Origin of the sequence: Amycolatopsis sp. NPDC026612, assembly GCF_040638285.1 — a bacterium.
Classification (GTDB): Bacteria; Actinomycetota; Actinomycetes; order Mycobacteriales; family Pseudonocardiaceae; genus Amycolatopsis.
In genome coordinates this window covers 1-55,496 of sequence record NZ_JBEZYB010000041.1, presented here as the reverse complement: position 1 = coordinate 55,496, position 55,496 = coordinate 1, and the positions used below count along the sequence as shown (strand labels likewise).

Here is a 55,496-nt window from a genome sequence, read left to right as displayed (position 1 = left end):
TGGTCTCCTTCGGCGTCCTCGCCCTGCTCTCGGTCGTCGGCCCGCAGTGGTCGGGGTCGACGGCCGCCCTGGTCGGCAGGCTCGGCATCTTCCTCCTGCTGATGGCCGTGGCCCACGTGCTCACGCTGGCCGTGCTCGCGCGCCGCCGTCAGGACCGGATCGTTGAGAACCACTTCCAGGACCGGGAGAGCGAACGGCCGGTCGCCGAGACCCACGTCCGGCCGGCCACCGAGGTGATCGTCGAACCGGCCCCCGCGGATCCGGCGTGGCACTCCGCCGTCACCCCGGTGCCCGGCCAGGACGGCCCGCACCTGCGGGTGAGCCCCGATCTCGGGAACCACGGCCCGTACCGCACCTGAACGGGCGATCCGCCGTTCACCGGATCGAAGGAATCAGCGTGGCGATCCGGGGTTTTCGTGCTGCCACCCTCCCACCGGCCGTGATTGGATCTTCACGGTCGGTGCGCGAGGAAGGAAAAACTGCGGTGCGAACGTCCCGAGCAGGGCTGGCGGTGGCCGTCTCGATCCTGGTGGCGGCCACGGCACCGGCCGCCGCGACCACCCCCGACCCGCTCGCGCCGTACCGGAGCCAGCAGGTCGCCTGGGGCCCCTGCCCCTTCAAGCAGCGGAGCCGGCCCCAGCCCGCGCAGTGCGCGCGGATCACCGTCCCGCGGGACTGGGCGGCCCCGGCCGCCGGCACCGACCTGCAGGTGGCGATCAGCCGCGTCGCGGCCACCGGCACCCGGGAGGGCGCGATCCTGGTGAACCCCGGCGGGCCCGGCGGCCAGGGCACTTCGCTCGCCGGCGCGCTGGCCGGCCTCGAACCGTCGGTGAACGAGCACTACGACTTCGTGGGCATGGACCCCCGCGGCACCGGCCAGGAAGGCAGCGAAGACCCGGGGTACGTGTGCCGGGTGCCGCTGGGGCGGCTGCCGCAGGACGACGACCTCGACGCCCGTGACCGTTCGACCGTCAGCATCGCGGTGCACCAGCGGACGCCGCGCGTCGTGGCCGAGGCGTGCCAGAGCGACGCGCTCGCGCCCTTCATCACCACCTGGCAGACCGCGCACGACATGGACCTGATCCGCACGCTGCTGGCCGACGAGAAGCTGAACTACCTCGGCTTCTCCTACGGCACCTGGCTCGGCGCGAAGTACGCGTCCCTGTTCCCCGAGCGCGCCGGGAAGATGGTCCTCGACTCCAGCGTGAACTTCGAAGGCCGCCTCCAGGCCGCGTTCGAAGCGTTCCCGAAGATCGACCAGCGCCAGTTCGACCGCGTCTACGCGCCGTGGCTGGCCCGCCGGTTCCCGGCCCAGCTCGGCAAGACCGCCGCGGACGTCCGGGCCACGTGGGAGCGGCTGCGGAGCTACTTCAAGAGCCGCGGCGTGCCACCCGACGTCTTCGACCAGGTCTTCGTCGGCAACGGCAGCACGCGGCAGTGGCTGACCGGCGCCCTCGTCCTCACCAAGGGCGCGGCCGCGATGGCCGGCACGGCCGCCGCCCCGCCGCCCGCCGCGCTGACGGACGACCTCGACCGGGTCTCGCGTGCCGTCTTCGGCCGCCGGGCGGCCGAGCTGACCGCCGCCGACGTGGTGGCGAACCCGCCGGAGCCCGACTACGCCGACGTGCCCGGCACCCGGCTGGCCGTGGCGTGCGGCGACCAGCCGGCCCGCACGGCGACCTGGTACAAGCTGCTCAGCGACCTGCAGGGGCCGGCCTACCCGCTGTTCGGCTGGGCGTACGGCCTCGGCGAGGCGTGCGGCTACTGGTCCGACCTGCCGCGGCACGAGCTGCCGAACGTCCCGGCGCGCGCCGCGAAGAACATCCTGGTCGTCCAGGGGGAGTTCGATCCGCAGACCGGGTACGAGCAGGCGGAGGCGGCGGCGCGGGCGGCCGGGATCCCGATGATCTCGGTGGCGGATTCGCCCTTCCACGGCCAGTACGCCGTCAGCGGAAATTCCTGTGTGGACGATCTGGTGAACGGCTTCTACCTCGGCAGCGCACGACCGGCGGCCACCATCTGCCCCGGTGTGCCCCTGCCCGGGGAGCGCCAGGTGTTCCCGGTGCCGGGCCCGGCGGGCGAACCCGCCACGACGGCGGCGCCCGCCCCGCGTGACGCCTTTTCGGCCACGCGGCAACGGCTTCAGGCCACCATCAGTGAGGTCAACCGAGGCCGGTAGAACACGTCCGGCGGTGTACGCCTCCGCGCCCATCGTTTTGCCTGGAGGAACACCTCGGATCGCCCGGGACGACAGCGCCGGCTCGGCACGCCTCGGCGATACCGGATCAGCTGTTCGGAGCGGCGATGATCTCGTGAACGAGGCCGGGGGCGAACACCGGCGGAACCGGCGGGCACACCGGCTCCCCGCCGACGTACCACCCGACGAGGCTGCGGAACTGAAACGCCGGTACCAGGCCGGCGCCACGTTGAGCGCCCTGCTGGCGGACTTCGACGGCAGCTACCGGACGCTGCGCGGCGTCCTGCAGAACCAGGGCGTCGAGTTCCGGGCGCCACGGCCGAAGACGCCGCCGGCGCCACCGGGATTGGTCGAGACCTACTACAGCGGCCGGTCGATCGCGGACACGGGGAAAGCGTTCGGGCTCGGCCGGGACGTCACGAAACGCATGCTGCTCGAGGCCGGCGTCGAGCTTCGCGGCCGAGGACGGCCACCGAAGGCGTAGCTCGTGAGACGGTTTCCCGGACGCCGAGGTGCCCGGCCGGCGGCACCTCGGCCTCACCTACTGCTAAGTGGTCACCGTTTCGACCGCGAACGGCCCTGACGGCTCCCCGGCCAGACCCGCGAGCTCGAGGATGCGCAGCGGTGCGGAAGCCGCGTTCGCGCGGGTGGTGAAGTCCAGCCCCCGGCGCCGTGTCGCTCCCGCGACGTCGAGCAGCAGCGCGACGCCGCAGCTGCTCAGGTACCGCAGTTCCGTCAGGTCGACCACCACGCCCCGGGACGCCGTCGCCTCGACGTGGGCGAGGACGGCCGGCCGGACCTCGCCGATCGTGCCCAGGTCGAGGTCGCCGGTCAGTTTCAGCACCAGGAGCCCCGGCCCGGTTTCGTCGACCGACACGGTCGCCGGGACCACGATTTCGGGCGCCACGGGCCGGCTTTCCGCGGTGGTGAGCGGGTCCGGGGCGAGGCGGAACCGGACGGCGGTGCCGTGGTCGCCGTGGTCGATGCCGAACTCTTCCGACAGCGCCTTGATGATGCCGATGCCCCGCCCCCGGTGGCTGTTGTCGGCCGGCTCCGGACGCCACCTCCCGTCGTCGCGGACGACCGCCTCGAGCCGCCCGTCCGCCGTCCGGGTCACCGTGTACGCGACTTCGCCCGGCGCCTCCGGAAAGGCGTGCTCGACGGAGTTGGCCACGGCTTCCCCGAGCGCCAGGGTCAGGTCCTGGTGCAGTTCCTCGGGGAGGCCGGCGAGCGCCGACCAGCGCAGGACGTCGTCGCGCAAGCACCGCAGCACAGCGGTTTCGGCGGTCGCGCGGCGCCGCAGCGGTGGCGGCATCAGCCGGATCGCCAGCACCGCGACGTCGTCTTCCTGCCCGCTGTCGAGCAGGGCCGCGGCGAGCGCGGTGACCAGCTGCTCCGGCGCCGAGGCGTGCGCGCGGGCCGCGGCTTCGCACAACCGCCGCAGCCCGTCGTCGATCGGTTCGTCCCGCCGCTCGACCAGGCCGTCGGTGTACAGGAGCACCGAGGCGCCGGGCAGCAGCGTCGCGGTGTCTTCGCGGTAGCGCGTCCGGTCCGGCCCGCCGAGCACGGCGCCGTGGCCGGGCAGCAGCCGCCCGCGGCCGTCCTCGACGACCACGGGCGGCGGGTGGCCGGCCACGGCCCAGCGCAGTTCGCCGGTTTCCCAGTCGAGGGTGAGGCAGGCGCAGGTGGTGCCGGCCGCCCCGGCCGTGCGGGCCGCGAAGGCGTCGAGGCGATCGAGGGCGGCGGCCGGGCCGTGCCCGTCGAGCAGGCTGCCGGCCAGTGCGCTGCGCAGCTGGCCCATCACCGCCGCGGCCTGCGGTCCCTTGCCCACCACGTCCCCGACGGACAGGGCGATCCTGGTCGGTCCCACGGAGACCAGCTCGTACCAGTCGCCGCCCGTCTGGGCGTGGACGGCCGCCGGCTGGTAGCGGGCCGCGGCGGCGATCCGGGGCAGCGCCGGGAGCTCGCGCGGCAGCAGGCTGCGCTGGAGCGTCTCGGCGATCTCGTGCTCCCGCTGGAGCAGGAGCTCCCGCTCGGCTTCCCGGCGGCGGCGTTCGGTGACGTCACGGCCGATCGCCTGCACGCCCGAGGGGGTCGCCTGGATGCTCAGTTCCAGAGCCATTTCCGTGCCGTCGGCCCGGCGCAGGTGGTCGACTTGGCTGGTCTCCCGCGCGGGGCCCGGCCGGGCGATCAGCTGCTGCCACCGGTCGCTCCCGGCGTCGTCGAGCAGGGCGGTGATCGGCGTGCCGATCAGCTCGTCGCGCGCGTAGCCGAGGAGTTCGCACGCCGCGGAGTTGATCTCGGCGAACCGCAGGTCGCGGTCGAGCACCCAGATCGCGTCGGTGGCGCGTTCCACCAGCAGCCGGAGCCGTTGTTCGCTGTCGCGCAGCGCACGGCCCGCGTGCGTGCGCTGGATGGATTCCCAGCACCGGCCCACGATCAGCTCGACCAGGTCGATCTCCGCGTCCGCCCAGTGCCGGACGGTGGCCTGGTGCACGGCCATCGCCGCGACGAACCGGCCGCCGCGCAGCAGCGGCACGCAGATGACGGCGCGGATCCCCGTGACGCGGTAGGCGTCCAGGTCCGCCGGTTCGAGACGGTCGTCGTGGAAGCTGTCGGCGACCACCCACGACCGGCCGGCCCGCATCGCCCCCATGCACCCGTTCCCGAACGCCGACATGGCGAAGCGGCCGGGCAGCGGGGGCAGTCCGGTGGCGTGGTCCCCGCTCATCAGGAAGTGGTCCTGGTCCTCTTCGGCCTCGGCGTAGGCGCAGCGATCCGCACCGAGGTATTCGCCGAGGCTGCGGGCCGCGTACGCCATGACGTCTTCGGCGTCGTCCAGCTCCTGCAACCCCCGCTCGAACCCGGCGAGGAAGCGTTGCCGTTCGGCTTCGGACCGCCGGCCGGAGGCGTCCAGCAGCACGCCGTGGATCGTCGCGCCCCCGGGCCGCGCCTGCGCCAGTTCGTGCAGCCACACGACCCGGCCGTCACCGGTCACCGCCCGGTAGGTGAGCTCGTAGCCGCCCCGCGCGAGGCCTTCCCGCCGTGCCCGCGTGTAGTGGTCGCGATCCTCCGGGTGGACCACCGAGAGCGCGAACGCCGGATCGGCCAGCCACGAAGCGGGCGGATGCCCCAGCAACGCGCGGGAAGCGCCGGACACGAAGGTGAACTCGCCGCTGCGGGCATCGGCCTCCCACACGACGACCGGCAGACCGTCGACGAGATCCCGCAAGTCTTCCGGCCTCATGCTCCTCGGCTTCCACGAACACCGGCCTGCCGCGCGGCTGGCCACACCTTAGCCGGACGCCCGGTGGTGCCCGCCGGACGACCGGCAGCCATCACCCGGTCGAGGGAGGTTGCGCCTCGCCACGAAAATCTATGCCGCGTGGAGTAGACATTCGGCGGCGGGTGTGGGTACAGTTCCTCTCGTACCGAGAAGACAACGTCTAGCAGGCGCGGGAGAGGACGTAACTACCCGCGAGGTGAGACAAGATGGTCAGGCAGTACGGGGCCGATCAAGGTTTCAAGGTTCCGGCTGGTGACCGTGGCAGTGAGCCCGGGGCCGGGTTGTGAAGACGATCAACCAGTAATACCGGCCCCGCGGAACCCACGCCGAAGTGATCAGCAGTTTGTGTAGTTCTGCAGTTTGTGTAGTAGTAGTGCAATGCAGTGTGCAGGACCGGTCAGGTGGCCGGAGCCGGTCAGTGAACGGGGCTCCGGGCAGTGACCAGCGGCGTCAGCGTGCTGGGACCGATCAGTGGAAGGGTTCCGGCAGTGACGTCCGCAGCAAGCGAAACAGCAGTACCCGGTAAGTGGAAAACACAGGAAAGAAGGGATCGGGAACATCATTGGATCGCCCGCAGCGGCTCGGTAACGCCGCGCGGGTGCCGCAGTCCCATCGAGTTCGGAGGTGGTGCTCGGTCACGCATGAGCGATCCCCGCGTCACCCGGCTTACAGCCGGACGTGGGTGCAGGACACCGGCGGTCGCGCCGGTCGACAATGGTGAAACCCAACCCTTGAGGACCCCGGGTGCCGGACACGGCACCCGGGGTCCTTGTGATGCGCCCCTTGTGATGCGGAGGTGGAATGATTCCTGACCAAGACAGACCGGCCACCCCGGCCGGAGCGGACAAGTTCGACGACGAGCACTACCCCGGCTACACCATGGGCCGGGCCGCGGACATGCTCGGCACCACCCAAGGCTTCCTGCGCAGCCTCGACGAAGCCGGCCTGATCACCCCCCAACGCTCCGACGGCGGCCACCGCCGCTACACCCGGCACCAGCTCCGCCTCGCCGCCCGCGCCCGCGAACTGGTCGACCACGGCACCCCCATCGACGCCGCCTGCCGCATCATCACCCTCGAAGACCAGCTCCACGAAGCACAACGCCACAACCGGTCCCTCGAAAGCGAATCCGGCAGCTGACGCCACGCTCAAGGTTCGGCACGCGGCCTCGTCGCCGCGTGCCGAAATGCCCGGCCCCCTGCGGCGCCCGGGGCACAACCGGCCCACGTCGCAGCAGGTCCGCGCGGCGGCCCGCAGTTCGTCCGCGGCCTTCGCCCCGCAGCCTCCGGTGAACCCGCGCAGCGGAGCGGTGTCCCGTGCCCGTCTCCCCCACACACTTGACGTCGCCCCGAGCCGGATGTTCTCATCTCTGGGAGCGCTCCCAGCCCTGTCGAACCCATCGAACATCGGATCAAGGGGAGTTCAATGAAGCGCTCCATCGCTGCGCTGGCGGCCGCCGGCGCGACGGTTCTCGGCTCCGCGGCCGTCCTGGTCGTCCCCCACGCCGCGGCCGCCGCTCAAGGCTGCCGGGTCGACTACAGCGTCACCAACCAGTGGCAGGGCGGGTTCCAGGCCGGGGTCAAGGTGACGAACCTCGGCGACGCCCTGTCCGGCTGGTCACTCCGGTTCACCTTCCCCGACGCCGGCCAGAAAGTGGCCCAGGGCTGGAACGCCACGTGGTCGCAGTCCGGCGCGACGGCGACCGCCACCAACGCCGACTGGAACCGGGCACTGGCTCCGGGTGCGTCGACCGACCTCGGCTTCACCGGCACCACGACCGGCGCCAACCCGGTACCGGCCGCCTTCAGCCTCAACGGCGTCACCTGCACCGGGTCCACCGGCCCGGCGCCGACGACGACCAGCACCCCCACCACGACCGGCACTCCCCCCACGACACCGTCCCCCGGCGACACCCCGCTGGCGGCCAACGGGCAGCTGCACGTCTGCGGCGTCCACCTGTGCAACGAGGCGAACCGGGCGATCCAGCTGCGCGGCATGAGCACGCACGGCCTCCAGTGGTTCGACTCGTGCTACAACGACGCGTCCCTCGACGCCCTCGCGAAGGACTGGCACGCCGACCTGCTGCGCATCGCCATGTACGTGCAGGAAAAGGGCTACGAGACCAACCCGGCGTGGTTCACCGACCGGGTCAACGGCCTGGTCGGTGAGGCCGAGGAACGCGGGATGTACGCGGTGATCGACTTCCACACCCTCACCCCCGGCGACCCGAACTACAACCTCGACCGCGCCAAGACCTTCTTCGCGGCGGTGGCCGCGCGCAACGCGGCCAGGAAGAACGTCATCTACGAAATCGCCAACGAACCCAACGGCGTCAGCTGGAGCGCCATCAAGAACTACGCCGAGCAGGTCATCCCGGTGATCCGCGCCGCCGACCCGGACGCCGTCGTGATCGTCGGCACCCGCGGCTGGTCCTCCCTGGGTGTCTCCGACGGCTCCAGCGAAACGGAGATCGTCAACAACCCCGTCAACGCCACCAACATCATGTACACGTTCCACTTCTACGCCGCCAGCCACAAGGACAACTACCGCTCCACGGTGAGCCGGGCGGCGACGAAACTGCCGCTGTTCGTGACGGAGTTCGGCACGGTGACCGCCACCGGCGGTGGCGCGCTGGACCAGGCGAGCACCACGGCCTGGCTGGACCTGCTCGACCAGCTGAAGATCAGCTACGCGAACTGGACGTACTCCGACGCCGACGAAAGCAGCGCCGCCCTGCGGCCCGGCACCTGCGCCGGCGGCGATTACGGCACCGGCACGCTGACCGCGTCCGGCGCACTGGTCCGGAGCCGCATCAGCACTCCCGACAGTTTCTGATCCCCGGGGGCGGGGGTTCCGGGGCCCGGGACCCCGCCCCCTTCCTCAACCACCAGGTTGACAACCTTGCGTCGACACCCTAGCGTCTGGCGTCAACCGAAGAGTTGAGGAAGACAGGTGGACGAAAGCACCGAGCGGCTGAACCGGGCGTTCGCGGCACTGGCCGACCCGACGCGGCGCGATCTGGTGGCGCGGCTGGCGGGCGCGGATGCGACCGTGGGCGAGCTGGCCGAGCCGTACGCCATGAGCCTCCAGGCGGTTTCCAAGCACGTGAAGGTGCTGGAGGAAGCCGGGCTGGTGACCCGCAGCAAGGACGCCCAGCGCCGGCCGGTCCACCTGGACGCGGAGGTGTTCGATCTGATGACCAAGTGGATCGACCGGTACCGGCGGCAGGCCGAGGAGCGCTACCGGCGTCTCGACGCCCTGCTCGGCCGCATGACCGGCGACGAAGCCCAACCCCGTGAGGACGCATCATGACCATGGCGAAACACGAGACCGGGATCGAGGCCGACGCGAAGGTCCCGACGATCCGGATCGTCCGGGAGTTCGACGCCACCCCCGAGCAGGTGTTCCGCGCCCACGTCGACCCCGAGCTCTACGCGCAGTGGGTCGGCCCGCACTCGGTCACCACGAGGATCCTCCGGTGGGACGCGCGCACGGGCGGCGAGTGGGCCTTCGCCAACGACCGGGGCGGCGAAGAGATCGCCGCTTTCCACGGCAGCTTCCACGAAGTGCGGCCGCCCGAGCGGATCGTGTGGACGTTCACCTACGACGGCGAGCCCGACGGCGTCGCCCTGGAAACGCTGACCCTCGAAGAGACCGAAGACGGCCGCACCCGGCTGCAGGCACTGAGTGTGGTGCAGGACTTCGAAACCCGGGACGGCATGCTGGCGAGCGGCATGGACGCCGGGCTCCGCGAGGGGTACGCCAAGCTCGACGAACTGCTCGCGAAGGAGTCCTGACATGACATCGGCACCCACGGGCCCCGCGCACCAGCACGCGGCCGAAGCCGCCCGCTTCACCGAGCTGGTCGAGTCGGCCTCGGCCGGCGACTGGGCGCGGCCGGCGCCGGTCGCGGAGTGGACGGCGCTCGACGTCGTGAAGCACCTGGTCGAGTGGCCTCGCGGCTTTCTCCGGGGCGCCGGGATCGAACTCCCGGCGCTGGCCGTCGACGCCGACCCGGCCGCCGCCTGGAAGCAGCACGTCGCCGACATCCAGGCGATCGTCGAGGATCCCGCCGGGCGGGTGCTCAGCAACCCGCACACCGGGGACCGGCCGGTGGACGAGGCGATCGACCAGTTCTACACGGGCGACATCTGGCTGCACTCCTGGGACCTGGCCAAGGCGCTCGGCCGCGAGCCGGACCTGGGCGAGCAGCGTTGCGCCGAGGCGCTGGCCGGGATGCGGCCGATGGAGCAGCTGCTGCGCGACAGCGGGCAGTTCGGTCCCGCGGTGCCCGTCGACGACGGTGCTCCGGCGCAGGACAGGCTGATGGGCTTCCTCGGCCGCGACCCGGCCTGGCGGCCCTGAGCCCGGCCGGTCAGGGCCACGTGTTCGCGAGCCTCCGGAACGTCTCCGGGTCACTGTGGATCGGCACCACGCAGAGCAGGTGACCGCCGGGCGCGCGCAGGGTGTGGCAGTCCAGCCAGCGGGAGACGGGCTCCGCGCCCAGCGCGGTCAGGCGGCCAACCTCCGCCGCGACGTCGTCGGTCTCGATGTCGACGTGGTAGCGGGGTGCGCCGTCGATCGCCTGGATGTCGACGATCAAGCCGGGAAGGGCACCGTCCAGTGCGGTGAACTGTTCTTCGCCGGCCACGGAACGCGCCGGCGCACCCAGCGCGGCGGACCAGAAGCCGGCCGCCGCCCCGGATTCGGCGGCGGGCGTGTCGATGAAGATCCCGAACAACCGGCTGCGGTGCACGGCGTGAGGCTACCCGGAGCGTGGTGGTCGCGCAGGGCTTCTCGTCAGCCGGGCAACGCTCCCCCGTGGCCGGCCGGCGAAGACTGGTACGCCAGGGCTTCGCCGGCCGGCCACCGCGAACCGTGAGGCCGCGGAACGTGGGTGGTCAGGGCAGCCAGCAGACGTCGCCCGCGTAGCCGGGAACCAGGCCGATCCGGTCCTCGTAGTTCACCCCGTTCACCGTCACCCTGCTGAACACGGTCACGCAGACGTTGCCCCCGGTCCCGAAGTGCTGGATGCCACCGGCATAGGTTTCGTACGTGCCGGAATCGGCCCAGGGCGTCTGCCACGTGGTGCGGCGGAGAACGATCTCCATGTGGTGGCGGCCCTCGATGTTGTCGAAGGTCTTCGCGCACAGAGTGCCGTTGTCGGCACTGGTGTAGTGGACCTCCACATAAGAACCGGCGTAGCCGCCCGCAGCGCTGAACAAGGGCGCGTCGTACACCAGGACACCCGTGCACGTGGACACCGGTCCCCCGTAGCCCGGCGGCGGCCCCTCCACGAGACCGTCCCGGACCGACGCCCCCGCCGAGGCCGAGCCGGCCACGGCGCCGGCCAGGGACAGGACGACGGCACAGAGCACGGTCACTGTTCGACGAAGGGGTGCAAACCTCTTCCGCATGGTTCCTCCTTGGGCCTGTCGCGGTCCGGAGCGGAGCCGCGACAGAACACGCGCCGGAGGCCGAGCCGGTTTATCCGGCCGGACCGCGCGTGGGGCCGGGAACGCGGGAGGCGATTGACAACCGCCAGGGCGCGGAGGACTCTGGGAGCGCTTCCAGACAACGCCGCCGGGGCCGCTTTCGCCTGCCGCGGCACCGAAGGCGGAAGGAGAGTCCATGGGATCCGCCTCCCGCCGCCCGGCCACGCGCCCGGCCGTCTTCGCCGCGATCGCCGTGCTCGTCGTCGGGGTTTCCCTGCTGTGGCCCTGGAAGTCGGGGGCCGCGCCGGTGACACCGGTGACGGGCAACGCGACCCACTTCGACGCGCTCGGTGCCCCCTACGGCGGTTGCGGTCTGCCCCAGGAGATGCTCGACTCCCCGGACTTCGTCGCCCTCAACGTCTACAACACCCCGGGTGACTACAGCTTCTACCCCCGGCCGATCCCGCCTTCGCAGGCCGCCAAGATCGGCCTGTGGGACAACGGCCGCAACTGCGGGCGGTTCGTGCAGGTCACCATCGGCGACTACTGCACCGGGACCAACGACGGCGCGCCGGGACAAGCGTTCTGCCGCAACGGTTCCTGGGTGTCCGACGGCTACGCCGGCGCGCAGCTGACCATGGTCGTGGCCGACAGCTGCGGCGACTCGAACGCCTGGTGCCGCGACGATCCCGGCCACCTCGACCTGGCGACCGCGTCGCTCAACCGGTTCGTGAAGAACGGCGTCCCGGTCGGGGACATGAACCCCGCGCATTGGAACAACCGGCGGATCTCCTGGTCCTACGTGGCCGCCCCGAGCTACACCGGCGACCTGAAACTCGGCTTCCTCCAAGGCGCGCAACGGTATTGGACCGCCATTGCCGTGTCGCACCTGCCCAACGGCGTCCACGGCGTGGAGTTCCTCGGCGCGGACGGCACCTGGCAGCAGGCCCAACCCGACAGCGACCTGGGCCAGGCCTTCGTGATCGGCCCGACCGCCACGGCCGGCACCGCGTACGCGATCCGGGTCCGGGACGCGAGTGACACGCTCGTCAACGACGGCCGCGTCTACCGCTTCACGTTGCCGGACCAGTGCCTTTCCGGGTGCTCGGCCGCCTACACCGGCATCAGCTACACGACCGGGACCAGTACCCCGACCACGACCCCCACCACCACGACTCCCACCACGCCGACCACCCCGGCCGGGGCGTCGTGCACGGCGACCGCCGCGGTCACGTCGTCGTGGACCGGGGGCCACCAGCTGGAATTCACCGTGCGGAACACCGGCTCGGCCGCGCTTTCGGGCTGGGCCACGGCGTTCTCGTTCGCGGGCACCCAGCAGGTGACCAACTCGTGGAACGCCGTGCCCACGCAGACGGGCCAGCAGGTGCGGGCGGCCAACCAGACCTACAACGGGACGCTGGCCGCCGGGGCGACGACCACCTGGGGTGCCGTCGTGAGCGGCACGGCCCAGCCGCTGGCCGGGTTGGCCTGCACCGCCCGCTGACCCTCAGCGGATAGTCGCCCAGAACCCGGTCAGCGCCGCGGCGGCGCGGGCCGGGTCCTCGGTCATCCACCAGTGGCCCGCGCCGTCGAGGACGGCGACGCGGGCTCCGGCACGGGCGGCCGACCGGCGGCGTTGTTCCCCGGTGCCGACGACGTGGTCGGCCGTGGCCAGGATGGCGAGACCCGGCCGGGCCGCCGCGCGTTCCAGCGGCAACCCCAGGCCGAGCCCACCCGACGCGGCCGACCGGTACAGGGTCAGCACCGCGCGGCCCATCGCCTCGTCCTGCCCCGCCGCGACGCGGGCCGCGACCGCCCGGCCCATCCCCCGCTCCACCAGCACCGCGGTGCGTTCCGCCACCGTGCCACCGAACCTCGCGGCGACGTCGGCCTCGCCGATACCCGGCGTCTGCCAGCGGCGGGCGAGTTCGTGCCACTCGTACCCGGGGTCGTAGGCCCCGAGCACGTCGCTGACCCAGCTGCGAACCAGGTCAGGGTGGCTCAGCACGACGTTCACCACGTGCGCACCGCCCAGGTCGTGGCCCACCAGGTCCACCGGCTCGCCGAACGCCGCGAGTTCGCCGGCCAGCCAGTCGTGGTAGCCGGCGGGGGTGGCGCCGAAGCCGGCGGGCAGGGGCGCACCGAAGCCGGGCGGGGACAGGCGGACGACGTCGGACCGCGACGGCGTGAGCTCGGCCAGCAGCGGATCCCAGACCGCCGCCGTCTCGGGGTTGCCGTGCACGAACACCACCGGCATCAGGCCGCCATCGGCGTGGTCGGCTGCAGCACCGACTCCACCAGCGCCTCGGTGCGCAGGTGGGTGATCGCCTGGTATTCGGGGTCGCGGATCATGGCCGCGAACGCCGCCCGGTCCGGGTAGCGGACCAGCACCACCATGTCCCAGGCCTGCCCGTCCTCGCCGACGATCGGCGGGCCGCCGACGCCGAGGTACTCCACCGCCAAGCCGTAGCGGGGGTTGAGGTCACGGCCGATGGCTTCGGCGTAGCGCTGGTAGCTTTCGCGGCCGCCGTCCGGGCGGAACCGCAGCAGGTTGAGCATGACGACGGGGCCGCCCGGGTCGTCGGCGAGCAGGGCGTCAAGGGCGCGGTCTTCGACTTCGATCATCAGAACCTCCTGGAGTGCGTGCCACCACCCTACACATACTTGTTAGTCGACACGCAAGTTACTTTGCTAGACTCCATCCCATGCCCACCGCACGCCGCACCCAGCAGGAACGCCGCGACCAGGCCGAAACCGCGCTGCTGACCGCCGCCGCCGAACTCGTCGTCGAGCAGGGCGTCCGCGCCCTGACCCTCGCCCGCGTCGGCGAACGAGCGGGGTACAGCCGCGGCATCGTCACCCACCACTTCGGCGCGAAGCAGGCACTGGTCGAGCGGCTCGCACGCGCCACCCAGGCCGGGTTCGTCCCGGGCCTGGAGGACCTGCCGCCCGGGCTCGACCGCCTGCTGCGGCTGATCGACGGCTACCTCGGCGAACTCGGCCGGATCGGGGTGTTCAACCAGGCTTTCCTGCTGCTGTGGGCGGAATCCGCGACCCAGCCGGAACTGGCCCCGATCTTCCGCGAGCGGGACGCCGCCTTCCGCGCCGACCTGGCCGAAGACGTCGAGGCCGGCATCGAAGCCGGCACCATCGACGCGAGCGCGGACGCGGACGAGGTGGCGATCGCCGTCGTCGGCCAGCTGCGCGGGATCGCGTTGCAGCGGCTGCTCGATCCGGGAAGCGTCGACACCGAACGGCTGCGCCACAGCGTCACCGGCCAGTGGCGCCGGGCCCTCCGGCGGTGAACAACCCGCGCCGTTGCGATTCGGTCAACGGCGCAACAGATCCGAGCACGACCACCGATCGCGAAATGGCCCACCAAGAGTCGGTCATGAACCTCTCCCAGGACTCCGGCGCCGGTCTGGCCCCCGACGACGTACACCCCGACCACCCGAAATGGCAGCAGGCCTACGGAGAACACCTCCAAGCCCGCCGGGTGTTCGTCGACAGCGCACTGAAGCACATACGCAGCCTTGCCGAAAAATGAGCCGGCGCCGCCGGTGGCCACCGGGCCTTGCGAGGCGGAACCGACCGAAGGCCGGCTCCGCCCGGCCCGGCTACCTCAGGTAACTCGCCAGCGGGATCTTCTGGTCCCGCAACGCCTTCGCCACCACGCCGGCGATCTTGTCCGCACCGGCGGCTTCGAAGTGCGTGTGGTCGTTGCAGAAGAACGCGCCGACCGCGCCCTGGGTGTAGTCGCCGTTGTTCGGGCACAGCTTGAGCGTGTTGTACAGCGTGTAGCTCAGCTTGTGCAGGTCGATCACCGGGCTTCCGGTTGCCGTGCCCGCGGCGGCGGTCTCGGTCAGGAAGCCGCGGTTGCCGACGGCGGTGCTGCCGCTGCACGTGATCGCCGCGACCGGGGTCAGCAGGATCGGGTGGGCGCCGCGGTCCCGGGCCGCCTTGGCCATGGTCGTCAGCAGGCTCTGGTAGCGGGCGCGGCCCACGTGCCGCGGGCAGTTCGGGTCGCCGTCGTTGATGCCGAACTGGACGACCAGGTAGTCGCCCGCGTGCATCCCCTGGACCGGGTCGAGCATGTCCAGCCACCGCTGGGCGTACGTCTTCGGGTTCACCACGCACTCGCCGGCGGAGTCCTTTTGGCCGGTGACGTTCGATTCGTACAGCCACGTCTGGACGCTGCGCCCCGCCACCGCCTTGTTGACGACCGTGACGTCGTCGGTGAACAGCCGGTCGAACCGGCTCCCCCAGCCCACCGGGCAGGTCGACTTCGGGTCCGCCATGGTCGAGTCGCCCGCCATCCACACCTTGATCGCGGGAGCCGCCGCCGTCTTCGCGACGGTGGTGCCCGCAGCGCACGCCGCGCCGGGTGCCGCGGCCGCCGTCCCGGTCCCCACCACCAGCGGGGCGGTCAGCACCAGCGCCACGGTCAGGACGAGCCTGCGCAGTCTGTCGTTCACCGAGGAGTCCACGGATGTCCCTCCACATAGGATTCGAGCCGGGTACGGTCCCAGGCGCCGTCGGCCACGACGACGCGGTAACGCAGGTTCAGTGTCCCGCCCGGCGCAAGGCCGAGCTCGTCGAAGAACGCGAACGACGGGTTCACCGCCGGGAACGGCGTCGCGCGGACGAACCAGCGGGTGACCTCGTTGCCGGGGTGGTCGAGGAACAGCAGGGTGGACGACCGGTCCACCTCGTCGTGGTGCCCGACGTAGGCCAGCCACGGGGCTTCCTTGCCCATCATCCCCGGACCGCCCTGGCCGTCCGCGGCGATGATCTCGCCGTCGGTGAACGCCCTCGGTCCGCGCCAGAACAACCCGGTGTACCCGGCCAGGTCCCGCCCGCTGGTCGTCGGGCTGCCGAACACCAGCGGCGCGCCCCGCACGTTCGTCAGCTCGGTGGCGAACTCCAGCGCCCACGACTCGCCGTCGACGTCGTGGACGGCGAGTCGCCGGACCTCGTCCACCCAGTGCTCGCCGGCCTGGGTGTGCCAGGTCAGCCGTTCCGCGAAGCCATCCTGTTCCACGACGAGGTCCACGTGCCGCATGGTGCCGACGTTCGGCAGCTCCAGGTAACCCCGGTCGCGCACGTACGTCACGCCGCCCCAGAAGTTCTGGCCGGACACGTCCGTGGCGGTCATCTGCAGGCCCTTGTGCCACCGGTGATCGTGCGGCCGGAACGCCGTCACGACGTCACCGGCGAGCGTCCGCACCGGGTGCAGGTACGGCTTCGGGCCTTCGAACGGCGACGTCGGCGGCTGGTACACGTACCGGAACAGCTCCACCTCACCGGCGCGCGCCGCCACGCCGTCGCCGGTGAGGACGATCTCGGCGGTCATCGGGCCGCGTCGATGTCGGCCTGCAGCTCGGCGATGAACGCCTGGGCCGCCTTGTCCGGGGTGGCCCGGCCGAACAGCACGTCTTCGGTGTGCCGCTTGAGGATCGTTTCGACCGTGCTGGCGCCGTTGGGGGTGACGCGGGGCGGATCGGTCACCGTGATCCGGTTCAGGTAGTCGGCCGCCGCCTTGTCGGTGGGCTTCAGGCCGCCGTCGATGGCCGTGCGGATCGTCCTGTTGGCCGGCACACCGCGGTCGGTCAGCATGATCTTCGCCGCGTCCGGGTCGTTGGCCAGGAAGTCCAGCAGCAGCGCGGCTTCCGCCGGGTGCTGCGACCGGGCCGAGACCGACCAGAACATCGACGGCTTGTAGTACTCGGCGTGCGCCTGGGCCTCCCCGGGCAGCTTCAGCAGCTTCAGCTTCTGGCCGCTCGCGGCGCTCAAGGCGGTCAGCTGGGTGTTCCAGTAGAAGCCGAACGCGGTGGCGTTGGTGGCCACGGCCGACTGGCTGAGCGTGCCGCCGGCCTTCTCGATGGTGACCGACGGCGGCGGCGCGGCACCGCCGTGGGCCAGGTCGAGCAGGTAGGCGAAGTAGCGGGTGAGCACCTCGGGCGCGATGGCCACCTTGCCCTTGTCGTCGAACAGCGTCCCGCCCGCCTGGCGGGCCCGGATCTGCAGGCCGCCCGCGTCGCTGAAGCCCGGGGACTGCACGCCCCACACCGCGCCGCCGCCGGCTTTCGACACCTGCTCCCCGACCTTCTTCAGGTCGTCCCACGACCACGTGTTGTCGTCCGGGAGCGGGATCCCGTACCTGGCCAGCAAGTCGGTGTTGGCCACCATCGCGTACGAGCCGAGGCCCACGGGCAGACCGTACTGCTGCGCGTCGATCGCGCCGGTGGCCAGCGCCTTGGGGTCGAAGTCGCCGGTCTTGAGGTGGGTCTTCTCGGTGTTCAGGTCCAGCAGCGCGCCGCGCTGGGCGTAGGAGGCGAGGTAGAGCTCGTCCATCTGGATGACGTCGGGGGCGTCGTTGGCGGCGACCGTGGTGGCCAGGCTGTCCCAGTAGCTGTTCCAGTCCTTGAACTCCCCGCGCACGGTGACGTTCGGGTGCTTCTTCTGGAAGAGGTCGATCACCTGCTGGGTCCGCTTGTGCCGGTCGTCGGCGCCCCACCAGGAGAAGCGCAGTGTCACCGGCCCGGCCGACAGCTCGTCACCCCCGCCGGAGGAGGACGAACAGGCGACCGGCAGGGCCGCGGTCATCGTCAGCAGCACCGCCCACACGGCGTGGCGGAGGAGTCTCGAGCGCATGGCCTGGATTCCTTTCGGGAGCTACTTGCCCCCGGTAGTGGCGATCCCGCGGACGAGGTACCGCTGCCCGAAGAGGAACGCCAGGAAGATGGGGAGGACGGAGAGGACGCTCATCGCGAACAGGGACCCCCACGAGGTGGTCGACGTGGCGTCGACGAACGAGCGCAGGGCGACGGGGACGGTGTACATCTGCGGGTCGGTCAGGTAGATCAGCTGGCTGAAGAAGTCGTTCCAGGTCCAGATGAACGTGAAGATCGTCGTGGTGGCCAGCGCCGGTTTCATCAGAGGCAGGATGATCCGCAGGAAGATCCGGGGGTGCCCGCAGCCGTCGATGCGCGCCGCCTCGTCCAGCTCCCGCGGCAGCCCGCGGATGAACTGCACCATGAGGAAGACGAAGAACGCGTCGGTGGCCAGCACCTTCGGCACGATCAGCGGCAGGAACGTGTTCACCCAGCCCAGCTGGGAGAACAGGATGTACTGCGGCACGATGATCACGTGCACCGGCAGCATGATGGTGCCGAGCATGACGGCGAACCACCAGCGCTTGCCGGTGAACTCCAGGCGCGCGAAGGCATACGCGGCCATCGAACACGACACCAGGTTCCCGACGATGCAGCCCAGCACCACGATCGCCGAGTTGACCAGGTAGTGGCCGAACGGCGAAGCCAGCGCGGTCCAGCCGTCGGCGTAGTTCTGCACCCGCAGGTGGTCCAGCACCAGACCCGGGCTGCGGAAGATCTCGTCGTTCGGCCGCAGCGAGCTGACAACCATCCACAGCACCGGGTACAGCATGAGCACCGCGAGCAGCAGCAGACCGAGGTGCTTCCCGGCGGTCCTCAGGACACCGCGGGCGGACGGCCGCCGGGCGCGCTGTCGCGCACGCGGCGGGACGGCGGTGGCCGGCGGGGTGGCGGTCTCAGTCGTCATAGAACACCCAGAACCTCGACGCCCAGAAGTTGAGGCCGGTGATCCCGGCGATGATCAGCAGCAGGGACCACGCCAGTGCCGACGCGTAGCCCATGTCGAACCGCGCGAAACCCTGCTGGTACAGGTAAAGCGTGTAGAGCATGGTCGAGTCCGCCGGCCCGCCGGTGCCGCCGGAGACCACGAACGCCTGGGTGAACGACTGGAACGCGTGGATGATCTGGAGGACCAGGTTGAAGAAGATGATCGGCGACAGCAGCGGCAGGGTGATCCGCCGGAACCGCGTCGCCTTGCCCGCGCCGTCGATGGCCGCGGCCTCGTAGTACACCCGGGGGATCTGCCGCAGCCCGGCCAGGAAGATGATCATCGGCGCGCCGAACGTCCACACGTTGAGCACGATCAGCGTCGACAGCGCCGAATCCGGGTCGGAAATCCACCCGTGCCCGCTGATCCCCACCAGGCCGAGCACGCGGTTGACCAGCCCCTCGGTGCCGAAGATCTGCCGCCACAGCACCGCGATCGCCACACTCGATCCCAGCAGCGACGGCAGGTAGAACGCCGACCGGTAGAACGCCAGGCCCCGCAGGCCCCGGTCCAGCAGCATGGCGACCCCCAGTGCGCACGCCAGCTGCACCGGCACCGAGACCAGGACGTAGGTGAACGTGACGCGCAGCGCGTTGTGCAGCCGCTCGTCGCCGAAGATCCGGGCGAAGTTGCCCAGCCCGATGAACTTGGGCGGCTGGATCAGGTTGTACTTGGTGAAGCCCAGCCCGAGCGACGCCGCGATCGGGCCGGCGGTGATGAACACCAGCCCGGCGAACCACGGCAGCAGGAACCAGAACGCGGCCTTGTTGTCCCGCTTGGTGGACCGCGCGCCGCGCCGGCGCAGTCCCCGGAGTTCGTCGAGGGTGCTCACGCCGTCGCCTCGTCGGTGAGACTCGGAAAACGCATTCCAGCAGTGTGGCGGGCAGCACAGTGCTGGTCAAGAGTGCTCGTGAAGAGTTCCGGAAGAGAGCCGGTCAGCCGGCCGTCGCGGCCCGTTCCCGGGTGCTGTCGCGGACGACCAGCCGCCCTTCGACGGTCACGTGGGTGACCGCACCGGGTTCGCCGAGGGCGAGCCGGATCGCCTCCGTCCCGGCGTACGCGAGCGGCAGCGCGACGGTGGTCAGCCTCGGCGTGACGTTGACCGCCGCCCCGATGTCGTCGAAGCCGGTCAGCGACACGTCGTCCGGCACAGCGACCTCGGCTTCGCGCAGGGCGCGCAGCGCGCCGACGGCGATCAGGTCGTTGACCGCCAGGATGGCGTCGGTCCCCCGCAGCCCTTCGGCGGCCAGGCGGTGCGCCACCTCGTACCCGCCTTCCCGGCTCACCGGGCAGTGCACGATCCGCACGGCGGACTCGGCGACGCCCCCCGCGCGGAGTCCTTCGACGAACCCGGCGGTCCGGGCGGCCGGAGCGGCCTCGCCCCGGCCGCCCGCGACGACCACGACCCGCCGGTGCCCCGTGTCGGCCACGTACCGGCCGAGCCGGGCCGCCGCTCGGTGGTTGTCGAACCCGACCGAGTGGAACGGCAGGTCGGTGTCCCCGACGATCACCACGCGGCCGCCGTCGTGCTCGTACGCCCGCAGCTCCGCGAGCAGCCCGCCGGCCACCGCGTCGGCGTCGACCCGGCCCGAAGTCAGCACCAGCGCCCGCGGCCGCAGCGCGCGGACCCGGCGGATGGTCTCCAGCTGGCGGCCGGGGTCGCCGTGGGTCGCCGAGACGGTGACGAACGCGCCGGTGGTGCTGGCCGCCCGCTCCATCGCCGACACCACGATGGCCATCGACGGCGTGGTGACGTCGTCGGCCACCAGCGCCAGCGAGTCGCTCACCTGCCGCATCGCCCGCGCGGAGGCGTCCGCCGTGTAGCGCAGCCGCTCGGCCGCGGCCAGCACCCGCTCGCGGAACTCCGGCGCGACGGTCCGGGAGCTGGCCCCCAGCACCCGGGACGCCGTCGCGAGCGAAACCCCCGCGGCCGCCGCCACGTCGTGCAGCGTCACGGTGTCCCGCGCCGGATGCGGCATGGCCTACCCCACTTCGAACGCGCCGATGTCCGGCTTGCCGGTGTACAGCGGGGCCCCCGCGTAGTCGCGGCCGCCGTTGCCGCTGATCGCGACGCCCCGGTCGATGGCGGGCGAGCCGGAACGAACCCGCAGACCGTACGCCGCGGTGAGCCGCGGCCCGGACTGCGGTGTGCCCGCCGTGTAGTCCGGCGCCCCGGTGAACTGCGGGTCCGCGCGGACGGCGTGGGCGTCACCGGCGGGCACCGGCAGGGTCGCGCCCCCGTACAGGTTGCTGTCGTAGCGGATCGTCGAGCTGGTGGTGAGCGACGCCCCGGCCACCTTCGAGTACAGGATGTTGTCCGAGATGTCGTAGGTCGAGGTCAGCGACGTTCCGTAGCCGTAGACCAGGTACTTCCCGCGGTCGTTGTAGAGCGTGTTGCCGTACACCTTGGCCTTCGACGCCTTGTCGGAGTGCAGGTAGACCGGGTAGCGGGTGTTGCCGGCGATCACGTTGTAGCGCAGCACGACGTCGCCGAAGACGAACTGGCACAGCAGGATGCCGTCGCCGTTGCCGTGCGACCAGTTGTACTGGACGACCACCTTGGTGGTGCCCTTGTCGGCGTCGATGCCGTTGGAGTCCGCGCCGTGGGCCTTCGGCGTGGTCCCGGCGACCTCGTTGGACTGGATGGTCACGTCGTCGGCGAAGTACGCCTCGATGCCCGACGTCCCGGCCCGGTCGACGACGTTCTGCTCGACGACCGCGTGCCGGACGCCGGTGAGGTACACGCCGTTGCACCCGTAGGCGGTGCCCGGCTGGCTGAGGTGGTTGCCGCGGATGACCACGTTCGTGTGCGGAGTGAACCTGGTGTCGCCCGCACTCGTGCGGCTTCCCCAGCCGGTGGCCACGGCACCGGGGGCGTCCCCGGAGTACTGCTTGACCACGATGCCGGCGAACGAGGTGTTCGCGATGACCGAGTTCTGGACCGTGATGTCGTCGAGCACCGTCGGGGCCGCCGGGGCGCCGGGGTTCGCCACCGCGGCGTCGAAGACGATGCCGCCGGTCTTCTTCGACCGGTCCCAGCCCATCTTGAAGTGGATGCCGGGCGCGTTGTCCGCCGTGTCGCCGCTGATCCAGTTCACCTCGCCGGTGACGTCGTGGACGTTCACCCCGTCGACGACGAAGCCGTGGAGGGGCCGGCCGGCGCTGCCGGTGACGTGGATCCCCCGCAGGTCCTTCAGGTTCGCGCCCGGGGTGCTCGTCGCGGGCGCCTGGTTGGTCACCTCGAGGTGCCGGATCGTCCAGAACTCCTGGTCGGCCAGGCGGACGGTGTCGCCCACCGCACCGGCTCCGTCGATCCGCGGGTTCGCGCCGTCGCCGTACCGGTCGACGGTGACCGGCGCACCCGAAGCGCCGGAGCCCTTCGGCCACAGCTGCCCGGTCCACCGGCCGCCCGCCCGCAGCAGGATCCGGTCCCCGGGGCGGAAAGTCGTCTGGCCGACCCGCGCGAGACTGCGCCAGGCGTGCGCGCTGTCCGTCCCGGCTGCGCTGTCGTTGCCCTGCGCCGCGTCGACGTAGTAACTGACGCCGGCGGCCTGTGCGCCCGCGGGGGCAGCGAGAACGGCCGGCACCGAGGCGGCCAGCAGGGCCACCGCGAACAGGCCGGGGGCGGGGTGCCTCAAGACACGGAACACGTGCTACTCCTCACGCCGTTGTGGAGCCACATGTCCGACACTGTCGGGATCTGTCGGAAAACGTATTCCACCACCTATCGTCGAGTTGCACAAGAACCGCGAATCGACGGAAAGAGCCCGCCACCCCATGACCGAGGCACCCACCGGCTCCTCCCCCACGCTGCGGGACGTCGCCACGGAGGCCGGCGTCTCCGCGGCCACGGCGTCGCGCGCGCTCAACGGCAGCACCCGCAACGTCAGCGCGGAAAAGCTGGCGCTCGTGCTGCAGGCGGCCGCGAAACTCGGTTACGCGCCGAACCTTTCGGCCCAGGCCACCGCCCGGGGCTCGACGAAGACGGTCGCGCTGATCGTCCACGACATCGCCGACCCGTACTTCGCCGCCATCGCCGCGGGGGCCATCGAAGGCGCCGAAGCCGCCGGCCTGACGGTGACCATGGCGGTCACCGACCGTTCACCGGAACGCGAACTGGAGATCGTCTCGACCCTGCGCGGTCACCGGCCGCACGCGATCATCCTCGCCGGCAGCCGGATCGCGGACGACGAGGACGCGCTCGCCGGCGAACTGCGGGCGTACGAAGCCGCGGGCGGCCGCGTGGCCGTGGTGAGCCAGCCGTCCCTGCCGTACGGGACGGTCACCGTCGACAACCGCCGGGCCGCCGAGGAGCTGGCGGCCGCACTGGTCGCCCACGGGTACCGGCGGTTCGCGGTGCTGCACGGGCCCCCCGCGCTGCGCACGTCCCGCGACCGCGCGGAAGGGTTCGTCGCCGGCCTCGCCGCGGCGGGGATCGCCGGGGCGGAACAAGTCGGAACCGGGTTCACCGAAGACGGCGGCCACGCGGCCATGACCCGGCTGCTCGACCGCGGCCTCGACGGCGTCGAGCTCGTGTTCGCGGTCAACGACGTGATGGCGATCGGTGCCCTGCGCGCACTGCGCGATGCGGGCCTGGTCCCGGGCCGCGACCTCGCGGTGGCGGGCTTCGACGACATCAGCGCCGCCACGGACGTCGACCCCGCCCTGACCACCGTCGGCGTCCCCATGCGGGCGATGGGCCGCCGCGCGCTCGACCTCGCGCTGGCCGACGCGGCCGAGGGCGAGGTCGTGTGGCTGCCGACGACCGTCGTCCTGCGGGAAAGCACCCCACGCCGTCCCGGGTAGGCAGGCCACCGACCGGGCCGGCACGATCCACAAAGGACGCGTGGGCGCTTCCGGCACGGGCGGGTCAGCGGTGCTCCTCCCGCAGCGCGTAGCGGCGCTCGGCGTAGGCGAGGTCGTCCCGCCACAACCGGGCGGCGGCGCGGCGCATGAGCGGGCGCAGGGCCGGGGCGAAGGGGGCCACCCTGGCGAAGCCCGGCCGGTCGGAGGCGGCGATCGTCGCCTCGATCACCGCGGTGCGCGGCCGGCCGTCGGGGCCGGGGCCGAGCGGGGTCGCGTGCGTCTCCACCACGCTGCCGGTGCCCTCACCGTCCACAATGGTCATCAGCACCGTGCGCGGGCCGGGGCAGGTGAACTCGGCGATCACCGGGACGCCGATCTTCCCGGCGAGCCGGAACGTCACCTCGACGACGAACCGGTCGTCGGCCTCGGCGACGTCGATGCCCTGTGGTGCCGACAGCACGCGCAGCCGCGCGAACGAGTACGGGTGGAACCACGCGCCGTGCCACGGGTCGAGGCGATTGGCGACGACGTCTTCGGGCTCGCAGGTGCCGGCCAGCGTCGCGACGGCGTCGACCGTGGTGCCGGGCGGGCGCACCGGCACCACCGGGCGCTCGGTGGGCTCTTCGCCGCCGAGCCGGTCGAGCCGCACCCACGCCAGGACGCCGTCGTCGTACGACGGCAGGGCCGTCCACCCGGGACGGTCCGCGCCGACGCGCAGGCCGTGCCACCGGCAGACCAGCTCACCGCAGTGCACCCGCGCCTGGTCCAGCGGTGCGCCGAGGTGGGGACACGCGCCCGGGCCGACGAGCAGCGCACCGTCCGGCCCGCGCCACGCGACCAGTTCGCGCCCGCCCACCCGCACGCCGAACGGCCGGTCGGCGCGCACTTCCCGGCCGGCCGCGAAGACGAACCAGTTGCCGGCCGGCCGGGCACCCGCCCGCTTGACCGCTGCCTCGATCAGCGCGGGGCTGCAGTCCGCGTAGGCGGGTTCCTGCCGGGCCCACGCCGGCTCCCGGAACGGCTGCACCGGCCACCGCGCCGGCCAGCGCTCGATAACCTGCCGCTTGAGGTCCACCCGACACGCTCCCGCCCGATCCGGCCGGTCGGGACGACCGGCACGCGAGCCATCCTCGGTCACTTGAAGCGATTGCGCAACGCTTTGCCCGGCACCCCGGGCAGCCTTCACGCCTTCAGGCGGTCAGTGGCCAGGCCGACCGCGGCGGCGAGGTCGTCGACCCAGGTGACGTCCAGCTCGAGGAGACCGGCCCACCCCGGTCCCGCGACGGCGACCTCGACGCCGCGCCGCCGCAGCCGACGGGCGAGCAGGTCGTCGACGGTGGTGGCGGACATCGCCCAGAGGAACGCCACGACGGGGTCGAGCTTGGCCGCGATGGCGATCGTCGTCTCGGCGGGGACCATCTGGCCCAGGTAGACCGCCGGGATGCCGACTTCCGCCATGGCCGCCCGCAGCACCTCCATGGGCAGGCTGTGCCGCTCCTGGGGGCAGCAGGCCAGCAGCACCGGCCGGCCGGGCGGGGTGTTCGCGAACCCGGCGCTGTAGCGCTGCAGGGCACGGGAGATCTCCGTGGTCAGCACCCATTCGGAGTCGAAGCACACGTCGCCGCGCACCCAGCGGCCGCCGAGGTGGCGCAGCACCGGGACCAGCACGCCGGTCCACGCCGCGGCGGGTCCGAGCGCGTCCAGCGTTTCGTCCAGCAACGCGGCCAGCGACGCGAATTCGAGGGCTTCCGCGGCCCGCTCGAGCTCCTCGATGTGCCGGTCCACGGAGACCTCGGGCACCGGGTCGCCGAGGCTGGAGAACGCCGCCGCGGCGGCTTCCCTGGCCCGCATCCCGCGGTCGATGAGCCGCTGCATGTACTGCAGCCGGCGGACGTCGGCGTCGGAGTACCGCCGGTGCCGCCCGTCGTCGCGCAGCGTGGGACCGACGCCGTAGCGCGCGGCCCACGTCCGCAGCGTCACCGGCGAGACACCGAGCAGTTCGGCGACCTTGCCGGGCGTCCACGAGCCCCCGGCCCGGGGCTCCTCCCGGCCACTCCCCGCGTCCACGTCCATCAGCACCACGTTTCCACACGCCGGGACGAGCGGTACAGCGAGACGACCCGATCGGATCGCTTGCGCAACGCTGCCGGGTGTCGGAGCCCCTTTTCCCGGGTTCAAGTGGACAAGCTACGCCTCATGTGAAACGGTTGCGAATCGAATCAGTGACACGGGAGGGCGGCCGATGACCGCGACCATGACGACGGGGACCGTCCCCACCGGGAGTGCGGCCACCGAGGGGCTGGACGCACTGGCCCGGCGTTGCCTCGCCGAGGCGCACGGTTTCGTGAGCGAGCGGGCGGCGGAACACTTCTCCGGACGCGCCGAGGGAGCACTGGCCGAAACCGCGCTGCCGGAGTTCGTCGCGGGCGGAAAGTGCCTCCGCCCGCTGTTCGCGTACGTGGGGTGGCGGTGCGGGCAGCCGGAGTCCGGCGCCGCGATCCGGGCGGTGGCCGCGCTCGAACTGCTGCACTGCTTCGCCCTGGTCCAGGACGACGTGATGGACGGCTCGCCGCTGCGCCGGGGCCGTCCCGCCCTGCACGTCCGGTTCACCCGCTGGCACGAGGAGCAGGGCTGGGCCGGTTCGGCGTCCCGGTTCGGCGAGTCCGCCGCGATCCTGTTCGGCGACCTCTTCCTGGTGTGGTCCGAGCAGCTGCTGCGCGAAAGCGGCCTGACCGCGGGACAGCTGGCGCGCGGCTGGGTGCACTACGACGCGATGCGGACGGAGCTGGCCGTCGGCCAGCTGGCCGACCTGGTGAACGACGCGCGGGCCCTGCCGAGCTGGGACACCGTGCTCGACGTCCTGCGCCGCAAGTCCGGCAACTACACGGTGCGGCGGCCGCTGGAGTTCGGTGCGGCGCTGGCCGGGTGCGGCCCGGAGCTGACGGCCGGGCTGGCCGAGTTCGGCGGCCTGGTGGGCGAGGCGTTCCAGCTCCGCGACGACCTGCTGGGCGTGTTCGGCGATCCCACCGTCACGGGCAAGCCGGCCGGACAGGACCTGCGCGACCGCAAGGCGTCCAGCGTGGTCGTGCTCGCCGCGGCGATGGCAGGCCGGCGCCGCCAGGCCGCCTTCACCGAGCTGCTCGAGCTCCCCACGATCGACGACGACGCGGTCAGCCGCTGGCGCGAACTCATCGTCGCCACCGGCGCGCGGGAGCGCATGGGCGAGCTGATCAGGGAACGGGCCGACAAGGCCCTCGCGGCGATCGACCCCGCGGTCGTCCCCCGCCACGCCGCCGACCTGCTCGCCACCCTGGCGGCCCGCTGCACGGAGCGCGACCGATGAAGACCGTGCCCGGACCGGTGGATCGCGTCGTCGTCGTGGGCGCCGGTCTGGCCGGGCTGGCCGCGGCTCTGCACCTCGCCGGGCGGGGCCGGGAAGTGACCGTCCTCGAGCGGGATCCGGGCCCGGGCGGCCGCGCCGGACGCGTCGAGCGGGACGGCTACCTCCTCGACACCGGGCCCACCGTGCTGACCATGCCGTCGATCCTGCGGGACACCTTCGGCGCGGTCGGCGCCGAGCTCGCGGCGGAACTGCCGCTGACCCGGCTGGACCCGGCGTACGTCGCGCAGTTCGCCGACGGCAGCACGCTGCCCGTGCACACCGACGCGGCCGCGATGACCGACGCGATCCGCGACTTCGCCGGGCCGGCCGAGGCCGCGGGCTACACCCGCCTGCGCGACTGGCTGACGAAGCTGTACCGGGCCGAGTTCGGCCGGTTCATCGACGCGAACATCGACTCCCCGCTCGACATGCTCCGGCCGGAACTGGCCCGGCTCGTGGCGCTCGGCGGGTTCCGGCGGCTGGACGGTCAGGTCGGCCGGTTCCTCGCCGACGAGCGGCTGAAACGGGTGTTCACCTTCCAGGCGCTCTACGCGGGTGAATCCCCGATGCGGGCGCTCGCCCTGTACGCGGTCATCTCGTACATGGACACCGTCGGCGGGGTCTACTTCCCGCCCGGCGGCGTCGCGGCCCTGCCGCGGGCGCTCGCCCGCGTCGCGGCCGACGCCGGGGTGAAGTTCGGCTACGGCGACGCCGTGAGCGGGCTCGACCGCGCCGGAGCCCGGGTCACCGCGGTCCGCACCGCCGCCGGGGCCCGCTACCCGTGCGACGCCGTCGTCCTCACCACCGAGCTGCCCGAAAGCTACCGGCTGCTCGGCCGGCGTCCGCGACGGCCGGTGCCGCTGAGGGCCGCGCCGTCCGCGCTCGTCGTGCACGCCGGCGGCCCCTCCGGGCAGGCCGGCCTCGCCCACCACACCATCTCCTTCGGGCACGGGTGGCGGTCGACGTTCGACGAGCTCATCGCGCAGGGCAGGCGGATGAGCGATCCGTCGCTGCTCGTCACGCGGCCGACCGCGTCCGATCCCGGGCTCGCCCCGCCCGGTCGCGAGCTCTACTCGATCCTCGCCCCCGTCCCGAACCTCGACCGCGGCCCCGCGGACTGGGCCACCGAGACGGCGTCCTACGCCGAAGAGATCCTCGACGTGGCCCGGACCCGGCTCCTCCCCGGCTTCGAACCGGAGTTCACGCACGTCATCGGCCCGGCCGAGTGGGCGGACCGCGGCCTGGTCGCCGGGACGCCGTTCGGCTACGCGCACTCCTTCGCCCAGACCGGGCCGTTCCGGCCGCGGAACCTCCCCCGCGGGACGGACAACGTCGTCCTGGCCGGCGGCGCCACGGTGCCGGGCGTCGGGGTGCCGACCGTGCTGATTTCCGGCAGACTGGCTGCGGACCGGATCACCGGAGGGACCCGATGACCCGACGCGAACTCGACGCCGCCGGCATCCACGAACCCGGGCTGCGCGTGGCCTACACCTGGTGCCGCGGGCTCAACGCCCGGCACGGCCGCACGTACTTCCTCGCGACGCGGTTGCTGACCCCGGCGCAGCGGCCGGCGATCCACGCGCTGTACGGCTTCGCGCGGTGGCTCGACGACATCGTCGACGAACCGGACGACGACGCCACCCCCGAAACGCTCGCCCGCCGCCTGGACGAGGTCGAGAGCCGCTTCCTCGCCGACCTCGCCGCGGGGGCGAGCGAGGACCCGCTGCTGACCGCGGTGATCGACACGGCGGCCCGGTACACGCTGGCCGAGGCGTACTTCCGCGCGTTCTTCACCTCGATGCGGATGGACCTCAGCGTCACCGGCTACGCCACCCGCGGCGAGCTCGACACCTACGTGCACGGCTCGGCCGAGGTGATCGGGCTCCAGGTGCTGCCGGTGCTCGGCACCGTCGCGCCCCGCGCGGAGGCCGAGCCGAGGGCCGCCGCGCTCGGCAAAGCGTTCCAGCTCACCAACTTCCTGCGCGACGTCGCCGAAGACCTGGCCCGCGGGCGCGTCTACCTGCCGGCCGACGAGCTGTCCGCCCACGGCGTCGACCGCGACCGGCTGGCGTGGTGCGCCCGGCAGGGCCGGGCCGATCAGCCCGTCCGGGCCGCGATCCGCGACCAGATCGCCGTCACCCGCGAGGTGTACGCCGAGGCGAAGCCGGGAATCGCCATGCTGCACCCGGTTTCCCGCCCGTGCGTGGCCACGGCGGCGACGTTGTACGCCGGGATCCTCGGCCGCATCGAAGACGCCGGGCACGACGTCTTCGCCGGGCGCGCGGCGGTCCCCCGCGGGCAGCGGCTGGCGGTCGCCTGCGGTGCGGTCGCGCGCACGCAGTGGGCACGGCGTCGCCACCGCGCGCCGGTCCCGGTGGCGGTGGGCTGAGGTGGGCAAGGCCGAATACCTCGTCGTGCTGGCCTCGTGCGTCCTCGTCACCCTGCCGCTGGAGCTCGTGGGCGCGCGCGTCTACCGGCAGCCCCGGCGGCTGGCCCGCGCGGTGCTGCCGGTCGCGCTGGTGTTCCTCGTCTGGGACGCGCTGGCGATCGCCGCCGGGGTCTGGGACTACGCCCCGGACCGCGTCACCGGGATCCGCGCACCCTTCGCCGTGCCGCTGGAGGAAATCCTGTTCTTCGTGGTGATTCCGATCTGCGGGCTGCTGACCTACGAGGCCGTCCAGCTCACCGCCGCGGCGGTCCGGCGGCGCGGCCGGAAGGAGGTGCGCCGGTGATTCCCTGGGGCTACACCGTGCCCGCGGCCGCCGCGGTGGCCGCGGTCGTCCTGATCGAGCTCCGCCTGCTGCGCACGGGACTGTTCCGGCGGCCGGCCTACTGGATCACGATGGCCATCGTGACCGCGTTCCAGATCCCGGTGGACGGCCGGCTGACCAAGCTCTCCGGCCCGGTCGTCCGCTACTCCCCCGAGCACATCACGGGCTGGCGCTTCCCGTGGGACATCCCGGTCGAAGACTTCCTCTTCGGCTTCGCGCTCATGACCGCCGTGCTGCTGGTGTGGGACCGGACCGGCCCCCGCCGGGAGCGCACATGAGCACGATGGCGAAGGACGGTCTCCCCCGCGGTGCGGTGCCGTCGACCTTCGACACCGAAGCGCGGTGGTACGACCGGCTGGTCGGCGCCAACCCGGGCTACCACGCACACCTCCGGCTCTCGGCACAGCGGCTGGCGCTGCCGTCGGACGGGACGGGCCTGCGGCTGCTGGACGCCGGCTGCGGCACGGGCGCGTCGACGGCGGCGCTGCTGTCCGTCGCGCCCGGGGCGCGGATCACCGCGTTCGACGCCTCCGGGGAGATGCTCGCGCGAGCACGGGCCAAGGACTGGCCGGACGGCGTCACCTTCGTCCACACGCCGGTCGAGGACCTCGACGGGATCTCGGGTCCGTTCGACGCGATCCTGGCGGCGTACCTGCTGCGCAACCTCGCCGAGCCGAGCCGGCAGCTGCGGCGGCTGCGCGGGTTACTGCGCCCCGGCGGCCGCATCGCGGTCCACGAGTACTCCGTCCACGACTCGCGGCGCGCCCGGTGGGTGTGGAACGCGGTCTGCGCGGCCGTGATCATCCCGCTCGGGAAGGTCACCACCGGGGACGGGACCCTCTACCGCCACCTGCGCCGCAGCGTCCTGGAATTCGACGGGATCGGCGCGCTCGCCCACCGGCTCACCGAGGCCGGCTTCACCGACGTGCGCACCGCCTCGATGCCGGGCTGGCAAAACGGCATCGTCCACACCGTTCTCGGCACCAACCCGCAGGAGCACCCGTGAGCCGCCCCCTCGGCACCGACCGCCGGATCGAGACGCGGCCGGCCCCGCCCGGCCTGACCGATGCCGGGCTGCTCGGCCGGCGCCCCTCCGCGGCGGTCGTCGGCGGCGGCATCGCGGGTCTCACCGCGGCCACCGGGCTGGCCGAGCGGGGCGTCACGGTGACGCTCTTCGAGCGGGACGGTCACCTGGGCGGCCGGGTCGGCGGCTGGGCCGACCGGCTGCCGGACGGCACCGCGGTGACGATGAGCCGGGGCTTCCACGCCTTCTTCCGCCAGTACTACAACCTGCGGTCGCTGCTCATGCGCACCGATCCCGGTCTGGACCGGCTGACCCCGCTGGCCGACTACCCGCTGCTCGACGCGCAGGGCCGCACGGACACCTTCGCGGGTCTCCCCCGCACACCGCCGTGGAACGCGCTGGCGTTCGCCTGGCGCAGCCCGACGTTCACCCCGCGGGACCTGGTGCGCATCAACGGCCGGGAGGCCCTCCCACTGGCGACGGTCAGCGTCCCGGAGATCTACCACCGGCTCGACGAGACCGACGCCGCGAGCTTCCTCGACGCGATCAACTTTCCCGAAGCGGCCAAGCACCTGGCGTTCGAAGTGTTCTCCCGGAGCTTCTTCGCCGATCCGCGCGAGCTCTCCGCGGCGGAACTGGCGACCATGTTCCACCTGTACTTCCTGGGCTCCAGCGAAGGTCTGGTGTTCGACGTGCCCACCGAGCCGTTCCCGCAGGCGCTGTGGGACCCGCTGGCCGGTTACCTGGCCGATCGCCGGGTGACCATCCGGACCGGCACCGCGGTGGAGTCCCTCGAACGGACTCCCGGCGGGTTCGCGGTCACGACGGCGGAGGACACCGCGCGGTTCGACACCGTCGTGCTCGCCTGCGACGTGCGGGGACTGCAGGGGATCGTCGCCGCGTCGCCCACAGCCGGCACCCCGGAGTGGCGGGCCGCCGTCGCGGAACTGCGCACGGCACCGCCGTTCCTCGTCCGCCGGCTCTGGCTCGACCGGCCCGTCGACCCCGGGCGGCCGCCGTTCCTGGGCACCGGGAGCGTGCCGCCGCTGGACAACATCAGCCTGCTCGACCGGTACGAGGGCGAGGCACGGCGGTGGGCGGCCCGCACCGGCGGCTCGGTCGTCGAACTGCACGCCTACGCGGCGACGACCGACGACCGCGAGACCCTGGTCAAGGCGGTCGACGACCGGCTCCACGCGATCTACCCCGAAACGCTCGACGCGCGGGTCAGCGCGTCGAACTCCTTGTGGCGCGAGGATTGCCCGCTGTTCGGGCTGGGCGGCTTCGCGCGCCGCCCGCCGGTCGGCACGCCGGATCCGGCGCTGGCGCTGGCCGGCGACGGCGTGCGGATCGACCTTCCGGTCGCGCTGATGGAACGCGCGGCCACCACCGGCTGGGCCGCGGCCAACACGCTCCTGGCCGGCTGGGGACTCGCCGGGCACCCGCTGCGCTCGGTGCCCAACCGCGGCCGGCTCGGCCTGCTGAACCGGCTTGCCTCGGCCCGGCACTTCGGCGGGTGAGCGGGGTGGCGGACCACGAAGTCGTCGTCGTCGGTGCCGGGCTCGCCGGGCTGGCGGCCGCGGTGACCCTGCACCGGGCCGGGGTTTCGTGCGTGGTGCTGGAGGCGTCCGACGACGTCGGCGGGCGCGTGCGCACCGACGTCGTGGACGGTTTCCGGCTCGACCGCGGGTTCCAGGTCCTCAACCCGGCCTACCCGGCGATCCGGCGCCTGGTGGACGTCGGCGCCCTGCACCTCGGCCGGTTCTGGCGCGCGGTCCGGGTGGCCGACGACGACCGCGTCTCGCTGCTGGGCAATCCCCTGGACACGCCCAGGGCGCTGCGCGACATCGCGGCCCGGCGGTACCTGTCGGCGAAGGACCTGGCCGCGCTCGGCGCGCTGTCCGCCCGCGTGGCCGCGGGGCCGGCCCAGGCGATCATCGACCGCGACGACCGCTCGACGTTCGGCGAACTGCGGCGCGCCGGGGTGTCCACGCGGGCCGTCGAGACGGTGTTCCGGCCGTTCCTCTCCGGGGTGTTCCTCGAACCCGAGCTGACCACGTCGGCCCGGTTCTTCCAGCTGGTGTGGCGCAGTTTCCTGCGGTCGGCACCGTCACTGCCCGCCCTCGGCATGGCCGAGCTGCCGCGGCAGCTCGCCCGTTCGCTGCCGACGGCGGCCGTCCGGCTGGGCACGCCGGTCGAGGAGGTCCGGCCGGGCGAGGTCCGCACGGCGGACGGCGAGGTCCGGACGGCCCGCGCGGTCGTCGTCGCGGCCGACGGCTCCACGGCCGCCCGGCTCACCGGGGTCCCGGAGCCGCGGTGGAACAGCGGGACCACGTGGTACTTCGCCCCGCCCCGGGCGCCGTTGCGCGAGCCGGTCATCGTGATCGACGCGCGGGGCGGCCCGGTCACCAGCACCAGCGTGCTCAGCGAGGTGTGCCCCCCGTACGCCCCACCGGGCGCGGCGCTGGTGAGCGCGTCGGCCCTGACGACGCTGCCGGAGCAAGAGGTGCGCCGCGCGCTCGGCCGGATGTACCGCACCGACGCGTCCCGCTGGCCGCTGATCGCCCGGTACGAGATCGCCCGCGGACTCCCGGCCATGCCGGCCCCGCACGAGATCCGCCGCGAAGTCCGGCTGGGCGAGGGCCGGTACGTGTGCGGCGACCACCGGGACACGAGCTCCCTGCAAGGCGCCTTGGCGTCCGGAACGCGAGCGGCCCGCGCGGTACTCGCCGACTTCGGACGGCGGCCGGACCCGCACACCGGCTGAGCCCGCGCGGCCCGCCTGACACCCGGCGACCTCCGCCGTCGCCATGCCGGGCGGTGGCTCGGCGCCGAAACAGCGTTCCCATTACGACATTCGGGCAGAAATTCGCGTCCCGCGCTGTAAGAATCGCCGAATCACGGACGCTCGGCCGGCACCGATAGCGCCCGATCGTCACCGGGAAGAGTGATGGTCGGCCGCCGAGCTGCGGTTTCCGGCGTAGTGCGGCCATGGTCTGCGTAGCCGGAATCGGCCGCGGTAGCCCGTTGAGCGCCTTGACACCGGGCTGTGGGTGACGATTTCCCGGCTCGCTAACAAATTTTCCGTCTTTCCGTCTCTCCGAGGCAACCGCAGTAATCCGGCCTTCGGAAGGAAGTCCATGTCGCGGAGATCATTGTTCGTCGCGCTGATCGCGGTCAGTGCCTTGCTCACCCCGGCCGCGGTCGCGGCCGCTGCGCCACCCGGGGTCGATCCGGCCACCGTCGATCTCACGCTCTCCGCCGGGCAGAGCACCACCGTCACCAAGCACGTCACCACCTCCGCCGTCCCGCCGAACCCCGACCTCGTGCTGCTCGCCGACACCACCGGCAGCATGGGCGGCGCGATCGCCAACGTCCGCACCAACGCGAACGCCATCACCGGGGACGTGCTCGCCGCGCAGCCGACCGCCCAGTTCGGCGTCGCCGAGTACAAGGACTTCAGCGATTCCGTGCCGTTCCACGTCAACCAGGGCATCACCGCGGACACCGCCGCGGTCCAGGCCGGCGTCAACCAGTGGGTCGCGGGCGGCGGTGGCGACACGCCCGAAGCTGACCTGAACGCCCTGTACGAACTGGCCACCGGCGCGGTCACCTTCCGCCCGGACGGCACCCGGATCATCGCCTGGTTCGGCGACGCGCCGTCGCACGACCCCAGCGGCGGGCACACCCTGGCCCAGACCATCGACGCGCTCAAGGCGGCGAACATCCGCGTGGTCGCGGTCAACGTCGGCGCGCTCGACGCCTCCGGACAGGCGAGCGCCATCGCCTCCGCCACCGGCGGCGTGCTGCTGAACAACGTGCCCTCGAGCCAGGTCTCGCAGGCCATCCTCGACGGCATCAAGTCCATCGAGGTCACCGTGACGCCGCACGTCACCACCTGCGACCCGCAGCTGACGCTCACCAACGCCCCGGCGAGCGTCAAGGTGGCCGGCGGGGACGTCGCCACGTTCACCGAGAACGTCACCGCCGCGGGCGACGCCGCTCCCGGCACCTACCACTGCACGGTCGACTACCTGGTCGACGGCGTGTCGCGCGGGTTCGTCGAGACGACGACCGTGCGCGTGCTGGGCCTGAGCATCAACGACGTCACGGTGCAGGAGGGCTCCGGCGGCGCGCCGGTGCCCGCCGCCTTCACCGTCTCGCTGCTCGGGGGCGCCTCCCCGAACCCGGTGACGGTCCACTACGCCACCGCGAACGGCACCGCGACCGCGCCCGCCGACTACCAGGCGGCCAGCGGTGACGTGACCTTCGCGCCCGGTGAGACGGCCAAGCCGGTGACCGTGCTGGTCAACCCGGACACCGTCGACGAGCCGGACGAGACGTTCACCGTCACGCTGTCCGCCCCGGCCGGCGCCGGGCTGATCGACCCGACCGGGGTGGGCACGATCCTCGACGACGACCGCGACGGCACCTTCTCCTGCACCGGCACCGCCGCGAACGTCATCGGCATCACCGCGGCCGTGGCGAACCCGGCGAACCTGCCCTGCGCCGACGACAGCAAGACCGTCCTCGACGCGACGCTCAACGCCGGCCTGATCAAGGTGCAGACGCACGCGCTGACGGCGTCGACCGACCTGGCCCCGGACGACCAGTCCGCGGCCCCGGCGGCCGGTGACCACGCGCAGGCAACGGCGAAGATCGACAAGACGGTGATCAGCACGGTCGGGCTGACCATCGAGCTGGGCGTGATCCAGTCCCAGGCGGCGGCGACCTGCCAGCCGGCTCCGGGCGGGCTCGCCCCGGTGCTGACCGGCAGTTCGAACGTGGCCTCGTTGAAGATCAACGGCGTCTCGGTCACGGTGGGCTCGGCGCCGCTGACCATCGCGCTGGTCATCGGCTCGCTGAAGCTGAACGGCCAGACCATCGCGAACGGCGTCGTGAAGCAGCAGGCGGTCGCGCTGGAAACCCCGCTCGCGAAGATCGTGCTGGCGGAGTCCCAGGCGGACGTGCACGGCACCGCCGCGCACCCGGCGGGCAACCCCTGCCGTCGCTGATCCGGTGAACCACCCGGGGCGGGCGGTCTCCGCCCGCCCCGGGCGCACAGGTCGGCCGGCTGGCCGGCAAACCACCCGCCGGCCGCGTCCCCAACCTCCCCGGACAGCTCCTAGCCGGTCGGCATCAGTTCGAGCGTCTCGCCGGCCAGTTCGGCCGCGCCGTCGCGGAAGTCTTCGTCGAGCTTGCGGAACAGCGTCTCGGCCTGGATGGCGGGCCAGTCGCGGGGCAGGTGCTCGGCCGGGAGGTGGGGATCCCGGCGGACCACGTGCAGCCAGTCCGAGTGCAGCATCAGCTGCCGGGTCAGGTCGTCGGGGAACGACGGCTTCCCGGCCTCCCACTTCTCCATGAAGTCGTGGTAGCGCGAGGCGATGGTCGCCGTGTCGAAGGCCTTGCGGACGAGCTCGGCCGCTTCCGTCGGCTTCGCCGGCTGCGCCGTGAACACCGTTACGTGCCCGTCGAGACCCAGCTGCTCGACGATGGCCGTGACGTCCCGGACGCCGGGGGCGACCCACAAACCGTTCTGCAGCAAGCCGAATCCGGCCCAGGTCAGTTGCGTGCGCAGGCCGTGCCGGTCACCGCGGCGGGTGTCCGGCAGCGAGAAGCCGACCAGTGTCCAGCCGCCGTCCGCGGACCGGTTGACCGCGCCGGTCTCCCAGATGCGCCGCCTGCCGTCCTCGAGGACCGCGGCCAGGCGCGCGCTGAGGCCGAAGTAGACCTTCCGCCCGTGCCGGTGGCGGGTCAGCAATCCGGTGCCCGCCATGCGGGTCAGCGTCGAGCGGACCGCCTCCTCGGAGACGCCGACGCGCGCGAACACGTCGATCACGCTGCCCGAATAGATCGCCGTCGGCCGGCCGAGCAGGTGGATGCCGAGGAAGGTCAGCATGACGGACTTCGGGCGGGGCCCCGAGCCGGTCTCGTCGAAGTGCGTCACGACCGTCAGCGTAACCCCGGCGCCCGATCACTTGATGTTGTGCAGAATATTGACGGCCGTCACACCCCTGACTAACGTTGGGCCCCGCTCCCCCGTCGTCCACCCCGGACGAACCTGTTCCCCGCCGCAACGCCCCCAAAGACGAGGGTGACACTCCCCATGAGCACTCAGCTCCGCAGAGCGGTCGCGTCCAGCTTTCTCGGCAGCCTGATCGAGTACTACGACTTCCTCCTCTACGCCACGGCCAGCGCGGTGGTCTTCGGCAAGGTCTTCTTCGCCGACCTCGATCCGGCACTGGCCACGGTCGCCAGCTTCGGCACGTTCACCACCGGCTACCTCGCCCGCCCGCTCGGCGGCCTGATCTTCGGCCACTTCGGCGACCGGCTGGGCCGCAAGCGGATGCTCGTGCTGACCATGACCCTGATGGGCATCTCGAGCTTCCTCATCGGCCTGCTCCCCGGCTACGACCAGATCGGCGCGGTCGCCCCGCTCGGCCTGGTCCTGCTCCGGGTGGTCCAGGGCATCGCGGTCGGCGGCGAGTGGGGCGGCGCCGTGCTGATGTCCGCCGAACACGCGCGATCGCGCCGCGGACTGTGGGCCGGGTTCACCAACGCCGGCGCGCCGAGCGGCATGGTCGTGTCGACCCTCGCGATGTCCGGCACCGCCGCGCTCACCTCCGAGGCGGACTTCCTCGCCTGGGGCTGGCGGATCCCGTTCCTGCTCAGCATCGTGCTGCTCGCGATCGGCCTGTTCGTGCGCTCCCGCGTCGACGAGACACCGGTGTTCCTGGCTGCCCGCAAGGAAGAACGACGCCGGATCCCGCTGGTCGCGGTGCTGCGGGAGCACCCCCGCGTGCTCGCGCTCAGCGTCGGTGTCGGGCTCGCCGCGTTCGTCGTCCAGGCCACGCTGACCACCTTCGTGCTCGCTTACGGCGTCCAGCACGGACACCCGAGACAGGAAGTGCTGAACGCGCTCACCCTGTCGTCGGCCTGCGCGGTGGCGGGCATCCTGCTGTGGTCCGCGCTGTCCGACCGGATCGGCCGCCGCCCGGTCGTCCTGGCGGGCGTGGTCCTCATGGCGGTGTTCGGGTTCCTGCTGTTCCCGATGGTCCGCAGCGGCAGCGGGCTGCTGCTCGTCCTCGCGCTGGTGATCGGCCAGGGCGTGATCCACCCGATGATGTACGGCCCGCTGGCCGCGCTCTACTCCGAGCTCTTCAGCACCGGAAACCGGTACACCGGCGCGTCGCTGGGCTACCAGCTCGCCGGGCTCGGCGCCGGCTTCGCCCCGCTGATCTTCGCCGAGCTCCAGCGGGCCAACGGCGGCGGTTCGACCACTCCGGTGTCGTGGACCATCGCCGCGTTCTGCGTCCTGTCCGCCGTCTGCGTCCTGGCGTTGCGGGAAACCCACCGCCGCGACCTCACCCCGGACCTCGACCCGGCCGTACCGGCGCCCGCGCACCAGGAAGGAAGCCGATGAGCAGGTGGCTCCGCCGGATCGGTGCCCTCGCCGCGACGACGCTGACCGCGTTCGGCCTCACCGCGGCGGGCACGGCGCACGCCGCCACCCCCGCGCACTACACCGGGCTGCTGCCGGACGGCGCGAGCTGGGTGGCGGACGTGCCGTCCTCCTGGAACGGGACGGTCATCCTCTACAGCCACGGCTTCGGCCCGCTCGTGGCGGTCGACACCCCGGACGCGCCGACGGGACAGGCGCTGCTGGCCGCCGGCTACGCCCTGGTCGGCTCGTCCTACAGCGGACCGTCGATGTGGGCGCTCGCCGCCGCCCCGCGGGACCAGTTCGCCTCGCTCGACGCCCTCGTGCGGAAGATCGGTGAGCCTCGCCGCACGATCGCGTGGGGCACCTCGATGGGCGGCCTGGTCAGCGCGCTGGAAGCCGAGTCCGGCACGCGGCGGCTCGACGGCGCGCTCACCACGTGCGGCCTGGTGGCGGGCGCGCTCAACCTGAACGACTACCAGCTCGACGGCGAATACGCGCTGTCCCGCCTGCTCGCCCCGGCGCAGCCGGTGAAACTCGTCCGCTACGCGAACGCCGGCGAAGCGAGCGCGGCGGGCGCGTCGCTGACGAAGATCGTCACCGACGCCCAGGGCACCGCGGCCGGCCGGGCCCGGACCGCCCTCGGTGCCGCGCTGATGAACACGCCGCCCTGGCTGACCGGCGCCACCCCACCCGGCCCCGCCGACTACGCGGGTCAGGAGCAGCAACAGCAGCAGGCCCTGACCGGGTTCGTGCTCGGGTTCGTCGTGTCCGGCCGCTACCAGATCGAACTCGCCGCCGGCGGGAACAGCGCGTTCACCGCCGGGGTCGACTACCGCGCGCTGCTGTCCGGCAGCCCGCTGGCCCACCAGGTCCGGGCGCTGTACCGCGCCGCGGGCCTCGACCTGGACGCCGACCTGGCCGAGCTGACGCGCCACGCGGACATCACACCCGACCCGCAGGCCGTCGGGACGCTCGCCCGCACCTCGACGGCGACCGGGCGGCTCCGCGTCCCGGAGCTCACCATCCACACCACCGCGGATCACCTGGTCCCGGTCGAGCAGGAGAACTGGTACGCCCGCCGGGTCCGCGCCGCGGGGCGGGAATCCCTGCTGCGCCAGGCTTACGTCGACGCGGCCGGACACTGCGCCTTCCAGCCGCCGGAAACCCTCGCGGCACTGCACGCCCTGGAGTCCCGTATCGAAACCGGCCACTGGCCCGACCTGCGGCCCGAGCGACTGAACGCGGCCGCGGCCGCACTCGGTGCCCCCGGCCGCTACCTCCGCTACACCCCGGCCCCGCTCACCGGGGCGGACCGCCGCTGAGGCAAGGGGCGGCCGCGGAGCCCCGCGGTCGCCGCTTGCGTGCGGGTAAATCGTTTCTTTCCGAACTTGCATTTGATGTTAAGTGTCGATGTCCCTAGCGTGGTCGGCATGAACCTCACCGTCCTCGCAGCCTCCGGCCGGACCGGACTCGCCCTCACCCGGGAAGCCCTGCGGCGCGGGCACACCGTCACCGCGATCGCCCGAGATCCCCGGCGCATCGCCCTTCCCGGCTCCCCCGGCCTCCGCACCGTGGCGGCCGACGTCGAGGACCCGGCGACCATCGCCGCCGTCGTCGACGCGGATTCGGTGGTTCTGTCCGGGCTCGGCACCGGCCGGGCGGGCACCCTGCTGGCCGGCGCGAAGGCGGTGGTCGCCGCCGGGCCGCGGCGGATCATCTGGCTCGGCGCCTACGGCACGGGCCAGTCCGCCGGCGCGGCCGGCGCGGCCGCCGGGGTGCTCCCGAAGCTGCTCGGCGACCGGCTCGGCGACAAGGTCGAGGCCGACGACACCATCCTCGCGGCCGGCGGCACGGTCTTCCACGCCGGGCTGCTCGCCGACGGACCGGAAAGCCCGCGAAGGCGCACCGTCGGACTGGCCGCCGCACCGCCCTTGGACTTCGAGGCGAAGATCACCCGGGAGACCGTCGCCGCGGCGATGCTCGACGAAGCCGAAACGCCTCGCTTCCCGGGCGCCGTCGCGCTGGCGCTGACCAGCTAGTGCGGGGCCCCGGGGGTCGCGGCGCTAGCCGGCGGTGAGCTCGTCGAGCGCGGCCCGGACCTGGTCGCGCAGCCACGCGTGGGCCAGGTCGGAGTCGTAGCGCTGGTGCCAGGTGCAGGTGATCTCCGCCGCCGGGGCTTCGGCGGGCAGCGGGCGGGTGAGCAGCCCGAACGCGTCGATGAGCGGGCGGCCGAGGACGGCCGTGCAGCTGACCAGCACGTCACTGCGGACGGCCAGCTGCAGCGCCGTGGCGACCGTCGCCACGGAGGCGACGACCCGGCGGCGCAGGCCTTCGGCGGCCAGTACGTCGTCGATCGGCGCGGTGAGCCGGCCACGGCGGGAGACCAGCACGTGCGGGTGCGCGGCGAACCCGCGCAGGTCGAGGCCGCCGGCGCACGGGTGTCCCCGGCGCATCGCCACGACGAGCCGGTCCTGCCCGAGCACCTCGGACCGGAACTCCGGCTGGTGCGCCCGGCCACCGCCGAGTTCCAGGTCGACGCGGCCGTGCCGCAGGCCGTCCGTGTCGGCGGAGTGCTCCGCCAGCACCCGCAGCTGCACGCCGGGCGCCTGCTCCTGGAGCCGGCCGACCAGCACCGGGACGACCGACGCGTTGAGCGCGTCGTGGCACTGGATCGTGAAGGTGCGGTCCAGTTCGGCGAGGTTCAGCTCGCGAGCCGGCCGGAGGACCTCGCCGGCCCGCCGGACGAGCCGGTGCACGTCCTCGCGAATCGACAGGGCGTACGGCGTGGGAACCATCGTGTGGCCGGCGCGGACCAGGATGTCGTCGCCGGTCACCGCGCGGAGCCGGCCGAGGGTGCGGCTCACCGCGGGTGAGGACAGGTGCAGCCGCTCGGCCGCGCCCATCACGCTGCTCTCCTCGAGCAGCGCGTCGAGCACCGTGAGCAAGTTCAAGTCGAGTTGCACGAACGCAAGACAACCACAGGAGAAAGCATGACCCAGGACCTGCTCGCCGCCACCACCGCCGCCGTCCGCGTGGCCGGCGCCCGGATGCTGGCGCGCTACTCGCCCGAGGCTCGTCAGCCCGGGCTGACCGAGCTGCTGGCCGGCCTGCACGAAAACGACGCGGCCGTCGTCGACGTGCTGCGGCCGGCGTTGGCGGAGATCCGGCCGGAGGCGCGCTGGCTCGACGACGAACACGGATCCGGGCCGCTGCCCGCGGGCGAGTGGTGGCTCGTCGACCCGGTCGGCGGCAACGTCAACGCCGTGCACGGCATGCCCGACTGGAACATCGGGGTCAGCCTCGTCCGCGACGGCCGTCCGGTGCTGGGGGTGCTCTTCTTCCCGGTGCTCGACGAGATGTTCACCGCCTGCGAAGGCGGCGGGGCGTACCTCGACGGCGAGCGGCTGCGGGTCTCCGCCAAGACTTCGCTGGACGGCGCGCTGGCGGGCACCGGCCAGGCCCAGCCCGGCCACGACGCCGCGCTTTTCGAGCGGATCGCGGCTTCGTTCGCCGCGATGTCGGAGGCGGCGCTGTACGTGCGGATCTCCGTGCCGGTGAGCCACCAGCTCGCCCAGGTCGCCGCGGGCCGGATGGACCTGCACTGGCAGTTCGACAACGTCCGCTCCCACACCGCCGGGGTGCTGCTGGTCCAGGAAGCCGGCGGCACCGTCACCGACCTCGACGGCGGCCCGTGGGATCTGGCGGGCCAGGGCTACCTCGCCGCCGCGCCGGGGGTGCACGCCGCCGCGCTGAAGGTGCTGGGCGCCTGACGCCGGGGCACGGCGCTCGCCCCGGCGCGGTGATCGGCGGCGAGCTCGGTGACCCGCACCTCGCCGCGGGACTCCACCACGGCCAGGATCCGCCTGCGCCGGTCCGCGCCCGGCTCCCGCATTTCGACCTCGTCCGTCGGCTGTTCGATCGACCGTTTCCGGCCACCTCATCGATCAGCCGACGGGCCGGTCGAGCCGCGGCGCGGGTCAGGACCGTCCGCAGTCGATCTGGCTGGCCACCGCGGAGCCGCCGTTCGCGGCCGTCGCCGTGAAGCGGACGTACCGCGCCGGCCGCGGACCGAACTTCGCGTGCTTCAACGTCTTGTCCGCCGGCCAGCCGCCCCGGGCGGCCGCGGTGAAGCGGACGCCGTCGGTGCTCGTCTCGACCCGGAAGCCGGTCACGTTGCCGGTGGTGACGTACTGGCCGTTCACCTCGTCCTGGCGGGGCAGGTAGGTGAGCATGTCGATGCCGGGCCGGACGGCGCCCAGGTCGAGGGTCACCGACTGCGGCAACGGCCCGGTGGACTGCCAGAGCGTTTGCTGGGCTCCGCCGTTGTAGTCGCTGTAGCCGTCGATCGCCTTGGCCGCGTCCCCGCTCGTGGCCTTCGCCGACACCGGGGTCAGGGGGTGGGTCAGGCTCGGGCGCTGCCGCGGCAGCGGCGGGCGGGTGGGATCCGGCCGCCACAGCGCGCCGACCTCGTGCAGCCGCCGGACGATGGAGTCGTCGAGCAGGCCGCGCGGGCCCGGCGGGCAGTTCAGGATGAACGTCGACCAGCGGGGTTCCAGCCGGGCGAGGTGCTGCTGCACGATGTCGTCCGCGGTCATCAACGACGTCGTGGGCGTGCTCGGGTGCCAGAACCAGCCGTTGGCGGCGATCGTCTGTCCCTGGCAGGCGGCGTACGTGTTGTCCGGCGCGGTCCACACGCCCTTCGGCTCTTCGTAGAAGACGACGTCGGTGCCCCACGGTTCGGTGATCCCGGTCAGGCAGACGACCGCACACCGCGGCTGCAGCGACCGGATGTGGTCGCGGATCTCGCCGTAGGCGACCTCGCGCAGCCCCATCTGCCACGACCACCCGTCGATCACCAGCGCGGGGATCTCGCCGTAGCCGGTCAGCAGTTCGGTCAGCTGCCCCTTGACGAAGTCCAGGTCCGCCCGGCTGACCGAACCCGCCGCGACGCCCTGCGTCCGGTCCCAGATGGAGAAGTACAAGGCGGGGACCAAACCGCGCGAGCGGAACGCGCGGACGTACTCGGCGACCACGTCGCGGCGGTAAGAGCTGTTCGCCACCGTGTAGCCGGTCAGCTTCGACGGCCACAGGCAGAAGCCGTCGTGGTGCTTGGTGGTGAGGACACCGAAGGTCATTCCGGCCGCCTTGGCCGCGTCCGCCCACTGGCCGCAGTCCAGCGCGGTGGGGGCGAACGTCTTCGGGTCCTGGTTCGGGTCCACCCATTCCGCGTCGTGGAAGGTCCCCATGTTGAAGTGCAGGAACATCCCGAACCGCAGGTTCACGAAGAACGCCGCCGGATCGTCCACGACGGACGCCCCGGCCGCGGGGTTGCCGGCGAGGGCGGCCCACCCCAGCGCCATCGACGTGGCGGCGGTCGCTTTCAGCAGGCCACGGCGGGAAAGTTCGGACACGGCGCGAATCCCTTCGGAAAGCAGGTCGGGCGCGGGAACGAGCGGGCGCCCCGGCGACGAGGGTGCCGTGACCGGCGGCACTGCGGAACCCAGGACCGGGAAGCGCTTTCTCGCTCGCCGGGCCGCCGGCGCGACACCGCACTATGGCCCCGGCTTTTGTTACGTGTCAATGGTTCTCCCGGGAACTCCCACCACCGGCCGAGTATTCGATGCTTTCGGCGATTATTCCGGGCGGCCGCCGCTGGGCACGTTCACAAAGTGCCGGGTACGCTCCCGGACGAAAACGCCGGCGAGGGATTACCCTCGCCGGCGTCAGCGGCTTGCCGCCCCGGGCAAACGACTACCGGGTCCCGGTCAAACCGAAGAAAGCGATCGCGGCCGCAGCCATGCCGGCGGCGGGCAGGCTGTGCCCGGCACCTTGGATGCTGTAGGCCTCCACCCGGACCGCACCGGAGCCGTCGGCGTAGCGGCGGCGGTTCCAGCCGGCCTGCGGGGTATCCGTGGACGTCGGCGTCTGGCTCAGGCCGAAGACGTTGGTCCACTGCTCGATTTCCTCCTGCAGCAGCGAATAGGGCACGAGCGGGTCGGCGGTGCCGTGCCACAGCTGGACGCGCGGGCGGGCACCGGTGTATCCGGGGTAGGCCTGGCGGACCGCGTCACCCCACTGCTGGGGCGTGCGGTTCATGCTGCCCCCGGTGCACTTGCTGGTCCCCGGCGGGAAGTCGGCGGCCCCCGCGAAGCAGTTGAAGGGAACACCCATGAACGCCGCGCCCGCCTTGAACACGTCGGGATAGAGGGCGAGCATCTCGTTGGTCATCATGCCGCCGGAGGACGAGCCGGTGGCGAAGACGCGGTTCGGGTCGCCGCCGTAGCGTTGTTCGGCGTAGGTCACCATCGACGCGATCGAAACCGGGTCACTGCCGCCGCCGCGGCGCTTGGCCGCGTCGGACCAGGTGTCGAAGCACTTCCCGAAGCCGGCCTGCTGCTGGGCGCTGGGGTAGATGACGAGGAAGCCGTACCGGTTGGCCAGCGAGGCGAACTCGCTGCCGGAGTAGAAGCCGGGCCCCGAACCACCGCAGCCGTGCATGGCGACCACGATCGCCGGGTGAGCCGGGTGGGTGTCCGGGACGTAGACGTGCATGCGCATCCCGCCCGGGTTGTTCCCGAAGCCGGTCACCTCCACCAGCGAGGCGGCCGACGCCGGGGCCGGGGCCGGGGCCACGACTCCGGTGACGGCGATCAGCAGGGTGCTGGCGATGGTCACGAACGCCGTTCTGAATCCACTCATCGGTGACCTCCGGTCGGCGATCCCCCTCCCCCATGAGATTAGGCAGATCACCGACGGTCGTCAACGATTCATCGAACATTCCGGGACACCGAAACTTTCGAACTCGATGAATTGTTCGAAAAGCCGGACATTCCATTGATGATCGCCATTGAAATGGCGAACGATCCGGCGAGGTAGGTTGGATCCCGGCGATCCGGCGAGGAGGTGGCGCATGCTCGAAGCGGCCTGGACCGACGACGAGGGCGCGCTGGGCGTGCGACCCGAGGCCCTGCTGCTCACCCTGTTCGGCGACCACGTGCTGGACCGCGGGATCGCGGTGTCGACCGGCGGGGTCATCGCCGCCCTCGAACGCCTCGGCGTCGGCGAGCACGCGACCCGGGCGACGCTGAGCCGGATGAGCCGCCGTGACCTCCTCCGCACCGTCCGCCGGGGCCGCCAGGCGTTCCTGGGGCTGACCGGACACGGCACCGCGGTGCTGCGCGACGGGCAACGCAAGCTCGACGGCGAAATCGTCGACCGGCACTGGGACGGCCGGTGGACGCTGCTGACGTTTTCGGTCCCGGAATCCCGGCGCGCGGACCGGCACGCGCTGCGCACCCGGCTGGGCTGGTTCGGTTTCGGGCCGCTGCGCAGTGGCCTGTGGGTTTCGGCTTCCTCCACCGACATCGCGCCGGCACTGGCCGAACTCGACCTCCTCGACCACGCCGAGGTGTTCCGCGCCGAACCGTTCATGTGGACCGACCCCGCGCGGATCGCCCGGGAAGCCTGGGACCTCCCCCGGATCGCGGCCGGCTACGAGCAGTTCCTCCACCGGTGGACCGGCAGCGCGCCCGGCGAACTCGGCGACGCGCTGTCCCGGCGGATCCGGCTCGGCGCGGAATGGCTCCTGCTCATCCGCCGCGACCCGGTCCTGCCGCCGGCGCTGCTGCCGCCGGACTGGCCGGGCACGCGCGCCGCCGCGTTGTTCCGCACGCTGCGGCACCAGTGGCTGCGCCCGGCCGGGGAACTGGCGGGCGAACTGCTCGAGTCCCTCGTCGAGGATTGAGGCCGACAGCGGTTGCCACGTTGCATGCCACGTTGCAAACTGGGAGACCCGGCCGTCCCCGCTCCCCACCCCGGAGGTCAAAGGTGACCGACATCGATCGACGCGACGTGCTGCGTGCCCTCACCGCGCTGGGGGTGACCGGCGTGACCGCGAGCCTGTTCGGCGGCACCGCCGAAGCCGCCGGCACGAGCCCGCTGGACCTGCGGTTCTCCGTCGAAGAGCAGTTCCGGCCGTTCGACCTGATCGCGCCGAAGTTCGTCCAGGTCGACACCACCGCCCGGCCGGGCGCACTGGTGAAGACCGGCGTCCGGCCGAAAGCGCCCTACGGGACCGTGACCGTCGAGGTGGCCGGCAGCCGCTCCCCCGTCGTGGCCGGGCTGGCCGGCGACGGGGTTTCGGTGCTCGGCACCTACGACCCCGTCGCGGGGCAGGCCGGCATCGAGATCACCACGCCGGCCGGCACGACCGTGGTCAAGACCGCCCCGGCGGACCTGCGGGCGCCGTTCGGCTTCGCCGTGGTGGTCAACGAAAACGCCGTCACGGTGCTGGCCGACCAGGGCACCGGCTGGCGGCCGCTGCTGACCGAGCGCGACCAGGTCCGCGCGCGGATCGACCTGCGCGACCCCGCCGTGCTCGGCAAGCTGGGGTACGCCTACGGCAGCCGCGGGCCGGCGCGGCTGGGCCGGGTCCGGGCCGGGTACTTCGGCCAGGCCGGCGTCCGCGATCCCCACGTCGTCCAGTACGCCGACGGCCGGCCCTACATCCGCCACGGCAAGCTCTACCTGACCATGACCAACGCCGGCCTCGGGTTCTTCCAGCAGGCGCACTGGGCGGTGTGGACGCTGGACCTGGCCGATCCGACGAAGCTCGAGCAGGTGGCGACCCTGTTCTTCGCGCGCGACGGCGTGGTGCTCGGCGACCACGCCGGCCAGATCGTCCGCGACGACGAGCACGACCGGTTCATCCTGCTGATGAGCTCCTGGGGCGACTTCGCCTTCAACGGTGTCCACGTGCGCCACACCGTCACCCGCGCCGACGTGCTTTCGGGCGTGCACGTCCTGCCCACCGAACAGCTGGCGCTGCCCACGACGGTCAGCTCGTGGGACCCGGCGCTGACGAAGATCGACGGCCGCTGGCACATCGCGTTCGTCGAAAGCCCCGCCCAGCAGCCGGCGTTCGTGTTCCACCCCGCGCTGGCGGCCGCTCCCCGCGGCGCCGACTACGACCACGGGCTGACGCTCCTGGGCGCCGACCGGTCGGTCAGCCAGACCGAAGGCACGATCCTGCAGCGGGTCGGCGGCCGGTGGTACCTGTTCGCCAGCGACGGCAACGCCCGCGAATACCCGATCTACGACCTGCAGCTGCGCAAGCTCGGCACGCTGAACGCGCCCTACGGCACCAACATCCCGCACCCGATGCTCGTGCGGATCGGCACCCGCTGGTGGCTGACCACCTTCAACGGCACCCAGTACGCCGAAGACGTCCTCGGCTACGGCGGCCACGGCGACTTCATCCTGATGCGGACGCGCTAGCCCGGCCGTCAAGCACACTTCGACCGGGTGCCCGGCCGGCGCGCCACCGCGCGTTCCGGCCGGGCCACCGGCGCCAGCGGTCCACAGTGGACGGATGACCCGGCGTGCTCGCGCGGATTCACCGGTTGGAGGCGATGAAATAGACGACGACGCCGATCAGCGCGAGCACCTCGCTCAGCACGAAGGTCGAGTAACCGATCGTCTGCAGTTTCCCGCGGGCTTCCGGCTGACGGGCGGTGCCGTTGATGACGGCGGCGAAGATCAGGCCGACACCGATTCCCGGGCCGATCGCCCCAATCCGTATCCGATGGCGGCGAGGCCGGGGTTGATGAAGGCGTCGTAAATCGGCGGCTGACATCGAAACGGGCGGATCTCGCCGGGTGAATGCTCGACCGGGCGAGATTTCTCGGTAACCGAGTGGTCCGATCACCACGAGGATATCACGCGAAATCCGGACCCGCCGCGAGCAAACACGTGTACTGCCGCTCGCTCGCGGCCGGAATCCGCCCGCCCGGCTCGTGCGCAACAAAGGCCGGGTGAAAGCCGTATCTGCCGATGGGCACCCGGAGGGAAAATCAGGGCCGGCGGCCCCTCAGCCGGACGGCTCCCCGAAAGCCTTCAGCAGCAACCGGTGCAGCGTCTCCTGCTCGCCCGGGCCCAGCCGGGCGAGCAGCTCGCCGGTGACCGCGCTCGAGACCTCCTCGACCTTCCCGACCGTGGCCCGGCCGTCCTCGGTGAGAGTGAGGACGTGCCGGCGGCGGTCCTCGGTGTCGCGCTCCCGCGACACCCAGCCCGCGGCCTCGAGCCGGTCGAGCACCTTCACCAGGTCGCTGCGGTCCAGGCCGAGCCGGTCGGCGACGCGCTGCTGGGACAGCGGGCCCTCCTCGCCGATGCAGACCAGGACGTAGTAGTCGCGCAGGGCGACGCCGTGGGCGGCCAGGGCCGCGTCGATCCGGCCGACGCCGGCGCGGTGCAGCTGTCCCATCACGTACGTGGGCCAGCGCAGCAGCGCGCGCGGACGGTCGGACGGGGTGACGGCCATGCGGCGATCCTAGGACAGACCGCGGGTTGGCACAATTGTAGGAGTCACCTACAGTATGAGTCATGAACGAAAAGCCCACGGCGCTCGTCACCGGTGCGAGCCGGCCGGAAGGCCTCGGCTTCGCCGTCGCCCGCGAACTCGCCGGTCGCGGCCACCACGTCGTCCTCGCCGGGCGGCACCTCGACCGGACGCGCGCCATGGCCGCGCGGCTCGCCGCCGAAGGACTCTCCGCCGCCGCGGTCCGCCTCGACGTCACGGCCCCGGAAGACGTCTCGGCCTGCGCCCGCTTCCTCCGCCCAGCCGGCCGGCTCGACGTCCTGGTCAACAACGCGGCCACCATGCCCGATTTCGCGACGACGTCCCTGCTCGACGCCGACCTGGCCGAGGCCCGCACCTCCTACGACGTCAACGTCCTGGGTGCCTGGGCCCTCGTCCAGGCGTGCCTGCCGCTGCTGCGGGCCGCCCCCGCCGCTCGGATCGTCAACGTCTCCAGCGCCGCGGCGACCCAGATCGCCGCGGGGCCCGATTGGCCCCACGGTGTCCGGTCCCCCGGCTACGCGCTGGCCAAATACGCCCTCAACGCGCTCACGGCTTCACTCGCGGCCGAACTGCGCGGCACCGGCATCCTGGTCAACGCGGTCGACCCCGGGCCGGTCGCCACCCACCCGGAGCGCGGCGACGACGCCGAAGACCGCTCCCCCGCGGAAGCGGCCTTCGACGTCGTCCGGGCGGCGACCCTGCCCGCCGGCGGCCCGTCCGGGGCCTTGCTCAGTGCCGGCGCCCCAGGGCTTCGCGCTTGACGAACCCGATCACCCCGGTCGCGACGAAGAGCACCGCGCCCACGATGATCAGCCAGAACAACCCCTTGACGACGATGCCGAGCACGACCAGGACGGCCCAGACCACGAGCAGGGCGACGAGGATTCCCATGACGATTCCCTTCTGAACGGTCAGGAGGGAGATACCCCGCGGACGGGGGGTCCACTCCCCGACCCGCGCCGAGTCACCCCGTCGGCCCGGCCGTCACCCATTTGTCCGTTATGGACAGTCTATTCCGGACACTCAGTGGGTTTCCGTGGCGTAGCCGCCGTCGATGGCGAGGGTGGCGCCGGTGATGTTGCCCGCCACCCGGTCGCTGGCCAGGAACGCCACGAGGTTCGCCACCTCCGCGGGCCGGGTGAACCGGCCGGTGGCGGCATGGGCGGCGGCCTCGCCGGCGACCGATTCCGGGTCCGCCCCCGTGGTGGCGGCGAGCGTTTCGGCCACGCCGCCGGCGCCGAGCCACAGGTCCGTCGCGACCGGGCCCGGGTTGATCGCGTTGGCGCGGATGCCGCGGGGTCCGAACTCCTTCGACACCGACTTCGTGAAGTTGACCAGTGCCGCCTTCGCCGCGCTGTAGTCGATGACGCCGGGGTCGGGCAGGATCGCGTTCACCGAGGCGACCGTGACGATGCTGCCGCGGCCCGCGGTCACCATCGTCGGGAGCACCGACCGCGTGGCCCGGACCGCGCTCAGCAGGTTCAGCGTCACCGACCGCATCCATTCCTCGTCGGTGACCAGCAGGAAGCCGTTCGGCCGCGGGGTGACGGCGCCGACGTTGTTGACCAGGATGTCGATGCGCCCGAATTCCGCGAGAGCCAGCTCCGCGAGCCGCCCGGGGCCGTCGGCGGTGCCGAGGTCCACGGCCAGCGCGTGCGCCTTCCCCGCCCGGACGAGGGCCTCCAGGGCCGGCCCCGGAACGCGCGCGCCGGCCACGACGTGGGCGCCCTCCGCGACGAGGGTTTCGGTGACGGCCAGGCCGATGCCCCGGCTGGCCCCGGTGACGACGGCGACCGCGCCGTCCAGACCGAGCTCCACCGCTAGACCCCCTGCTCGCGCAGCCAGCCGAGCACGGCGTCCGCGACCTCGCGCCAGCCGCTGTCGATGGTGAGCGAGTGACCGCGGCCCTCGAACTGCTTCAGCTCGGTGACCGCGGCGGACTCCCGGTACTGCTTGAACGTCGAGCGCGTGACCACGTCCGGGACGGTGTGGTCCGCCGTCCCGGAGATCAGCAGGAGCGGGCCGCGGTCCGCGCGCCCGGTGTCCACGGCGGCCTGGGAGTGCAGCACGAAGTTCGCGGCCGCGGCCTGGAAGAGCGGCCGGGCCGGGGACGGGATCGTCCAGCGCCGGAACAGCTCCGCCGATTCCTCGTCGCTCAGGGCGTTGCCGAAGCCGAACCGGAACTCCTTCTCGGTCAGCGACACGGCCCGGTGCAGGTTCGCGGGGTTGCCGAGCGCCGGCAGGCCCGCGCGCAGCTGCGCCAGGGGCAGCGGCAGGACGCCCTTGATCTGGGCGGGGTCGATGGCGACGCCGGCCCGGCCGATCCCCTGGCCCAGCAGCTTCTCGGTGATCAGGCCGCCGAAGGAGTGGCCGATGATGACCGGCGGCCGGTCGAGACCGGCGATGATCGACGCGTAGTGGCCGGTCGCGTCGTCGATGCTGGTGTCCGCGACGGCATCGGGGTTTTCCCGGGCGAGCTCGACGGTCTCGGGCTCGTGCGGCCAGCCGGGCGCGACGGGTGCGTACCCGGCCGCCCGGAAGTGGTCGATCCAGGGGGTCCAGGAGGTGGCGTGCAGCCACAGCCCGTGGATGAACACGACAGGGGTGCCCGGGTCGGCCATCGAATCCTCCAGTGGGTAAGGCGTCCCCCGAAGCCAACACGACCGGCGGCCGCGGCGTCCAAGACCTGGTGCGCCCGGATCGATAGCCGTGGTGGCATCGTTGGCGCACCGGCTCCAACCCCTTCGCGTGGAAGGCCCGCATGGACCTCGATCTCAGGCTGGTGCGGTACTTCGTCACCGTCGCCGATGAACTGCACTTCGGCCGGGCGGCCGCCAAGCTCTTCATCAGCCAGCCGACGTTGTCGAAGCAGATCCGCAAGCTCGAAGCCGACGTCGGCGCCACCCTGCTGGTACGCGACAGCCGCCACGTCGCGCTGACCCCGCGCGGCGACCGGTTCCTGCACCTGGCCCGGCAGCTGCTGGCCACCGCGGACCGGATGGTGCGCGAACCCGCACCGCACCACCTGCGGATCGCCCACATCTTCGAACTGGACACGAGCCGGGTCGTCGCCGACGCGTTCACCGCCGCCCACCCCGGTGTCCGGCTCGTCCAGAGCCAGATGGACAGCGCCCGCCAGCTCACCGCGCTGCTCGAGGACCAGCTCGACGTCGCGATCATCCGCGTCACCGGTGCCCTGAAAGCGGTCCACCCGGCCGGCTGGCGGCACGCGCTGCTCCGGCTCGAGCCGTTCCGGCTGGTCGGCCGCCCCGGCGACCCGCGCCGGACGTCGGTGTCGGTGTCGGTGCACGAACGTCCCCTCGAGGTCTTCGCGGACGCGCCCGGCACGGCGCTGTACAACGTGCACGGCCGGTACCTGAGCTCGCTGGAGCAGCACACCGGCCTCGGCCTGCACTGGCTGGGCAACCCGGGCACGTTCGACACGTGCCACGCCGCCCTCGCCCGCGCGCACGACAGCGCGTACCTGCTGGAGTTCGACAGCTACGCCCGCCGCTACGCCGAGCTCGGCCTCCCCGTGCACCGGCCGCAAGAGCTGCAACCGGTCTACCCGTGGTCATTGGCCTGGCGTGAGGGCGAGCAACCGGAGACGATCCAGGCGTTCCTCGCGACCGCCCGCGAGACCGCGACCCGCCACCACTGGCTGCACCCCGAGCGCGCGGACGCCGCGCCGCTGTGGGCACCGCCCGAGGATCTCACCGTCGCCACCGCGTGAACGGCCCCGCGCGTGATCGCCTGGAGCGGCGGCCCTGGTGCTGGTGGCGCGGTCGGCCGAACCGGCCGAAGCGCAGGCCGCCTGACCCGCGATCGCCCTACTCCTCGGCCGTCACCTCGGCACTGACCGCGGCCAGCCGCTCCTGCACCCGGGCGTGGCGGAACTGGTAGACGCCGCCGGCCTGCCGAAGGACGCCGCGGCGGTGGGCGTCGTCGAGGAAGTGCATGAGGCGCCAGGGAAGGCGGCCCGTGGCGGCGAGCCACACGTGGTGGACGAAGTAGTTGCCCCACGCCCGCGTCACCAGGACCGACAGGCCGACACCGATGCCGAAACACGCGCCGACCACGACCGGCAGCACCGGGTTCGTCGCCGCCGGGAACACCTGGCCGCCCGCGATCGCGCCCGCCAGGCCGTAGCACGCCGCCCCGACCCGGCGAGCCATGAAGAACCCGAACGCCGCGCCCGCCAGCCCGGCGGCGATCCCCAGCGCCACGTCGTACCGGCCGCCCAGCACCGGCAGGAAACGGGTCTGCGCGGTGAACGCGAACGCCATCCCGTCGAACAGCGCCAGCGACACCATGAACGAGACCGACAACGCGATCGCGCCGGTCCGTTCGTTGCGCAGGATCGTCCTCGGGCTCGACACGCGGCTGGCGTCGACCGGCTTCGCGAGCCACACGTGCACCGCGAACACCAGGCCGAACACCAGCGCCAGGACCACGACCAGGCCGGTGGCCAGCGACCAGCCCAGGCCGAGCAGGACGCCGACGACGGCGCCGATCGCGAAGCGGCCGGCGAACTTCCGGGCCGCCCCGGCGAAGCGCAGTTCGGTGCGCAGCGGCTCCGGGGGACGTCCGAAGCGGTGGGTCGCCGAGGCGGCGCCACCGAACGAAAGGCCGTAGACCGCGGCCAGCACCGGTCCGTCGTCGAGCCGGCCGGTGACGGCGAAGAACAGCGCGACCAGCAGACCGACCAGGCCCGACCGTGTCCCCACGGGCACCGCCCGGTACAGCTGCCACCAGGCCAGGTCGCGGCTGCGCGCCCGTTCGAGGTGCCGGGCCAGGAACCCCAGCCAGCGGGTCGCCTGCGCCGCGGTGTACCGCCCCGACGGGCTCGTCTGCGGGTTCCGCCCCGGCGGCTGCGGCACCTGCGCGTAGGCGTTGGGGACGAACGAGTCGAGCAGCTGCCCTTCGAGCACGCCGGCGTCTTCGACGTCGAGCAGCTCCCCGGGATCGGCACCGGGACGGCCGTAGCCGATGCGCGCGAGGTCGACCATCAACGGCGTCCGCAGCACCCGGCCCAGGACCGCGTCCGGATCCCGGCGCAGCCGGTCGGCCACGGCGAGCCAGCGGTCCTGGGCCGCCCCCTCGCGCGCGGTCAGGTACGTGATCGCCTCCTGCCGGTCGACCGGTTCGAGCCGCACCACGGTCGCGGCGCTGAGCACCGCCCCGGATTCCCGCGTGACCTGCTCGTACTCGGCGGAGCGGCAGGTCAGGACCAGCGACCGGCCCAGGCCCATGGTCTGGTCCAGTGCGTCGAGGGCGGCGGCGCGCAGGTCGGCCGGCATCTCGTCGAGACCGTCGAGGACCGGGACGACGTGGCCGCCGAGGACCAGCCGGGTGGGCGCGTCGGTCCCGTACTCGGCGGTGTTGAGCAGGGCCGGGTGGTTGTCGGCGAGCCGGCCGGCCAGCCAGCGGTCGAGGTGCTCGCGCCGCGGATCCCACGACGCCAGCGACAACAGGACCGGGACCGGGTCACCCGGGGCGCGGGTGCGCAGCAGCTCCAGCGTCAGCATCAGGGCGAGCACCGACTTGCCGGAGCCGGGATCGCCGAGCACGACGAGCTGCCGCACGGGCAGCGCGGCGAACGTCTCCGCGATGTCGTCGAGGTCGCCCCGCAGCGCCGGCCTTCCCGGGCGCCGGGCCGCCGACCAGCGCAGCATGATCGGCTGCGGCCGGTGCAGCGACCGCAGCTCGGCTTCGGCGCGCCACTGCCACGTCACGGCTTCGGCCAGCTGGGTGACCGCGCGGTCGAACGGGTGGTGCGGCGGCGCTTCCGGCACCGGCCCGGGCTCGGGGCCGTCCGGGGCACTGGGCGTGGCTTCGGCGAGGATCTGCTCGTGGAGCCGCCGCAGATCGGGATTCGGATCGACGCCGAGCTCGTCGGCCAGCCGCCGGCGCAGGCCGTGGAACAGTGTCGAAGCCTCGGCGTAGCGCCCTTCTTTCGCGAGGGCGCGCATCAGGAGCAGGTGCGGCAGCTCGCGCATCGGGTGTTCGCCGCAGAACTCGGTCAGCTCGCGGACGACTTCGCCCGTTTCACCGAGCCGCAGCCGCCATTCGGCACAGAGTTCCACGGCGTCGGCGCGCTGTTCGTCGAGCAGCGCGGCCCGGCCGGCCAGCGTGGTCGTCCGCAGCCCGTCGAGCGCCGGGCCCCGCCACAGGGCGAGCGCGTTGCGGATCTCTTCGACGGCGTCGACGAGTTTCGCCTGCCCGGCGAGTCCCCGTGCGGCCGCGACGTGGCGGCGGAACCGGAGGGAGTCGAGATCGTCGGCGTCGGTCCGCAGGCGGTACCCCGGGCCGTCGGTGACGATCGAGCCGCCGGCCTCGCCGAGCCGGCCCCGCAGCGCGGAAACACAGTTCCGCACCTGCTTCACGGCCGTCACCGGCGGCTCGTCGTCCCAGAGCGCGTCGATCATGCGCTCCACGGGGACGACCGAGTTCGGACTGAGCAGCAGAGCGGCGAGCGCGCGCTGCTGACGCGGGCTCGCCGGCGTGACCCGGCCCCCGGACGCCCGCACTTCCAGCGTCCCGAGAATCCGGAACCTCATCGCATCTCCCCTGGTCCGCAAGGCTGGTGCCCGCCGCCCGGCTCCGGAACGCGCAGGTGAGGCGGCGAATGCCGGAGCGAGGACGAAACGAGGACGGCGTCCGGAACCCTAGGGCCACGGTGAACGAGGGGGCAGGCCGGGGCGACCCGGTGGCGGGCGCGTCGTTGGGGGTCGCGCCCTCCACCGGGACCGCCGGACCGGTGCCCGCTGCTGACGTACCGGTTCACCCGCCCGCGCGGGAACCCCCACGCGAGCGGGGACAGCAGGCCGGGACGCCGGGCCGGGACGCCCGCCGAGGCCGGCCTGCCGCAGAGGGCCCAGCCGACCACCGGCCGGCCTGCTGAGGCCCCGCCTGCAGCACCGCGCGGGCATGTCCGGCGAGGTCGACGGCCTGGCCGGAATCGGGATCGCTCACCAACCGGCCGAAATCGCCCCGCACCCCCGGCCACCGGACGTGCCGGGCATCGCCGTGCTCGACGACCGGCTGCCCGAAGCGCTGCCGGCCGGCCCTGATGGCGCACCGGCAAATGCCGTGAAGGCCACCTCGAGGAACTCGAAGTTCCTCGAGGTGG

The 55,496-nt window shown here is 72.6% G+C and carries 52 protein-coding genes and 2 pseudogenes (1 of these 54 running past the window's edge); 30 read left to right on the top strand and 24 right to left on the bottom strand.

Annotated features, from left to right (window positions below):
• The 3 genes from AB0F15_RS29675 to AB0F15_RS29665 all read left to right on the top strand — a co-directional run.
• A protein-coding gene (locus tag AB0F15_RS29675) for a hypothetical protein (protein ID WP_360277250.1) crosses the window boundary here: on the top strand, positions 1-359 show its 3' portion. 160 nt of this gene lie to the left of the window's left edge; 359 of the gene's 519 nt are visible here — the last part of the coding sequence; its start codon lies off the left edge, out of view; its stop codon occupies positions 357-359.
• Positions 360-484: 125 nt separating this feature from the next.
• Positions 485-2,179, top strand: a complete 1,695-nt coding sequence (locus AB0F15_RS29670; protein ID WP_360277248.1) for an alpha/beta fold hydrolase — start codon at positions 485-487, stop codon at positions 2,177-2,179.
• 133 nt (positions 2,180-2,312) lie between these two features.
• Positions 2,313-2,681: a hypothetical protein gene (locus AB0F15_RS29665; protein WP_360277245.1), complete on the top strand. Its 369-nt coding sequence runs from the start codon at positions 2,313-2,315 to the stop codon at positions 2,679-2,681.
• Between the two features lie 63 nt (positions 2,682-2,744).
• Here the strand turns inward: AB0F15_RS29665 and AB0F15_RS29660 are convergent, their stop codons facing one another.
• Positions 2,745-5,444 carry a SpoIIE family protein phosphatase gene (locus AB0F15_RS29660; RefSeq protein ID WP_360277242.1) on the bottom strand — a complete coding sequence of 900 codons (2,700 nt, stop codon included), beginning with the start codon at positions 5,442-5,444 and terminating at the stop codon, positions 2,745-2,747.
• A gap of 840 nt (positions 5,445-6,284) precedes the next feature.
• On the opposite strand from AB0F15_RS29660, the gene AB0F15_RS29655 reads away from it, so the two are divergent.
• The 5 genes from AB0F15_RS29655 (at position 6,285) to AB0F15_RS29635 (ending at position 9,848) form a co-directional block, all read left to right on the top strand.
• The gene (locus AB0F15_RS29655) at positions 6,285-6,623 is read left to right on the top strand and encodes a MerR family transcriptional regulator (protein ID WP_360277239.1); all 339 of its coding nucleotides are present in this window, start codon (positions 6,285-6,287) and stop codon (positions 6,621-6,623) included.
• 285 nt (positions 6,624-6,908) lie between these two features.
• Positions 6,909-8,318 carry a cellulase family glycosylhydrolase gene (locus AB0F15_RS29650; RefSeq protein ID WP_360277237.1) on the top strand — a complete coding sequence of 470 codons (1,410 nt, stop codon included), beginning with the start codon at positions 6,909-6,911 and terminating at the stop codon, positions 8,316-8,318.
• A 117-nt stretch (positions 8,319-8,435) separates the two neighbouring features.
• On the top strand, positions 8,436-8,795 hold the full coding sequence (locus tag AB0F15_RS29645; protein WP_360277234.1) for a metalloregulator ArsR/SmtB family transcription factor: 360 nt from the start codon (positions 8,436-8,438) through the stop codon (positions 8,793-8,795).
• Positions 8,792-9,280 carry an SRPBCC family protein gene (locus AB0F15_RS29640; RefSeq protein ID WP_360277231.1) on the top strand — a complete coding sequence of 163 codons (489 nt, stop codon included), beginning with the start codon at positions 8,792-8,794 and terminating at the stop codon, positions 9,278-9,280. Before AB0F15_RS29645 ends, AB0F15_RS29640 begins: the two co-directional genes overlap by 4 nt.
• A 1-nt stretch (position 9,281) precedes the next feature.
• Positions 9,282-9,848, top strand: coding sequence for a maleylpyruvate isomerase family mycothiol-dependent enzyme (locus AB0F15_RS29635; protein WP_360277228.1), 567 nt, complete (start codon positions 9,282-9,284; stop codon positions 9,846-9,848).
• A 10-nt stretch (positions 9,849-9,858) separates the two neighbouring features.
• On the opposite strand, the gene AB0F15_RS29630 is transcribed toward AB0F15_RS29635, so the two are convergent.
• Entirely contained in the window at positions 9,859-10,239 is a 381-nt protein-coding gene (locus tag AB0F15_RS29630; protein WP_360277225.1) for a VOC family protein, read from the bottom strand.
• Between the two features lie 145 nt (positions 10,240-10,384).
• Positions 10,385-10,867, bottom strand: a complete 483-nt coding sequence (locus tag AB0F15_RS29625; RefSeq protein ID WP_360277222.1) for a hypothetical protein — start codon at positions 10,865-10,867, stop codon at positions 10,385-10,387.
• Between the two features lie 247 nt (positions 10,868-11,114).
• Here AB0F15_RS29625 and AB0F15_RS29620 point away from each other — a divergent pair, with 247 nt between their 5' ends.
• On the top strand, positions 11,115-12,422 hold the full coding sequence (locus AB0F15_RS29620) for a cellulose binding domain-containing protein (RefSeq protein WP_360277219.1): 1,308 nt from the start codon (positions 11,115-11,117) through the stop codon (positions 12,420-12,422).
• 3 nt (positions 12,423-12,425) lie between these two features.
• On the opposite strand, the gene AB0F15_RS29615 is transcribed toward AB0F15_RS29620, so the two are convergent.
• Together AB0F15_RS29615 and AB0F15_RS29610 are read right to left on the bottom strand one after the other, a co-directional pair.
• Complete coding sequence (locus AB0F15_RS29615) at positions 12,426-13,175, bottom strand: alpha/beta hydrolase (protein WP_360277216.1); 750 nt, start codon at positions 13,173-13,175, stop codon at positions 12,426-12,428.
• Positions 13,175-13,543 (bottom strand): DUF1330 domain-containing protein, encoded by a 369-nt coding sequence (locus AB0F15_RS29610; RefSeq protein WP_360277213.1) that lies wholly within the window; start codon positions 13,541-13,543, stop codon positions 13,175-13,177. The genes AB0F15_RS29615 and AB0F15_RS29610 overlap by 1 nt, the downstream gene beginning before the upstream one ends.
• Before the next feature lie 80 nt (positions 13,544-13,623).
• Between AB0F15_RS29610 and AB0F15_RS29605 the strand changes: the two genes are divergently transcribed.
• The gene (locus AB0F15_RS29605; protein WP_360277210.1) at positions 13,624-14,223 is read left to right on the top strand and encodes a TetR/AcrR family transcriptional regulator; all 600 of its coding nucleotides are present in this window, start codon (positions 13,624-13,626) and stop codon (positions 14,221-14,223) included.
• Positions 14,220-14,465, top strand: coding sequence for a hypothetical protein (locus AB0F15_RS29600; protein ID WP_360277207.1), 246 nt, complete (start codon positions 14,220-14,222; stop codon positions 14,463-14,465). The genes AB0F15_RS29605 and AB0F15_RS29600 overlap by 4 nt, the downstream gene beginning before the upstream one ends.
• 70 nt (positions 14,466-14,535) lie before the next feature.
• On the opposite strand, the gene AB0F15_RS29595 is transcribed toward AB0F15_RS29600, so the two are convergent.
• The 7 genes from AB0F15_RS29595 to AB0F15_RS29565 form a co-directional block, all read right to left on the bottom strand.
• Positions 14,536-15,393 carry an SGNH/GDSL hydrolase family protein gene (locus AB0F15_RS29595; protein ID WP_360277204.1) on the bottom strand — a complete coding sequence of 286 codons (858 nt, stop codon included), beginning with the start codon at positions 15,391-15,393 and terminating at the stop codon, positions 14,536-14,538.
• Complete coding sequence (locus tag AB0F15_RS29590; protein WP_360277201.1) at positions 15,390-16,271, bottom strand: PmoA family protein; 882 nt, start codon at positions 16,269-16,271, stop codon at positions 15,390-15,392. Before AB0F15_RS29590 ends, AB0F15_RS29595 begins: the two co-directional genes overlap by 4 nt.
• Entirely contained in the window at positions 16,268-17,572 is a 1,305-nt protein-coding gene (locus tag AB0F15_RS29585; RefSeq protein ID WP_360277198.1) for an extracellular solute-binding protein, read from the bottom strand. Before AB0F15_RS29585 ends, AB0F15_RS29590 begins: the two co-directional genes overlap by 4 nt.
• Positions 17,573-17,593: 21 nt before the next feature.
• Positions 17,594-18,499 carry a carbohydrate ABC transporter permease gene (locus tag AB0F15_RS29580; protein WP_360277195.1) on the bottom strand — a complete coding sequence of 302 codons (906 nt, stop codon included), beginning with the start codon at positions 18,497-18,499 and terminating at the stop codon, positions 17,594-17,596.
• Positions 18,489-19,412: a sugar ABC transporter permease gene (locus AB0F15_RS29575; RefSeq protein WP_360277192.1), complete on the bottom strand. Its 924-nt coding sequence runs from the start codon at positions 19,410-19,412 to the stop codon at positions 18,489-18,491. Before AB0F15_RS29575 ends, AB0F15_RS29580 begins: the two co-directional genes overlap by 11 nt.
• A 103-nt stretch (positions 19,413-19,515) precedes the next feature.
• Positions 19,516-20,559 carry a LacI family DNA-binding transcriptional regulator gene (locus tag AB0F15_RS29570; RefSeq protein ID WP_360277189.1) on the bottom strand — a complete coding sequence of 348 codons (1,044 nt, stop codon included), beginning with the start codon at positions 20,557-20,559 and terminating at the stop codon, positions 19,516-19,518.
• Positions 20,560-20,562: 3 nt separating this feature from the next.
• Positions 20,563-22,230 carry a right-handed parallel beta-helix repeat-containing protein gene (locus AB0F15_RS29565; RefSeq protein WP_360277186.1) on the bottom strand — a complete coding sequence of 556 codons (1,668 nt, stop codon included), beginning with the start codon at positions 22,228-22,230 and terminating at the stop codon, positions 20,563-20,565.
• Between the two features lie 127 nt (positions 22,231-22,357).
• On the opposite strand from AB0F15_RS29565, the gene AB0F15_RS29560 reads away from it, so the two are divergent.
• A complete protein-coding gene (locus tag AB0F15_RS29560) occupies positions 22,358-23,386 on the top strand; it encodes a LacI family DNA-binding transcriptional regulator (RefSeq protein WP_360277184.1) in 1,029 nt (342 codons plus the stop codon).
• Positions 23,387-23,450: 64 nt separating this feature from the next.
• Here AB0F15_RS29560 and AB0F15_RS29555 read toward each other — a convergent pair whose 3' ends face one another.
• Together AB0F15_RS29555 and AB0F15_RS29550 are read right to left on the bottom strand one after the other, a co-directional pair.
• Entirely contained in the window at positions 23,451-24,461 is a 1,011-nt protein-coding gene (locus AB0F15_RS29555; protein WP_360277181.1) for a DUF5914 domain-containing protein, read from the bottom strand.
• A gap of 107 nt (positions 24,462-24,568) precedes the next feature.
• Positions 24,569-25,459: a MerR family transcriptional regulator gene (locus AB0F15_RS29550; protein ID WP_360277179.1), complete on the bottom strand. Its 891-nt coding sequence runs from the start codon at positions 25,457-25,459 to the stop codon at positions 24,569-24,571.
• Between the two features lie 169 nt (positions 25,460-25,628).
• Here AB0F15_RS29550 and AB0F15_RS29545 point away from each other — a divergent pair, with 169 nt between their 5' ends.
• The 9 genes from AB0F15_RS29545 to AB0F15_RS29505 all read left to right on the top strand — a co-directional run bounded on the left by AB0F15_RS29545 (position 25,629) and on the right by AB0F15_RS29505 (position 35,578).
• Positions 25,629-26,729, top strand: coding sequence for a polyprenyl synthetase family protein (locus tag AB0F15_RS29545; protein ID WP_360277176.1), 1,101 nt, complete (start codon positions 25,629-25,631; stop codon positions 26,727-26,729).
• On the top strand, positions 26,726-28,201 hold the full coding sequence (crtI, locus tag AB0F15_RS29540; RefSeq protein ID WP_360277173.1) for a phytoene desaturase family protein: 1,476 nt from the start codon (positions 26,726-26,728) through the stop codon (positions 28,199-28,201). Before AB0F15_RS29545 ends, crtI begins: the two co-directional genes overlap by 4 nt.
• Positions 28,198-29,157: a phytoene/squalene synthase family protein gene (locus AB0F15_RS29535; RefSeq protein WP_360277171.1), complete on the top strand. Its 960-nt coding sequence runs from the start codon at positions 28,198-28,200 to the stop codon at positions 29,155-29,157. The genes crtI and AB0F15_RS29535 overlap by 4 nt, the downstream gene beginning before the upstream one ends.
• A 1-nt stretch (position 29,158) precedes the next feature.
• Complete coding sequence (locus tag AB0F15_RS29530; protein ID WP_360277168.1) at positions 29,159-29,500, top strand: lycopene cyclase domain-containing protein; 342 nt, start codon at positions 29,159-29,161, stop codon at positions 29,498-29,500.
• Positions 29,497-29,817 (top strand): lycopene cyclase domain-containing protein, encoded by a 321-nt coding sequence (locus AB0F15_RS29525; RefSeq protein ID WP_360277166.1) that lies wholly within the window; start codon positions 29,497-29,499, stop codon positions 29,815-29,817. The genes AB0F15_RS29530 and AB0F15_RS29525 overlap by 4 nt, the downstream gene beginning before the upstream one ends.
• A complete protein-coding gene (locus AB0F15_RS29520; protein ID WP_360277163.1) occupies positions 29,814-30,545 on the top strand; it encodes a class I SAM-dependent methyltransferase in 732 nt (243 codons plus the stop codon). Before AB0F15_RS29525 ends, AB0F15_RS29520 begins: the two co-directional genes overlap by 4 nt.
• Entirely contained in the window at positions 30,542-32,083 is a 1,542-nt protein-coding gene (locus tag AB0F15_RS29515) for an NAD(P)/FAD-dependent oxidoreductase (RefSeq protein ID WP_360277160.1), read from the top strand. Before AB0F15_RS29520 ends, AB0F15_RS29515 begins: the two co-directional genes overlap by 4 nt.
• Positions 32,080-33,330 carry an NAD(P)/FAD-dependent oxidoreductase gene (locus AB0F15_RS29510; RefSeq protein WP_360277157.1) on the top strand — a complete coding sequence of 417 codons (1,251 nt, stop codon included), beginning with the start codon at positions 32,080-32,082 and terminating at the stop codon, positions 33,328-33,330. Before AB0F15_RS29515 ends, AB0F15_RS29510 begins: the two co-directional genes overlap by 4 nt.
• 373 nt (positions 33,331-33,703) lie before the next feature.
• Complete coding sequence (locus AB0F15_RS29505; protein ID WP_360277154.1) at positions 33,704-35,578, top strand: Calx-beta domain-containing protein; 1,875 nt, start codon at positions 33,704-33,706, stop codon at positions 35,576-35,578.
• A gap of 110 nt (positions 35,579-35,688) precedes the next feature.
• On the opposite strand, the gene AB0F15_RS29500 is transcribed toward AB0F15_RS29505, so the two are convergent.
• Positions 35,689-36,510: a PaaX family transcriptional regulator C-terminal domain-containing protein gene (locus tag AB0F15_RS29500; protein ID WP_360277151.1), complete on the bottom strand. Its 822-nt coding sequence runs from the start codon at positions 36,508-36,510 to the stop codon at positions 35,689-35,691.
• A gap of 159 nt (positions 36,511-36,669) precedes the next feature.
• Between AB0F15_RS29500 and AB0F15_RS29495 the strand changes: the two genes are divergently transcribed.
• From AB0F15_RS29495 to AB0F15_RS29485, 3 genes are all read left to right on the top strand, one after another.
• Entirely contained in the window at positions 36,670-37,986 is a 1,317-nt protein-coding gene (locus AB0F15_RS29495) for an MFS transporter (RefSeq protein ID WP_360277148.1), read from the top strand.
• Positions 37,983-39,329, top strand: coding sequence for an alpha/beta hydrolase (locus AB0F15_RS29490; protein ID WP_360277146.1), 1,347 nt, complete (start codon positions 37,983-37,985; stop codon positions 39,327-39,329). Before AB0F15_RS29495 ends, AB0F15_RS29490 begins: the two co-directional genes overlap by 4 nt.
• Positions 39,330-39,437: 108 nt before the next feature.
• Positions 39,438-40,046, top strand: a complete 609-nt coding sequence (locus AB0F15_RS29485) for an NAD(P)H-binding protein (protein WP_360277143.1) — start codon at positions 39,438-39,440, stop codon at positions 40,044-40,046.
• A gap of 24 nt (positions 40,047-40,070) precedes the next feature.
• On the opposite strand, the gene AB0F15_RS29480 is transcribed toward AB0F15_RS29485, so the two are convergent.
• Positions 40,071-40,970 carry a LysR family transcriptional regulator gene (locus tag AB0F15_RS29480; RefSeq protein WP_360277140.1) on the bottom strand — a complete coding sequence of 300 codons (900 nt, stop codon included), beginning with the start codon at positions 40,968-40,970 and terminating at the stop codon, positions 40,071-40,073.
• Positions 40,971-40,997: 27 nt separating this feature from the next.
• Between AB0F15_RS29480 and AB0F15_RS29475 the strand changes: the two genes are divergently transcribed.
• A complete protein-coding gene (locus tag AB0F15_RS29475; protein ID WP_360277138.1) occupies positions 40,998-41,777 on the top strand; it encodes an inositol monophosphatase family protein in 780 nt (259 codons plus the stop codon).
• Between the two features lie 207 nt (positions 41,778-41,984).
• Here AB0F15_RS29475 and AB0F15_RS29470 read toward each other — a convergent pair whose 3' ends face one another.
• On the bottom strand, positions 41,985-43,418 hold the full coding sequence (locus tag AB0F15_RS29470; RefSeq protein ID WP_360277135.1) for an alpha-L-fucosidase: 1,434 nt from the start codon (positions 43,416-43,418) through the stop codon (positions 41,985-41,987).
• 340 nt (positions 43,419-43,758) lie between these two features.
• Positions 43,759-44,706, bottom strand: coding sequence for a PHB depolymerase family esterase (locus AB0F15_RS29465; protein WP_360277132.1), 948 nt, complete (start codon positions 44,704-44,706; stop codon positions 43,759-43,761).
• A 211-nt stretch (positions 44,707-44,917) separates the two neighbouring features.
• Here AB0F15_RS29465 and AB0F15_RS29460 point away from each other — a divergent pair, with 211 nt between their 5' ends.
• Positions 44,918-45,751, top strand: a complete 834-nt coding sequence (locus tag AB0F15_RS29460; protein ID WP_360277129.1) for a PaaX family transcriptional regulator C-terminal domain-containing protein — start codon at positions 44,918-44,920, stop codon at positions 45,749-45,751.
• Between the two features lie 83 nt (positions 45,752-45,834).
• Positions 45,835-47,283, top strand: a complete 1,449-nt coding sequence (locus AB0F15_RS29455; protein WP_360277126.1) for a twin-arginine translocation signal domain-containing protein — start codon at positions 45,835-45,837, stop codon at positions 47,281-47,283.
• Between the two features lie 118 nt (positions 47,284-47,401).
• Here the strand turns inward: AB0F15_RS29455 and AB0F15_RS29450 are convergent.
• Together AB0F15_RS29450 and AB0F15_RS29445 are read right to left on the bottom strand one after the other, a co-directional pair.
• Positions 47,402-47,655: pseudogene (locus AB0F15_RS29450) on the bottom strand (ATP F0F1 synthase subunit C).
• A 220-nt stretch (positions 47,656-47,875) separates the two neighbouring features.
• Positions 47,876-48,325, bottom strand: coding sequence for a MarR family transcriptional regulator (locus AB0F15_RS29445; protein WP_360277123.1), 450 nt, complete (start codon positions 48,323-48,325; stop codon positions 47,876-47,878).
• A gap of 62 nt (positions 48,326-48,387) precedes the next feature.
• On the opposite strand from AB0F15_RS29445, the gene AB0F15_RS29440 reads away from it, so the two are divergent.
• On the top strand, positions 48,388-49,125 hold the full coding sequence (locus tag AB0F15_RS29440; protein ID WP_360277120.1) for an SDR family NAD(P)-dependent oxidoreductase: 738 nt from the start codon (positions 48,388-48,390) through the stop codon (positions 49,123-49,125).
• On the opposite strand, the gene AB0F15_RS29435 is transcribed toward AB0F15_RS29440, so the two are convergent.
• The 3 genes from AB0F15_RS29435 to AB0F15_RS29425 all read right to left on the bottom strand — a co-directional run bounded on the left by AB0F15_RS29435 (position 49,094) and on the right by AB0F15_RS29425 (position 50,985).
• A complete protein-coding gene (locus tag AB0F15_RS29435; protein WP_003102310.1) occupies positions 49,094-49,255 on the bottom strand; it encodes a hypothetical protein in 162 nt (53 codons plus the stop codon). The two genes, AB0F15_RS29440 and AB0F15_RS29435, sit on opposite strands and share 32 nt — an antisense overlap.
• Before the next feature lie 132 nt (positions 49,256-49,387).
• Positions 49,388-50,182, bottom strand: a complete 795-nt coding sequence (locus tag AB0F15_RS29430) for an SDR family oxidoreductase (protein ID WP_360277116.1) — start codon at positions 50,180-50,182, stop codon at positions 49,388-49,390.
• Positions 50,183-50,184: 2 nt separating this feature from the next.
• The gene (locus AB0F15_RS29425) at positions 50,185-50,985 is read right to left on the bottom strand and encodes an alpha/beta fold hydrolase (RefSeq protein WP_360277114.1); all 801 of its coding nucleotides are present in this window, start codon (positions 50,983-50,985) and stop codon (positions 50,185-50,187) included.
• Between the two features lie 140 nt (positions 50,986-51,125).
• Between AB0F15_RS29425 and AB0F15_RS29420 the strand changes: the two genes are divergently transcribed.
• Positions 51,126-52,097: a LysR family transcriptional regulator gene (locus tag AB0F15_RS29420; RefSeq protein WP_360277111.1), complete on the top strand. Its 972-nt coding sequence runs from the start codon at positions 51,126-51,128 to the stop codon at positions 52,095-52,097.
• A 97-nt stretch (positions 52,098-52,194) separates the two neighbouring features.
• On the opposite strand, the gene AB0F15_RS29415 is transcribed toward AB0F15_RS29420, so the two are convergent.
• Positions 52,195-54,924: a BTAD domain-containing putative transcriptional regulator gene (locus AB0F15_RS29415; protein WP_360277108.1), complete on the bottom strand. Its 2,730-nt coding sequence runs from the start codon at positions 54,922-54,924 to the stop codon at positions 52,195-52,197.
• 370 nt (positions 54,925-55,294) lie between these two features.
• On the opposite strand from AB0F15_RS29415, the pseudogene AB0F15_RS29410 reads away from it, so the two are divergent.
• Positions 55,295-55,496 (top strand): annotated as a pseudogene (locus tag AB0F15_RS29410) (hypothetical protein); the annotation flags it as partial.

Excerpts from the sequence above, each read along its gene's own strand:
- AB0F15_RS29660 (WP_360277242.1), bottom strand. The coding sequence starts at position 5,444 with ATGAGGCCGGAAGACTTGCGGGATCTCGTCGACGGTCTGCCGGTCGTC.
- AB0F15_RS29655 (WP_360277239.1), top strand. The coding sequence starts at position 6,285 with ATGATTCCTGACCAAGACAGACCGGCCACCCCGGCCGGAGCGGACAAG.
- AB0F15_RS29650 (WP_360277237.1), top strand. The coding sequence starts at position 6,909 with ATGAAGCGCTCCATCGCTGCGCTGGCGGCCGCCGGCGCGACGGTTCTC.
- AB0F15_RS29640 (WP_360277231.1), top strand. The coding sequence starts at position 8,792 with ATGACCATGGCGAAACACGAGACCGGGATCGAGGCCGACGCGAAGGTC.
- AB0F15_RS29635 (WP_360277228.1), top strand. The coding sequence starts at position 9,282 with ATGACATCGGCACCCACGGGCCCCGCGCACCAGCACGCGGCCGAAGCC.
- AB0F15_RS29620 (WP_360277219.1), top strand. The coding sequence starts at position 11,115 with ATGGGATCCGCCTCCCGCCGCCCGGCCACGCGCCCGGCCGTCTTCGCC.
- AB0F15_RS29615 (WP_360277216.1), bottom strand. The coding sequence starts at position 13,175 with ATGCCGGTGGTGTTCGTGCACGGCAACCCCGAGACGGCGGCGGTCTGG.
- AB0F15_RS29610 (WP_360277213.1), bottom strand. The coding sequence starts at position 13,543 with ATGATCGAAGTCGAAGACCGCGCCCTTGACGCCCTGCTCGCCGACGAC.
- AB0F15_RS29605 (WP_360277210.1), top strand. The coding sequence starts at position 13,624 with ATGCCCACCGCACGCCGCACCCAGCAGGAACGCCGCGACCAGGCCGAA.
- AB0F15_RS29590 (WP_360277201.1), bottom strand. The coding sequence starts at position 16,271 with ATGACCGCCGAGATCGTCCTCACCGGCGACGGCGTGGCGGCGCGCGCC.
- AB0F15_RS29585 (WP_360277198.1), bottom strand. The coding sequence starts at position 17,572 with ATGCGCTCGAGACTCCTCCGCCACGCCGTGTGGGCGGTGCTGCTGACG.
- AB0F15_RS29580 (WP_360277195.1), bottom strand. The coding sequence starts at position 18,499 with ATGACGACTGAGACCGCCACCCCGCCGGCCACCGCCGTCCCGCCGCGT.
- AB0F15_RS29570 (WP_360277189.1), bottom strand. The coding sequence starts at position 20,559 with ATGCCGCATCCGGCGCGGGACACCGTGACGCTGCACGACGTGGCGGCG.
- AB0F15_RS29560 (WP_360277184.1), top strand. The coding sequence starts at position 22,358 with ATGACCGAGGCACCCACCGGCTCCTCCCCCACGCTGCGGGACGTCGCC.
- AB0F15_RS29550 (WP_360277179.1), bottom strand. The coding sequence starts at position 25,459 with ATGGACGTGGACGCGGGGAGTGGCCGGGAGGAGCCCCGGGCCGGGGGC.
- AB0F15_RS29545 (WP_360277176.1), top strand. The coding sequence starts at position 25,629 with ATGACCGCGACCATGACGACGGGGACCGTCCCCACCGGGAGTGCGGCC.
- crtI (WP_360277173.1), top strand. The coding sequence starts at position 26,726 with ATGAAGACCGTGCCCGGACCGGTGGATCGCGTCGTCGTCGTGGGCGCC.
- AB0F15_RS29535 (WP_360277171.1), top strand. The coding sequence starts at position 28,198 with ATGACCCGACGCGAACTCGACGCCGCCGGCATCCACGAACCCGGGCTG.
- AB0F15_RS29520 (WP_360277163.1), top strand. The coding sequence starts at position 29,814 with ATGAGCACGATGGCGAAGGACGGTCTCCCCCGCGGTGCGGTGCCGTCG.
- AB0F15_RS29505 (WP_360277154.1), top strand. The coding sequence starts at position 33,704 with ATGTCGCGGAGATCATTGTTCGTCGCGCTGATCGCGGTCAGTGCCTTG.
- AB0F15_RS29495 (WP_360277148.1), top strand. The coding sequence starts at position 36,670 with ATGAGCACTCAGCTCCGCAGAGCGGTCGCGTCCAGCTTTCTCGGCAGC.
- AB0F15_RS29490 (WP_360277146.1), top strand. The coding sequence starts at position 37,983 with ATGAGCAGGTGGCTCCGCCGGATCGGTGCCCTCGCCGCGACGACGCTG.
- AB0F15_RS29485 (WP_360277143.1), top strand. The coding sequence starts at position 39,438 with ATGAACCTCACCGTCCTCGCAGCCTCCGGCCGGACCGGACTCGCCCTC.
- AB0F15_RS29475 (WP_360277138.1), top strand. The coding sequence starts at position 40,998 with ATGACCCAGGACCTGCTCGCCGCCACCACCGCCGCCGTCCGCGTGGCC.
- AB0F15_RS29465 (WP_360277132.1), bottom strand. The coding sequence starts at position 44,706 with ATGAGTGGATTCAGAACGGCGTTCGTGACCATCGCCAGCACCCTGCTG.
- AB0F15_RS29460 (WP_360277129.1), top strand. The coding sequence starts at position 44,918 with ATGCTCGAAGCGGCCTGGACCGACGACGAGGGCGCGCTGGGCGTGCGA.
- AB0F15_RS29445 (WP_360277123.1), bottom strand. The coding sequence starts at position 48,325 with ATGGCCGTCACCCCGTCCGACCGTCCGCGCGCGCTGCTGCGCTGGCCC.
- AB0F15_RS29440 (WP_360277120.1), top strand. The coding sequence starts at position 48,388 with ATGAACGAAAAGCCCACGGCGCTCGTCACCGGTGCGAGCCGGCCGGAA.
- AB0F15_RS29435 (WP_003102310.1), bottom strand. The coding sequence starts at position 49,255 with ATGGGAATCCTCGTCGCCCTGCTCGTGGTCTGGGCCGTCCTGGTCGTG.
- AB0F15_RS29425 (WP_360277114.1), bottom strand. The coding sequence starts at position 50,985 with ATGGCCGACCCGGGCACCCCTGTCGTGTTCATCCACGGGCTGTGGCTG.
- AB0F15_RS29420 (WP_360277111.1), top strand. The coding sequence starts at position 51,126 with ATGGACCTCGATCTCAGGCTGGTGCGGTACTTCGTCACCGTCGCCGAT.
- AB0F15_RS29415 (WP_360277108.1), bottom strand. The coding sequence starts at position 54,924 with ATGAGGTTCCGGATTCTCGGGACGCTGGAAGTGCGGGCGTCCGGGGGC.